Source organism: Thermococcus sp. LS1 (assembly GCF_012027395.1).
Taxonomy (GTDB): domain Archaea; phylum Methanobacteriota_B; class Thermococci; order Thermococcales; family Thermococcaceae; genus Thermococcus.
In genome coordinates this window covers 548,692-602,928 of record NZ_SNUJ01000002.1, presented here as the reverse complement: position 1 = coordinate 602,928, position 54,237 = coordinate 548,692, and the positions used below count along the sequence as shown (strand labels likewise).

General features: G+C 53.7%; 62 protein-coding genes, 1 tRNA gene, 1 pseudogene and 1 riboswitch (2 of these 65 cut by a window edge). Of the genes and pseudogenes, 37 read left to right on the top strand and 27 right to left on the bottom strand.

Annotated features, from left to right (window positions below):
* The 3 genes in view from E3E26_RS07755 to E3E26_RS07745 are tightly spaced (each overlapping or abutting the next) and all read left to right on the top strand, a layout consistent with a single transcriptional unit that may run on beyond the window.
* Positions 1-101: the 3' portion of a DUF5985 family protein gene (locus E3E26_RS07755; RefSeq protein WP_167900665.1), read on the top strand. Its footprint begins 184 nt before the window's first position; 101 of the gene's 285 nt are visible here — the last part of the coding sequence; its start codon lies beyond the left edge, outside the window; it ends in the stop codon at positions 99-101.
* The gene (locus E3E26_RS07750) at positions 94-744 is read left to right on the top strand and encodes a phosphatase PAP2 family protein (RefSeq protein ID WP_167900664.1); all 651 of its coding nucleotides are present in this window, start codon (positions 94-96) and stop codon (positions 742-744) included. Before E3E26_RS07755 ends, E3E26_RS07750 begins: the two co-directional genes overlap by 8 nt.
* The gene (locus tag E3E26_RS07745; protein WP_167894646.1) at positions 737-1,204 is read left to right on the top strand and encodes a COG2426 family protein; all 468 of its coding nucleotides are present in this window, start codon (positions 737-739) and stop codon (positions 1,202-1,204) included. Before E3E26_RS07750 ends, E3E26_RS07745 begins: the two co-directional genes overlap by 8 nt.
* Positions 1,205-1,231: 27 nt before the next feature.
* Here the strand turns inward: E3E26_RS07745 and E3E26_RS07740 are convergent, their stop codons facing one another.
* Positions 1,232-2,533, bottom strand: a complete 1,302-nt coding sequence (locus E3E26_RS07740) for an MFS transporter (RefSeq protein WP_240911676.1) — start codon at positions 2,531-2,533, stop codon at positions 1,232-1,234.
* A 302-nt stretch (positions 2,534-2,835) separates the two neighbouring features.
* On the opposite strand from E3E26_RS07740, the gene E3E26_RS07735 reads away from it, so the two are divergent.
* Complete coding sequence (locus E3E26_RS07735) at positions 2,836-3,309, top strand: MFS transporter (RefSeq protein ID WP_370520099.1); 474 nt, start codon at positions 2,836-2,838, stop codon at positions 3,307-3,309.
* 41 nt (positions 3,310-3,350) lie between these two features.
* Here E3E26_RS07735 and E3E26_RS07730 read toward each other — a convergent pair whose 3' ends face one another.
* Together E3E26_RS07730 and E3E26_RS07725 are read right to left on the bottom strand one after the other, a co-directional pair.
* Positions 3,351-4,673 (bottom strand): TldD/PmbA family protein, encoded by a 1,323-nt coding sequence (locus tag E3E26_RS07730; protein ID WP_167900663.1) that lies wholly within the window; start codon positions 4,671-4,673, stop codon positions 3,351-3,353.
* A 10-nt stretch (positions 4,674-4,683) separates the two neighbouring features.
* Positions 4,684-6,105, bottom strand: a complete 1,422-nt coding sequence (locus tag E3E26_RS07725) for a TldD/PmbA family protein (protein WP_167900804.1) — start codon at positions 6,103-6,105, stop codon at positions 4,684-4,686.
* A 140-nt stretch (positions 6,106-6,245) separates the two neighbouring features.
* On the opposite strand from E3E26_RS07725, the gene E3E26_RS07720 reads away from it, so the two are divergent.
* Positions 6,246-7,382 carry an MFS transporter gene (locus E3E26_RS07720; RefSeq protein WP_167900662.1) on the top strand — a complete coding sequence of 379 codons (1,137 nt, stop codon included), beginning with the start codon at positions 6,246-6,248 and terminating at the stop codon, positions 7,380-7,382.
* Here the strand turns inward: E3E26_RS07720 and E3E26_RS07715 are convergent.
* The 12 genes from E3E26_RS07715 to E3E26_RS07665 form a co-directional block, all read right to left on the bottom strand.
* On the bottom strand, positions 7,379-7,672 hold the full coding sequence (locus tag E3E26_RS07715; protein WP_167900661.1) for a MazG nucleotide pyrophosphohydrolase domain-containing protein: 294 nt from the start codon (positions 7,670-7,672) through the stop codon (positions 7,379-7,381). The genes E3E26_RS07720 and E3E26_RS07715 overlap by 4 nt on opposite strands.
* 41 nt (positions 7,673-7,713) lie before the next feature.
* Complete coding sequence (locus tag E3E26_RS07710; protein ID WP_167900803.1) at positions 7,714-8,394, bottom strand: aspartate/glutamate racemase family protein; 681 nt, start codon at positions 8,392-8,394, stop codon at positions 7,714-7,716.
* 52 nt (positions 8,395-8,446) lie between these two features.
* Entirely contained in the window at positions 8,447-8,698 is a 252-nt protein-coding gene (locus E3E26_RS11180) for a hypothetical protein (protein ID WP_240911675.1), read from the bottom strand.
* A gap of 83 nt (positions 8,699-8,781) precedes the next feature.
* Positions 8,782-9,168, bottom strand: coding sequence for a MinD/ParA family protein (locus E3E26_RS11175; protein ID WP_240911674.1), 387 nt, complete (start codon positions 9,166-9,168; stop codon positions 8,782-8,784).
* Between the two features lie 89 nt (positions 9,169-9,257).
* On the bottom strand, positions 9,258-10,034 hold the full coding sequence (locus E3E26_RS07700) for a mechanosensitive ion channel family protein (protein WP_370520104.1): 777 nt from the start codon (positions 10,032-10,034) through the stop codon (positions 9,258-9,260).
* 98 nt (positions 10,035-10,132) lie between these two features.
* Complete coding sequence (gene coaBC, locus E3E26_RS07695; protein ID WP_167900660.1) at positions 10,133-11,347, bottom strand: bifunctional phosphopantothenoylcysteine decarboxylase/phosphopantothenate--cysteine ligase CoaBC; 1,215 nt, start codon at positions 11,345-11,347, stop codon at positions 10,133-10,135.
* A gap of 56 nt (positions 11,348-11,403) precedes the next feature.
* Positions 11,404-11,784 carry a DUF190 domain-containing protein gene (locus E3E26_RS07690; RefSeq protein ID WP_167900659.1) on the bottom strand — a complete coding sequence of 127 codons (381 nt, stop codon included), beginning with the start codon at positions 11,782-11,784 and terminating at the stop codon, positions 11,404-11,406.
* Between the two features lie 4 nt (positions 11,785-11,788).
* Complete coding sequence (gene crcB / locus E3E26_RS07685) at positions 11,789-12,160, bottom strand: fluoride efflux transporter CrcB (protein WP_167900658.1); 372 nt, start codon at positions 12,158-12,160, stop codon at positions 11,789-11,791.
* 33 nt (positions 12,161-12,193) lie between these two features.
* Positions 12,194-12,619, bottom strand: a complete 426-nt coding sequence (locus E3E26_RS07680; protein WP_167900657.1) for a hypothetical protein — start codon at positions 12,617-12,619, stop codon at positions 12,194-12,196.
* Positions 12,603-12,917, bottom strand: a complete 315-nt coding sequence (locus E3E26_RS07675; RefSeq protein WP_167900656.1) for a hypothetical protein — start codon at positions 12,915-12,917, stop codon at positions 12,603-12,605. The genes E3E26_RS07680 and E3E26_RS07675 overlap by 17 nt, the downstream gene beginning before the upstream one ends.
* Positions 12,908-13,600: a DUF6062 family protein gene (locus E3E26_RS07670; RefSeq protein ID WP_240911673.1), complete on the bottom strand. Its 693-nt coding sequence runs from the start codon at positions 13,598-13,600 to the stop codon at positions 12,908-12,910. Before E3E26_RS07670 ends, E3E26_RS07675 begins: the two co-directional genes overlap by 10 nt.
* The gene (locus E3E26_RS07665; RefSeq protein WP_167900655.1) at positions 13,600-14,457 is read right to left on the bottom strand and encodes a prenyltransferase/squalene oxidase repeat-containing protein; all 858 of its coding nucleotides are present in this window, start codon (positions 14,455-14,457) and stop codon (positions 13,600-13,602) included. The genes E3E26_RS07670 and E3E26_RS07665 overlap by 1 nt, the downstream gene beginning before the upstream one ends.
* Before the next feature lie 24 nt (positions 14,458-14,481).
* A riboswitch (Fluoride riboswitch) is annotated at positions 14,482-14,556 on the bottom strand.
* 83 nt (positions 14,557-14,639) lie between these two features.
* Here E3E26_RS07665 and E3E26_RS07660 point away from each other — a divergent pair.
* The gene (locus E3E26_RS07660; protein ID WP_167900654.1) at positions 14,640-15,284 is read left to right on the top strand and encodes a peptidase M54; all 645 of its coding nucleotides are present in this window, start codon (positions 14,640-14,642) and stop codon (positions 15,282-15,284) included.
* Between the two features lie 33 nt (positions 15,285-15,317).
* Positions 15,318-16,370, top strand: a complete 1,053-nt coding sequence (locus E3E26_RS07655) for a radical SAM protein (protein WP_206204359.1) — start codon at positions 15,318-15,320, stop codon at positions 16,368-16,370.
* Here the strand turns inward: E3E26_RS07655 and E3E26_RS07650 are convergent.
* Positions 16,367-16,567, bottom strand: coding sequence for a TIGR04140 family protein (locus E3E26_RS07650; RefSeq protein ID WP_167900653.1), 201 nt, complete (start codon positions 16,565-16,567; stop codon positions 16,367-16,369). The two genes, E3E26_RS07655 and E3E26_RS07650, sit on opposite strands and share 4 nt — an antisense overlap.
* 109 nt (positions 16,568-16,676) lie before the next feature.
* Between E3E26_RS07650 and E3E26_RS07645 the strand changes: the two genes are divergently transcribed.
* Positions 16,677-17,132 (top strand): hypothetical protein, encoded by a 456-nt coding sequence (locus tag E3E26_RS07645; RefSeq protein WP_167900652.1) that lies wholly within the window; start codon positions 16,677-16,679, stop codon positions 17,130-17,132.
* A 161-nt stretch (positions 17,133-17,293) separates the two neighbouring features.
* On the opposite strand, the pseudogene E3E26_RS07640 reads toward E3E26_RS07645, so the two are convergent.
* Positions 17,294-17,753 (bottom strand): annotated as a pseudogene (locus E3E26_RS07640) (peroxiredoxin).
* Between the two features lie 95 nt (positions 17,754-17,848).
* Here E3E26_RS07640 and pyk point away from each other — a divergent pair.
* The 4 genes from pyk to trmY all read left to right on the top strand — a co-directional run bounded on the left by pyk (position 17,849) and on the right by trmY (position 22,502).
* A complete protein-coding gene (pyk, locus tag E3E26_RS07635) occupies positions 17,849-19,285 on the top strand; it encodes a pyruvate kinase (protein ID WP_167900651.1) in 1,437 nt (478 codons plus the stop codon).
* Positions 19,286-19,553: 268 nt separating this feature from the next.
* The gene (locus tag E3E26_RS11170; protein WP_240911672.1) at positions 19,554-20,720 is read left to right on the top strand and encodes an amino acid permease; all 1,167 of its coding nucleotides are present in this window, start codon (positions 19,554-19,556) and stop codon (positions 20,718-20,720) included.
* A gap of 47 nt (positions 20,721-20,767) precedes the next feature.
* Positions 20,768-21,817 (top strand): universal stress protein, encoded by a 1,050-nt coding sequence (locus tag E3E26_RS11165; RefSeq protein WP_240911671.1) that lies wholly within the window; start codon positions 20,768-20,770, stop codon positions 21,815-21,817.
* Between the two features lie 73 nt (positions 21,818-21,890).
* A complete protein-coding gene (gene trmY, locus E3E26_RS07625) occupies positions 21,891-22,502 on the top strand; it encodes a tRNA (pseudouridine(54)-N(1))-methyltransferase TrmY (protein ID WP_167900650.1) in 612 nt (203 codons plus the stop codon).
* On the opposite strand, the gene E3E26_RS07620 is transcribed toward trmY, so the two are convergent.
* Positions 22,486-22,932, bottom strand: a complete 447-nt coding sequence (locus E3E26_RS07620) for a single- stranded DNA-binding family protein (RefSeq protein ID WP_167900799.1) — start codon at positions 22,930-22,932, stop codon at positions 22,486-22,488. The two genes, trmY and E3E26_RS07620, sit on opposite strands and share 17 nt — an antisense overlap.
* A gap of 56 nt (positions 22,933-22,988) precedes the next feature.
* Between E3E26_RS07620 and E3E26_RS07615 the strand changes: the two genes are divergently transcribed.
* Genes E3E26_RS07615 through E3E26_RS07595 form a run of 5 tightly spaced genes read left to right on the top strand, consistent with a single transcriptional unit; the run spans position 22,989 to position 25,345 of the window.
* Entirely contained in the window at positions 22,989-23,663 is a 675-nt protein-coding gene (locus E3E26_RS07615; RefSeq protein WP_167900649.1) for an adenylate kinase, read from the top strand.
* Positions 23,664-23,706: 43 nt separating this feature from the next.
* Positions 23,707-23,991, top strand: a complete 285-nt coding sequence (locus tag E3E26_RS07610) for a ubiquitin-like small modifier protein 1 (protein ID WP_167900648.1) — start codon at positions 23,707-23,709, stop codon at positions 23,989-23,991.
* A complete protein-coding gene (locus E3E26_RS07605) occupies positions 23,991-24,272 on the top strand; it encodes an MTH1187 family thiamine-binding protein (protein WP_167900647.1) in 282 nt (93 codons plus the stop codon). Before E3E26_RS07610 ends, E3E26_RS07605 begins: the two co-directional genes overlap by 1 nt.
* Complete coding sequence (locus E3E26_RS07600) at positions 24,273-24,944, top strand: class I SAM-dependent methyltransferase (RefSeq protein ID WP_167900646.1); 672 nt, start codon at positions 24,273-24,275, stop codon at positions 24,942-24,944.
* Positions 24,941-25,345, top strand: coding sequence for a ParB/RepB/Spo0J family partition protein (locus E3E26_RS07595; protein ID WP_240911670.1), 405 nt, complete (start codon positions 24,941-24,943; stop codon positions 25,343-25,345). The genes E3E26_RS07600 and E3E26_RS07595 overlap by 4 nt, the downstream gene beginning before the upstream one ends.
* On the opposite strand, the gene E3E26_RS07590 is transcribed toward E3E26_RS07595, so the two are convergent.
* The gene (locus tag E3E26_RS07590; protein ID WP_167900644.1) at positions 25,342-28,209 is read right to left on the bottom strand and encodes an STT3 domain-containing protein; all 2,868 of its coding nucleotides are present in this window, start codon (positions 28,207-28,209) and stop codon (positions 25,342-25,344) included. The two genes, E3E26_RS07595 and E3E26_RS07590, sit on opposite strands and share 4 nt — an antisense overlap.
* A gap of 10 nt (positions 28,210-28,219) precedes the next feature.
* Positions 28,220-30,028, bottom strand: a complete 1,809-nt coding sequence (glmS, locus tag E3E26_RS07585) for a glutamine--fructose-6-phosphate transaminase (isomerizing) (RefSeq protein WP_167900643.1) — start codon at positions 30,026-30,028, stop codon at positions 28,220-28,222.
* 170 nt (positions 30,029-30,198) lie between these two features.
* Here glmS and E3E26_RS07580 point away from each other — a divergent pair, with 170 nt between their 5' ends.
* Positions 30,199-30,393, top strand: coding sequence for a PCNA-inhibitor (locus E3E26_RS07580; protein WP_012571733.1), 195 nt, complete (start codon positions 30,199-30,201; stop codon positions 30,391-30,393).
* Here E3E26_RS07580 and E3E26_RS07575 read toward each other — a convergent pair.
* Positions 30,388-31,536: a methyltransferase domain-containing protein gene (locus E3E26_RS07575; RefSeq protein ID WP_167900642.1), complete on the bottom strand. Its 1,149-nt coding sequence runs from the start codon at positions 31,534-31,536 to the stop codon at positions 30,388-30,390. The two genes, E3E26_RS07580 and E3E26_RS07575, sit on opposite strands and share 6 nt — an antisense overlap.
* A gap of 59 nt (positions 31,537-31,595) precedes the next feature.
* Here E3E26_RS07575 and E3E26_RS07570 point away from each other — a divergent pair, with 59 nt between their 5' ends.
* Genes E3E26_RS07570 through E3E26_RS07555 form a run of 4 tightly spaced genes read left to right on the top strand, consistent with a single transcriptional unit; the run spans position 31,596 to position 35,474 of the window.
* The gene (locus E3E26_RS07570) at positions 31,596-32,981 is read left to right on the top strand and encodes a dolichyl-phosphate-mannose--protein mannosyltransferase (protein ID WP_167900641.1); all 1,386 of its coding nucleotides are present in this window, start codon (positions 31,596-31,598) and stop codon (positions 32,979-32,981) included.
* A gap of 43 nt (positions 32,982-33,024) precedes the next feature.
* Positions 33,025-34,407, top strand: coding sequence for an ATP-binding protein (locus tag E3E26_RS07565; RefSeq protein ID WP_167900640.1), 1,383 nt, complete (start codon positions 33,025-33,027; stop codon positions 34,405-34,407).
* Between the two features lie 6 nt (positions 34,408-34,413).
* Complete coding sequence (locus tag E3E26_RS07560; RefSeq protein ID WP_167900639.1) at positions 34,414-34,695, top strand: hypothetical protein; 282 nt, start codon at positions 34,414-34,416, stop codon at positions 34,693-34,695.
* Positions 34,696-34,715: 20 nt separating this feature from the next.
* The gene (locus E3E26_RS07555; protein ID WP_167900638.1) at positions 34,716-35,474 is read left to right on the top strand and encodes a hypothetical protein; all 759 of its coding nucleotides are present in this window, start codon (positions 34,716-34,718) and stop codon (positions 35,472-35,474) included.
* Here E3E26_RS07555 and rnhB read toward each other — a convergent pair.
* The 3 genes from rnhB to E3E26_RS07540 are packed head-to-tail and all read right to left on the bottom strand — an operon-like array spanning position 35,471 to position 37,771.
* Positions 35,471-36,160: a ribonuclease HII gene (gene rnhB / locus E3E26_RS07550; protein ID WP_167900637.1), complete on the bottom strand. Its 690-nt coding sequence runs from the start codon at positions 36,158-36,160 to the stop codon at positions 35,471-35,473. The genes E3E26_RS07555 and rnhB overlap by 4 nt on opposite strands.
* 4 nt (positions 36,161-36,164) lie before the next feature.
* Positions 36,165-36,986 carry a metal ABC transporter permease gene (locus tag E3E26_RS07545; protein WP_167900636.1) on the bottom strand — a complete coding sequence of 274 codons (822 nt, stop codon included), beginning with the start codon at positions 36,984-36,986 and terminating at the stop codon, positions 36,165-36,167.
* On the bottom strand, positions 36,983-37,771 hold the full coding sequence (locus tag E3E26_RS07540) for a metal ABC transporter ATP-binding protein (protein WP_167900798.1): 789 nt from the start codon (positions 37,769-37,771) through the stop codon (positions 36,983-36,985). The genes E3E26_RS07545 and E3E26_RS07540 overlap by 4 nt, the downstream gene beginning before the upstream one ends.
* A gap of 180 nt (positions 37,772-37,951) precedes the next feature.
* On the opposite strand from E3E26_RS07540, the gene eif1A reads away from it, so the two are divergent.
* From eif1A to E3E26_RS07470, 14 genes are all read left to right on the top strand, one after another.
* Positions 37,952-38,311: a translation initiation factor eIF-1A gene (gene eif1A / locus E3E26_RS07535; RefSeq protein ID WP_167900797.1), complete on the top strand. Its 360-nt coding sequence runs from the start codon at positions 37,952-37,954 to the stop codon at positions 38,309-38,311.
* Positions 38,312-38,338: 27 nt separating this feature from the next.
* The gene (locus E3E26_RS07530) at positions 38,339-39,118 is read left to right on the top strand and encodes a serine protein kinase RIO (protein ID WP_167900796.1); all 780 of its coding nucleotides are present in this window, start codon (positions 38,339-38,341) and stop codon (positions 39,116-39,118) included.
* 5 nt (positions 39,119-39,123) lie between these two features.
* Complete coding sequence (locus E3E26_RS07525) at positions 39,124-39,828, top strand: KH domain-containing protein (protein ID WP_167900635.1); 705 nt, start codon at positions 39,124-39,126, stop codon at positions 39,826-39,828.
* 2 nt (positions 39,829-39,830) lie between these two features.
* Positions 39,831-41,522 carry a DNA topoisomerase VI subunit B gene (gene top6B, locus E3E26_RS07520; RefSeq protein WP_167900634.1) on the top strand — a complete coding sequence of 564 codons (1,692 nt, stop codon included), beginning with the start codon at positions 39,831-39,833 and terminating at the stop codon, positions 41,520-41,522.
* Positions 41,515-42,675: a DNA topoisomerase IV subunit A gene (locus tag E3E26_RS07515; RefSeq protein WP_167729973.1), complete on the top strand. Its 1,161-nt coding sequence runs from the start codon at positions 41,515-41,517 to the stop codon at positions 42,673-42,675. The genes top6B and E3E26_RS07515 overlap by 8 nt, the downstream gene beginning before the upstream one ends.
* Positions 42,672-43,919: a DUF530 family protein gene (locus E3E26_RS07510; RefSeq protein ID WP_167900633.1), complete on the top strand. Its 1,248-nt coding sequence runs from the start codon at positions 42,672-42,674 to the stop codon at positions 43,917-43,919. The genes E3E26_RS07515 and E3E26_RS07510 overlap by 4 nt, the downstream gene beginning before the upstream one ends.
* Before the next feature lie 4 nt (positions 43,920-43,923).
* Positions 43,924-44,334 (top strand): DUF1699 family protein, encoded by a 411-nt coding sequence (locus E3E26_RS07505; protein ID WP_167900632.1) that lies wholly within the window; start codon positions 43,924-43,926, stop codon positions 44,332-44,334.
* Entirely contained in the window at positions 44,322-45,092 is a 771-nt protein-coding gene (locus E3E26_RS07500) for a DUF4129 domain-containing protein (RefSeq protein ID WP_167900631.1), read from the top strand. Before E3E26_RS07505 ends, E3E26_RS07500 begins: the two co-directional genes overlap by 13 nt.
* Positions 45,093-45,146: 54 nt before the next feature.
* On the top strand, positions 45,147-45,950 hold the full coding sequence (locus E3E26_RS07495; protein ID WP_206204378.1) for a GTP cyclohydrolase IV: 804 nt from the start codon (positions 45,147-45,149) through the stop codon (positions 45,948-45,950).
* A gap of 28 nt (positions 45,951-45,978) precedes the next feature.
* Positions 45,979-47,043: an HD domain-containing protein gene (locus tag E3E26_RS07490; RefSeq protein ID WP_167900630.1), complete on the top strand. Its 1,065-nt coding sequence runs from the start codon at positions 45,979-45,981 to the stop codon at positions 47,041-47,043.
* Between the two features lie 144 nt (positions 47,044-47,187).
* Complete coding sequence (locus E3E26_RS07485) at positions 47,188-49,386, top strand: elongation factor EF-2 (RefSeq protein WP_167900629.1); 2,199 nt, start codon at positions 47,188-47,190, stop codon at positions 49,384-49,386.
* Between the two features lie 345 nt (positions 49,387-49,731).
* A complete protein-coding gene (tuf, locus tag E3E26_RS07480; RefSeq protein WP_167900628.1) occupies positions 49,732-51,018 on the top strand; it encodes a translation elongation factor EF-1 subunit alpha in 1,287 nt (428 codons plus the stop codon).
* 52 nt (positions 51,019-51,070) lie between these two features.
* Positions 51,071-51,379 carry a 30S ribosomal protein S10 gene (gene rpsJ / locus E3E26_RS07475; protein ID WP_012571711.1) on the top strand — a complete coding sequence of 103 codons (309 nt, stop codon included), beginning with the start codon at positions 51,071-51,073 and terminating at the stop codon, positions 51,377-51,379.
* A gap of 18 nt (positions 51,380-51,397) precedes the next feature.
* Positions 51,398-51,485 (top strand) — tRNA-Ser (locus E3E26_RS07470).
* A gap of 162 nt (positions 51,486-51,647) precedes the next feature.
* Here the strand turns inward: E3E26_RS07470 and E3E26_RS07465 are convergent.
* Both E3E26_RS07465 and for read right to left on the bottom strand, forming a co-directional pair.
* Entirely contained in the window at positions 51,648-51,878 is a 231-nt protein-coding gene (locus tag E3E26_RS07465; protein ID WP_167900794.1) for a MoaD/ThiS family protein, read from the bottom strand.
* Between the two features lie 64 nt (positions 51,879-51,942).
* Entirely contained in the window at positions 51,943-53,802 is a 1,860-nt protein-coding gene (gene for / locus E3E26_RS07460; RefSeq protein WP_167900793.1) for a tungsten-containing formaldehyde ferredoxin oxidoreductase, read from the bottom strand.
* 168 nt (positions 53,803-53,970) lie between these two features.
* Between for and E3E26_RS07455 the strand changes: the two genes are divergently transcribed.
* On the top strand, positions 53,971-54,141 hold the full coding sequence (locus E3E26_RS07455; RefSeq protein ID WP_167900173.1) for a hypothetical protein: 171 nt from the start codon (positions 53,971-53,973) through the stop codon (positions 54,139-54,141).
* A 67-nt stretch (positions 54,142-54,208) separates the two neighbouring features.
* Here E3E26_RS07455 and E3E26_RS07450 read toward each other — a convergent pair whose 3' ends face one another.
* Positions 54,209-54,237 carry the end of a class I SAM-dependent methyltransferase family protein gene (locus tag E3E26_RS07450; protein WP_167900627.1) on the bottom strand. 811 nt of this gene lie beyond the right edge of the window, so only the last 29 of its 840 coding nucleotides appear in the window; its start codon lies beyond the right edge, outside the window — the gene reads right to left on this strand; the stop codon is at positions 54,209-54,211.

Here is a 54,237-nt window from a genome sequence, read left to right as displayed (position 1 = left end):
AGAACAGTACCCTGGAGCTCATGACGAATCTCGTGGAGTTCTTAGTGATAGCCCTATTTTTTGCTGCCGTGGCCATTAAGGAGGGCAGGAAGAATGAGTGAAAGTACTAAATATCGAGCTACACTGGCATTCACGGCTCTTATAATTTTCTTGCTTCTTGCTGAATGGGTTAGGCTTTTCGATGGCATTAATACCTGGATAGACTCAACTCTCTCCCAAGGAGGTTCTTCTGTAAGCCTGCTCACGGATACGGCGAGCTTTGTTGCAGTTGCCGTTTATATCCTCATATTCTTCCTGTGGGACATTGTGAAGCAAAAAAAGTTGAGTAAGTTTACCCTTGAGATAATCGTTGGTGTTGTCGTCTCGATGTTCATAGTGGGCTTGTTGAAAGTCTTAATGGGTATTCCGCGCCCGGGGGAGGCTCAAGTTCACTGGAATTTGATCGAATCACTAAAGAACGCTGACTACTTCGCGTTTCCTTCGGGCCACACAGCCAGGGCCACAGTGCTCGCATATTTTCTGAGCAGGCGCTGGAAAAAGTTCTGGCTGCTCTGGTGGGGTTGGGCAATTGGGATAGCCCTTTCAAGACTGCTACTTCACGTGCACTGGTTCAGCGATGTTCTCTTCGCTTTCATACTTGGCCCTTGGGTGGGCATGGTTGTAGAGATCACCGAAAACTGGTGGCTTTCCCACTACAGGGCAATAGTCAAAAAGCTCAAACTGGAGGTGTTTGACATTGAATAACATCCTTGAGGTTTTCATCCTGTCCTTGGTTCCCACATTCGAGGGAAGATACGCTATCGTTTACAGCATAGGTAAAGGTTATCCTCTGTGGGAGACGCTCTTGGCGGCTGGCCTCGGTGTTCTGCTACTCTCGTTAGTTCTGCCGATGACCCTGCCCTACATAGACAGACTTATGCTCTGGCTGGAGAAAACGCCGCTGGAGAAGGTCGCGAGGCTCTATCTGTACTACATCGAGCGAGTGAGGAGAAAAGCCCACCCATACGTTGAGAAGTGGGGATTCCTCGGGTTAACAATCTTTGTCGCCATACCCCTTCCCGGAACTGGCGTATGGACGGGGGCTCTGGCCGCTTACCTGCTTGACATCGAGAAGAGAATGACCGTTCCCGCCTTGATCCTCGGAGGACTCCTAAGTATGGCGATAACGCTTGTGCCCAGTCTCGGGATCTTCGGGGTTTCGTGATGGGAACTGAAAAAATGAAACAGAGATTTAAGCCAGCTCCCTCCCCATCGTCTCTTCTCCCAGCGCCAGAACGTCCAGCGCGCCGATTATTGCCACCACTGCAATGACGAGCACCGCCAAAGCGCTTCCGCTCAGCTCCATTATCTTGCCGGCCAAGATCGGCGCGATTCCCCCGCCTATCCTTGCCATTGCCCCAGCCCAGCCGGTGCCGGTGCCCCTGACGGCTGTTGGGTAAAGCTCCGGCGTGTAGGCGTATATCGCACCCCAAGCTCCGAGGTTGAAGAAGCTGAAGGCTATAGCGCTCGCGATTATCGCCGTCTCGTTGCCTGAGTTAGCCGCGAAGTAGAAGCCGACGCCCGCTATTCCCGAAAGCAGGAGGTAGTAGGAAAGGGTTTTCTTCCTCCCAATCCTCTCAAGGAGGTAAGCGGCGCTCCAGTAGCCGGGCAGCTGGGCGATGGCGGTGATAATGAAGTACTGGAAGCTCCTGAAGACGGTGATTCCAAGGGTCGAGGCCAGAAACCTCGGGAGCCAAATGAAGAAGCCGTAGTAGGCGAAGGCTATGCTGAACCAGGCTATCGTGAGCATGAGGGTTGTTCTTCCGTACTTCCTCCAGAGATCTCCGACCGAGATTCTCTTTTCTTCCTCTGGCCTCTCAAGTTTAACCTTCACCCCGAATATCTCCCTGATGGTCTCCTCGGCCTCTTTAACCCTTCCCTTGATGAGCAGGTAGCGGGGCGACTCCGGGAGCGTGAGGAGGAGTGGCAGAATAAGTATTATCGCGCCGCCGAAGAGCAGTATGTTCCTCCAGTCGGCCTTGACGAGAATCGCAACTACGCCTATGATTATCGTGCCTACCGCCCAGAAGCTCTCAAGGATTGAAATCATCGCGCCCCTTATCGAGCGGGGCATGAACTCGGCGAAGTACGAGCTTGCAACCGGCAGGGAGCCGCCGAGGCCGAGGCCGACGATGAAGCGCAGGGCTATGAGGGTGTCGAGATTTCCAGCGAAGGAGCTGACTATCGAGCCGATGGAGAAGGTGGCAACTGCAAGGGTAAGCGTCTTCTTTCGTCCAATCCTGTCCGCGAGGTAGCCGAAGAGCCACGCCCCAAAGAGCATGCCGAAGAGCGCCGCCGAACCGAGGGAGCCGAGCTTTGCTAGGCTCCCCTCGAAGGCGGGGTCGTTCTTGAGGAGCGCTATGACGAAGCCTGCTGAGATTGTGTTCACTGCTATGAACGCCCACACCGTCCCGAGGATCGCGAGGAGGGTGTAGTGGAACTTATTCAACCGGGAGTTCTCTATGACCTCCATCTTCCTATCACCCGGTTTCAAGATATGTGAAGAAGTTTTTAAGCGTTTTCTCAGCCGTCCCATCTTGTTACGCAGATTTGGGCAATTTTCCGGAGATTTTGGAAAGTAACGTGACTTCTGGTTCTTTGATGCGGGAGATTATGGTCGTTGCGTCATTCAAAAACCTTAAATCCTTCAGATGGGCAACTTCCTATCCCGGGTGGTGAGATGAACCTGCTCAGGAGGTACAGGCTTCTCTTCCTCCTCATGAACACGAGCTTCATCGGGACCTCACGGTCATCTACTACCTCTCGAAGGGCATTACCTACGGCCAGATCGGCCTTGTGAGTGCAGTCTCGGCACTGGGCTTCTTTCTCTTTGAGGTTCCGACCGGTGTGGTGGCGGACAAGGTGAGCCGGAAGACGAGTGTGCTCATAGGCATGGCATTGTTTTCCCTCTCAGTGCTATTTCTCATATTCCTTCAGAACTTTCCAATGCTGGTCGCCTATGCGGTTCTCGCCTCCCTTGGAGCTACCTTCGTGAACACCGCCTTCTCATTCAACTTTTCTGTGGAGTTCCAGCACAGGATTCCGAGCGAGAAGAGGGCCACAATAGTCTCCCTCGACATGATGTTCTCGGCACTCTTCATGTCGGCCTTTTACGTCCTCTACGGCTTTGCGGTTCAGAGGCTTGGGCTGAATGCTGCCAGGCTCCTCTTTGCGCTGATACCGCTCGGGGTTGGCTTTGCCTTCAAAGCGGCACAACTTCTCGGTCCTCTCAGGGATCCGCTCCGGCTCAGACACTTATCTAAGGAATGAGAATTGAAAAGAAGAGGTTGGCACCCCTAAGGGGCACCTCCTCACTTGGTCGCCCTAGTTATTCCCACGTCCTTAACAAGAACGTAGGGTGTAAACACTGGATTTCTAACCTCCCACCAGTGGATGTGGTGGATGTCCTTTCCGAGGGCAGCGATGTTCTCCAGAATTCTCTGGAAGTTGTCGCTCACACGGATGTTCCTTATGGGCTTCAGCTCGCCGTTCTCTACCAGGAAGATGCCGTCCCTCGGGATGGTGGAGAAGTCGCCGGCGACGTAGTTCTGGAAGCGGGTGTACCAGACGTTGGTGATGTATATGCCCTTCTTGACCTCACTGAAGAGCTCCTCTTTGGTGTAATCTCCGGGCTCAAGCAGGATGTTCCAAGCGTGTGGCATGACGAGTCCTGCGTTGGCCGTTGTTTCGGTTCCGTACTTCTTGGCTAGGCTCGTGTTGAGCAGGAATGTTTTGAAGGTTCCGTTCTCGATTATCGTTGTTTCTCTCGTCGGAACGCCTTCATCGTCGAACTTTCTGGTTCCGTAGGCGTTGGGCATGTTTCCGACGTCCTTGATGGTAACGTTCTCGTTTGCTACCTTCTGCCCGAGCTTGCCAACGAGGAAGGAAAAGCCTGCCTCGGCGGCGTAGGCCGATGTCATGAAGCTCATATAACTGAGAAGGTTGGCGAAAGCCAGCGGGTCAAATATCACATCGAATTTTCCTTCCGGCCCCTGCTCCGGGTTCTGTGCCATCTTAGCTATCTCGCCGGCCTTTCTTCCCGCACTTTCGGGATCGAACTTCTTGAGGATCCTCACTGAGTTAGTGCCGTGGCCGCTCTCAAGGTCACCGATGAAGGCTCTAACGCTTATTTCTATTCCCGTTCCCTCGTCAAAGGCCTCGACGCCGTTGCTCGTGGTGAGATAGATCCTGTTGTGGTCAGTGTATAAAACACCGGCGACACGCTTAGCCCCCTCCTCGAGGGCCGCGTTTATGGCGGTCTCAACGTACTCGTTCGGCTCATCGAGCTCGACTATGGCTTTATCGAAGGTCTCGGGTATATCTCTGTACTCGAAAGGCCCCTCTGCTATACCGTAGTAGTCCTCCTTCGGGGCCATGTTCTTTAAAGTCGAGAGCAGGGCCTTGAGCGTCCTCTTGATGTTCTCCTCGCTCAGCTCGGTGATGCTCGTTCCCGCGATCCTCTTCTCAAGCTCGACGAAGAGTTCCACCTTCCTCTCGTGCCAGTTCTTGGCGACGGTTATCTCGTTGTTGGCGAAGCGCACCTGGCGCCTGTCCATCTCGTAGCCGAGGACGACAACATCGCCGAAGCCAAGCTCTTTGGCCTTCTTAAGGATGAATTCGTTAACGTCAAACATCTCCACCACCTCACGGCCTCCTCAGCGGTATTCCCCTGAGCCTCGCGGGGGCACCTCCCATCCAGACCGGAACGCCCTGGCCAGGCTCGCCCTTGCCGCAGGTTCCTGGGTAGAATTCAATCTCCTTGCCAACGGCATCGACGCTGCTCCACAGTGCCTTGGTGGTTATCTCAAGAATCGGTCTCCTCACGGGGTGCTTTATCTCGCCGTTCTCGATGAGATAAGCCTCTCTGCCGATGTAGCGCTGCTGGTAGCGCCTGTCGTCTATGTTCCACTCGTTGAATGAGACCATGTAGACGCCGAGCTTTATGTCCTCAATCAGCTCCTCGAAGCTGTAATCTCCGGGAGCTAGGTAGGTGTTGGCCATTCTCACTATCGGCTCGCGGTTGTAGTTTATCGCCCTGGCTGAAGCGTTGGAGCGCTGGCCGAGCTTTGCTGCATACTCCCTGTTGGTGAGGAACTCGGTTATAATCCCATCTTTAATTAGGTAGCGTGGCCTTGCCTTAACACCCTCGTCGTCGTAGAGGTAAAAACCCCAGCTGTTGGGTATCGTCGGATCCTCTATGACTGTGACAACTTCGCTTCCAATCCTCTCACCCAGCATCTCTGGCTTTACGAAGCTTTCACCGGCCTGCGCCGCCTCCCTTCCGAATATTCTATCCGCCTCATAGGGATGCCCGACGCTCTCGTGGACGGCTATGCCAGCTACCTCTGGGCTTATGACTACATCTACTTTTCCTTCGGGCGGTTTCCTACCCTCGCGTATGAGCCTTTGAAGAGCCAAAACGTCTTTAACCGCCCACTTCCAAGGCTCATCCTTTTCAATGAGCTCCAGTCCACCTGAGAAGGCCCTCTGCACGAAAGGTGCCTGCTCCATCTGGCCGTTCTCGAAGACAACGAGGTTGTACATCATGGAGACGCGCGGGATGACGCTCTCAACGAGTGCACCTTCGCTGTTCATGAATATCTTGTGCCAGATCTGGTCAGAGTACCGGAGGAAGCGCATCGGTGTCTGTGCACCAGCCTCCAAAACATCCTCCTCAACTTTTTTCAGGAGCTCAAGTTTTTCCTCCACCGAAACGTCGCGGAAGTCCTTCCTCATCTTGACTTCATAGTAAACCTCATGGAAGTCTTCATCGCTAAAGCGAATAGGCTCATTCCTTACCTTCGCAGCTGCTTTAGCGAGCTTGAGGGCTTTTTTAACCGCCTCGGCAACGCTTTCCTTAGTGAGGACGTTCGTCGAGGCAAATCCCATGCCCCCATCGACCAGAACCCTCACGCCAATTCCCCTGTCTGAGATGACCTCAAGGCCTTCGGGATTGCCGTTCTTCATTGCCAGAGAAGTGCCGTTCTTCTCCTCGAAGCGAGCCTCGGCATAGCTCGCCCCGAGCTCTAAAGCCTTTTCAACGGCGAACTCGGCGAGTTCATGCATGCACATCACCTCGGTTTACTGCATAGAATAGTGCGTTCAAAGGTATAAAAATCTTTCCGCTTCGATGGTGGTCGAAAAAAGGCTTTAATCTTCGGTCTGTTATGCGTACTTTTAGGAGTATAAAATCACGGAGGGTGGCAATGGACTACATTAAACGCTTCTACCTCGCGGGCTTCCTCTACATTGCCCTTTATGCGGGCTTCTATCAGGTCTACCTCCAGAGCTTAGGTTTATCCAAGGGACAGATTGGCCTGCTGGCGGCGATTTCTCTCCTCCTTGTGGCCTTCCTCGAAGTTCCGACTGGAGTGGTGGCGGACAAGATTTCAAAGAAGACGAGTGTTCTGGTGGCGAGGGCCCTTTTTCTTGCCTCTCTTCCCCTGCTCTATTTTGCTAATTCTTTTGCTGACGTATTTCTTGCCACTATCATAGGCGCCCTCTCAACGGCCTTTACCACTGGTGCAGAAACAGGCTGGCTCTATGAGCTTTTAAAGAGAGAGGAAAGGGCAGATGAATATCCAAGAGTTTACGGAAGACTGAGATCCTTTGAAATGGCCGGCGGTTTCGTTGGAACTCTTACAGGGGGCATCCTTGCGGACTTTGCTGGCAGTATGAGGCTTCCAATAATCCTGAGCCTTCCCTTTGTCCTGACTTCGCTCTTAATACTCGCCACGATTCCAAAGGACACCGTGAGAAGCGGGCTTCCATACGGTCACCACCTTCTTGAGAGCATCAGGTTCGTCTGGAACTCCCGCGAAGTTCTCTGGCTTTTCATCTATGCAAACATCATTGGCCTTCCCGTGACCCTCTTCACGGCCTTCATGCAGCTCTACTTCTATGGATTCCTCGCGTCCGTTCTCGCCGTTTCGGGTGTTGTGGCACTTCACATGACCATCAACAGCATTTCATGGTACATCGACGTAGGGGATAAAGTGAGGGAGAGGCTGTACCTCTATGCTGGGATTCTTCTTCCGTTCCTCTCACTTCTCGCGGGACTGAGCGGCTGGTTCGGGTTCATCACGCTGGTTCTTGAAACGTTTATATTCGCCCAGGCTTTCAAGGAGTGGCAGGGAAGGTTTCAGAAGGCGATCCCCGATGAGAAAAGGGCCACTGTTGGTTCCCTTTACTCCCTCATGGCGGCTACCACTAATGGAGTCCTCAACGCTGTCCTTGGGTGGCTCTTTGATTATGTGGGCATAATGCGTGGGATAGTCCTCGCATCGGTGTTCTTTTTGGGGTTGAGTTCTCTGGTCTTCCTCGAAAAGAAGGAAAACCTCTAAAACTTCTCCTGGCACTCACAGGGCTTCTTTCCGCAGTAGGGGCAAACGCCCGGGTATTTCTTCTTCGCCGCTTCCTCCAAATCAACGCCAACGAGGTTTGCTAAACTTGAAAGCCACGCCAAGACGTCGGCAAATTCCTCCTCCATTGCCTCCCTGTCCTTCTTCCTTATCGCCTCCGCTAACTCGCCAATCTCTTCCACGAACCAGAGGAACGTTTTATCCACTCCGCGCTTCGAGTCCTTATGAAAGTAAATCTCCCTTATCATTTCTTGGAACTCGCGAATCTCCATAGCTTTTCACCCAACGAAGGGGGAAGAAAAGGGTATAAAAATCACTCGCTCGCCAGCTCTATGAGCTTCCTCATGTGGATTTCGGCCGTATCGAAGACCTCAATGCTAACGTCTCCGGCCTTTATGGCCAGAGGAAGCTCCGTGCAGCCAAGGATTACTCCTTCGACTTTCTCTTCCCTCGCATACCTCTCGATTAGTTCGACTATCCAGGGCTTGTTCCTGAAGTTCTCGAAGGCCAGCTCGTTGAAAATTATCGAGTTGAGCCTCTCCTGCTCCTCCTCGCTTGGAACCACGACTTCAAAGCCCTCCTCGCGGAGCGCGTTGACGTAGAAGTCGGAGCTCATGGTTGTTTTAGTTCCGAGGAGGAGAACGCGCTTTATCCCTCTCCTCTTGATTTCTTCAGCAACTGCCTTTATTATGCTCACCATCGGGACGTTTACTTCTTTCTGAATGTCGGGGAAGACTTTGTGAGGAGTGTTTGCAGACATCGCTATTATCTCCGCTCCTGCCCTCTCTAGGGCTTTGGCGGCGTTGATTAGGATCTTCTTCCTCCCCTCCCAGCCTTCGGGATTCTCGAAGAACTCCTTGAAGTTTATGGAGTAGATTATGAGTTCCGGATAGAAGTGCTTCCCAAACTTCTCGCGGCTTATCTCGATGTATTTGTGGTAGTAGTAGCAGGTCGATTCCGGCGTCATTCCGCCTATTATGCCTATCTTCTTCATCAGAATCACCAAGAACTGGGAGGAAAACAAACTTTATGAGGATTTCGGGGCATTAAACGAAAAGTTCTTCAATTGTGTAGGCTATCTCTGTTATCACTCCCAGATCATCGCCCCACTCACATACCGGAGTGCCGGCGTAAGTGCTTTCCAGTATGAGCGGATCATAGGGTATTGTTCCCAGCAGGGGCACTTCGAGCTCATTAGCTATAAACCTCTCGAGGGAGAGGAGGGCCTTCTCAGGAATCAGCGGTTTATTAAGCACGACCCAAAGGTTTGGATGTCCCAGGTGGAGGAACTTTCTCACTATCGACTCCACCCAGTCCCGGAGATTTCTGAGGGGAACGGTACTGGGGTCTATTACGAGTATCTGGTAATCCAGCTCGCCAATTAGGGCCGGGCGGCTATCGGCAGACCCGATGGAAAGTCGATCAAAACTGTCCCGTAATACTCCTTAAAGTACTCAACCAAGCCGGTAAGTGCTTTGAACGAGAGCTGGTGGTGTATCTCCTCATTCGGATCGCCTGGTATGATGTAGAGGTTTTTGATGCCCCTGTGAGGGTATATCAGCCACTCCATATCCATCTCATGATCCTTGAGGTAGGAATGTACTGTGTACTTTGGATTTATTCCAAGATGAAAGCTCAGGTTAGGAAAATACAGATCCGCATCAACCAGAAGGGTCCGGATCCCCTGCATAGCCAGACATGTGCCTATATTCACGGTAAGGGCAGTTTTGCCAGTTCCTTCCAGGCCGGTTATTCCTCCAACCACCATCTTGTCTCACTCTGTAACAAAGCTTTTGCAATATTGAAACCTGACGGCAAAGTTCAAAAAACTTTCTTTAGTGGGAAAAACAAAAGCCCTCATCCTGCCATCTCCCTGATATGGACATCCACTTGCGGAAACGGTATTTCGATGCCCTCTCTGGTGTAGAGTTCATAGATGCCCCTGGTTAAGTCCCCCTTCACTTCCCAGTAGTCCTCGGTCTTGGTCCAGGCCCTGAGCTGAAGGTTTATGGATGAATCGGCCAGAGCAGTTATGACGACGCTTGGCTCTGGCTCATTGAGGACTTTGGGGTGACTCTTCATGAGCTCCATTGCGAGCTTTATAGCCCTATCAAGGTCAGTTCCATAGGCGACACCGATGTCAACTCCGACCCTTCTCGTGGGCATACGGGTGTGGTTGATTATTATGGTCCCCCAGACGAGCCTGTTTGGGATCATTATTATGGTGTTGTCTGGAGTCAGTAGCTCAGTGGCCATAAGTCCTATGCTGTTGACCTTTCCAATCTGGCCCGATATGCTCACGACCTCGCCGATGTCTATCGGTCTAAGGGCTGCGATCCAGAGGCCGGCGGCAAGATTCGTCAGCGTGTCCTGTAAGCCAAAGCCCAGAATCAGGCCTATCACCGCCGAGAGGCCAAGGATAACCGGTCCGATGGACACGCCCAGAACTCCCACGGCTATGAGAATTACTGAGACATACAGCATGGCACTGAGAAACCTCGCCAGGAACTCAACAACGAGCAGCGGGAGCTTGGTTTTTCTGAGGCTGTTCTTAAAGAGCCCCACGAGGATCTTGGTCACGATGTAGCCGACCACTAAGGTGACCGCTGCCGCTGTGATCTGGAATGGAGTTATCCCAAGGTATGGTAGTGGTTTATCAAGACTAACCGTTTGTATCACCCAAGTTGTTCTAAGAAAAATTTGGGAAAGATGTTAAAAAAGGTTTGCGATGTTTAAAGAATCCTCTGGAGGATCTCGTCCCAGAGCCTCTCCGCCAGCTCGCGCTTGCCCATCCTTGGCAACCTTTTGACATCTTCTTTTGTTACGAGAAGCACCTCGTTCTCTTCGCTGCCGAAGGCCTGGAGGGTGTTGGCAACAACGAGGTCGCTCTTTGCCCTCTCCATCTGCTTTCTGGCCGCGCTTATCAACTCCTCCTCACTCAGGCCGGTCTCTGCCTTGAAGCCCACGAGGAAAACGTCCGGCTGAAGCTCCTTAACGTGGTCGATTATCTTCGGCGTCGGCTCGAGCTCCAGAACGAGCTCTTTGCCACTCTTTATTTTGACGTCAGCCCTGTTCTTAACCCTGAAGTCGCTCACAGCCGCGGTCAGAACAACAACGTCGTACCTCTTGCTTTTCAGCTCATTTTCTATCGCCTGGAGCATCTCCTCGACGGTCTCGACTTCGATCTGGTTCTCGACGAAACTTGGAACGCTGCCTTTGGTTCTTATCAGCGTAACCTCCGCGCCTCTGAAGTCCGCTTCTTCGGCCATTGCCACACCCATCTTTCCGGAGCTCGCGTTGGTTATATAGCGTATCGGGTCTATGTACTCCCTTGTTGCCCCCGCGGTTACCAGAACGCGCTTTCCTTTCAGGTCTTTCTTGTGGAGCTTTTTGATGACGCGATATACTATTTCCTCCGTCGTTGCCACTTTTGCCTTGCCCTCCTCGAAGCGCGGGCCGATGAACTCTATTCCAAGCCTCTTGAGCTTTTCTATGTTTTCAGCAACTATCGGGTGCTCGTACATCGTGGAGTGCATGGCAGGAGCTATCATTATCGGCGTGTGAGCAAAGGCAGTCGTTACGACCGTCGTAACAGGTGTATCGTCTATGCCACAGGCTATCTTCGATATGGTGTTTGCCGTCGCTGGGCAGACTAAAACCAGATCGGCCTTGTTCTCGTGGTCTCCTGCCAGCTCAACGTGCTCGATGAAGCCTGTGATCTCCGTAACAACCGGGTTTCCCGTGGCGAACTCCATGGCGTAGGGGTGGACTATCTTCGTGGCGCTCTCGCTCATGACCGCGTGAACCTCGGCGCCGTGTCTTATCAGCTCCCTCGCGAGCTTGACGCACTCGACGGCGGCTATACTTCCAGGGATCGCGAGAACAATCTTCTTTCCAACCAATTTTCTGCTCTTTGTCGCGTGGATGAGCTTAACATGGTGGAGCATCTCAACACCTCCAGAAGGGTTTCAACTAACTCATATATAATACTTAGGAGAAGAGGTCAGAGCTCCCTCACGGCATCGTCCTCAAACTTCTTCATTTCCTCCTTTGTGCCGACCCACACAACTATCGTCGGCTCGACGGTTATCATGCCGTCCTTTATCATGGGCTTAATCGCACAGATCGCCTTCTCTATCTTGTACCCCCTGTCTATGACTTCAATGATTATGGGTAAATCCGTAGAGAGCCTCATTACATCGGTGGAGTGGATTCTGCTCTTCTTTCCGAAGCCGTAAATACCGCGGTAAACAGTTGCTCCGGCCATTCCCATCTCGAGGAGCTTCTCCACTATGACCTTATAGAGCGGCTTCCCCTCCCAGCGGTCATTCTCGCCTATGTAGATTCTAAGACGAAGCGTGTTCCAGTGCTCGACCTCAACCATAAACTCACCTCCTTGCGAGCATGAATCCGAGGAAAACTAGGCTTATTGTTATTATAACGTTTGCCGAGATGTTTAGGGCGGCGAGGAGATACTCTCTCTCACGTAAGAGCGAAAAGGTCTCGTAGGAGAACGTCGAGAAGGTGCTCAAGGCACCACAGAAGCCCGTTCCAAAGAAGGTCCTCCAGTCTGCCGGAACGTCAATTCCCCAGAAAAGGAGACCGTAGATGTAGCCGAGGATGAAGCTGGCTATGGAATTGACGAGCAGTGTTCCAACGGGGAAGTCTCTATAAACAGGCAGTATTCCCGAGATGTAAAAGCGTGCCAATGCTCCAAGTGCACCGCCGAGTACTATCGCCACCGCTATCCTGCCGTTCATTCCATCACCGCCACACTCTGAGCTTTAGCTCTTTTAATCCTTGCCCTCAAAGGCCATGTAGTAGTGAATCAGCTTCTCAACTTCCGAGAAGTTCCTCTCCTCCTTCCCGAGTACCTTTCTCAGCCTCTTGTTCTCCGCTATCATTCCGGAGAGCTGGATTCCGAGGTTCTGGTTGTCGAGCGCTATATAATAGGAGCGGAACTTCAGGGGCGACCACTTTCCCTCGAGCTCGTATAGCTCCTTTTCGAGAGCATCTATCTCCTTCTCAAGCTTTTCAAAGGCCTCTTCGTCGGCGTCGACTCCATCATCCACGTAGCCATGGAGGAGTATTATCCTTATGGCCTCCTCCAGCCTGAAGCCGTAGCGCTCGCACAGTTCCTCTATCCTTTCGAGGGTCTCATCTGGAACCCTGAAAGTAACCCTCCGCCAGCCCCTCCGCGGCTTAACGGTTATTTTCATCCCTCTTTTCCTCCAGCTCTTTTCTAAGGCTTTTGTTCTCCTCGCTGAGTTCCTTCCTAAAGGCCATCAAAAACTCCTTATCCCTTTTTGCCTTCTCCTCGAACTCGAGCAGCTCGCGATAGTTCCGCCTCATCTCGTTGAGCCTCTTCTCCAGTCTAGCCCTCTGCTCCAGGAGGAACCGCAACTTGAGGGCTTTTAGGGTTCTCTCAAGCCCTTCCAGGTCTTTGAAGCGTCTCTCTATCTCCCGTTGGTTTCTCCGTATCTCAGCCAGCTCCTCGGGGCTTACTTCTATCTCCATAGCAAAACTCCCCTTGTCCGCTTTTTTCGCTCCTTCTTCCTTAGGGTTGCTCCGTTTTCGAGCCCTTTAAGCGCCTCTATAGTCAGTGGAAGGGATGAGACCTCTTCTTTTGTGGGCCTTTCGGTTGCCCTATAGTCGAACTTGTTTATGAAAGAGTTCATCCTTTCCCTGAGCTTCTTCAACTTCTCCAGCTGGACTTTTCTGAGCCTCTCCGCGCTCTGGGGATTTTTCTCCCTGAGGATTGAGTCTATCATCTCGTGGTGCCTTTTACAGATGATTGCCTCAGATGACTCGTAAACGGGCAGGAGCTCCTCAATTCTCTCCGCGATAGCTTCCACCGTGTCCTTTTCCTTCTCCTCCACGAGAAGACACAGGAAGCACTCGCCTCCCTTGACCTTCTCCCGGCTTTTGAGGGTTTTGATATAAGTTGAAAGCATGTGCTCGTAGATTATCGCCACTCCCAGCGGGCCGAGCAGCGGGTTCGAGTAGGCCTTTTTGAGGGTCTTCCAGGCGTGGTAGGTGCAGAGACCAAGGCTCTCCTTGAACTTGGCCCTAACAGCGGGGTCGTTCACGTGCTCGTAGAGGATTGTATCGATTTCAGACTCCTCGTACTCCTTGAGTATCCTGCAAACTGGGCAGCCCTCCTTCATAGCCTCCCTGAGGTATATCCCAACGATATCCATCAGTACCACTTCAGGAGTTCATCGAGGGCTTTCACGGCTCTGTATGTGTTCTGGAAGTTCGATATGCCCATCTCCAGCGAGCGCCTGAAGCCTCCGTTGGGGTTCTGCAGTGCCCTGATGAATCTGATGTGGTCCCTTACGTAGCGCGCCCTCTTGCCGAGCAGACTGAGCCCTCTTATGGCATAGAACGTCGGCTCCAGATAGGGGGGCAGCGAGTAGGGCACCTCGGTAAAGCCACCGTAGACCTCGCATCTGTAGAAGTGGGTGGTGTCTGGGACGGCATAGCCAAGGCCCTTGAGGGTGAAGAGGGCCTGGTAAGTCATGGTTGTGGTGGCCCCCTTCACACCAAAGCCGTCTCCCTTGCGGAACCCCATCACGAACTCGCGTATCCTTTCCTTGGTCTCGCTATCCATACGGTAACCCACGGCCGCCAGCGCCCTCACGGCCCAGTAGGTTGCCTCCAGGGGTGTAGCCGTTCCGAACTCCTCACTTCCGCCGAGGCCAACGGCGAACTTCCCTTCTAGCGGGTTGTATTTGGAGAAGAGCAGGTCCAGCTTTTCCCTTGCCAAGTCTCTCGCTCCCAGTAATGACAGTGCCTCGATGGCCATTGCAACGGCCACCACCGCGGTCTGCATCTGGGCGGAAGTGTAAAGGAACTCCACTGTCTTCTCCCTCTCGGGAATTTCGAGCCCGAGCAGGTCGTAAATCTTTACCGCGTAGTAGGTGTCGTTAATGTTGGTCTCGTCCAAAACGCTCACGAAGCAGTAGCCGCCGTCCTCGTGGCGCCTCTCCTCAACGTAGCGGATAAGCGCATCAGCGTTAATAAACCTGCCAATCTCACTCAGCTTCGAGCCCATTCTACCGCCTCCCACTATCTCTGGCAGAGAACAGGCGTCATCAGCCCAAAGCGGGCGGTTCGGCTCGAAGCCCGGGCGGACGCCATCGCCCGAAAACCCTTCGAATGGCGGTTAAAAACGTTTGTGGTTCAATCACCTAAAATTTAATAAGTTTGAAACGGTCTCTCATTTGTGGTGAAATCATGGAGTTTATAGCTTTCACCTACGTCGGGAACTTCGTGGACAAAGAAATAATAACCGACGTTCTATTCAACGTTTTCGACGATGCGAACCGCTTCTTTCAGCAGAACGAGATTCCCGTGAGGTTCCTCTACATAGGAAAACTTGAGCTGGAGCCGGGTTACCTGATAAACCTCAACACCCCTGAGGGCAGGATACGGGTCTACCCGCTTGAGGCCCTCATTGAGGTTCTCTACTCACGACTGCTCCAAGAAATCAACGAGAAAGAGGACATCAAAATGAACAAGATATTCGCCCTCACCACCTTCCCGCTCGTTTCTAGGAATCCTTACTTTGACTTCTACGAGAAGTTTCTGGGCATTCACGAGGTCATCACCGGCCTCAGGATTATGATACTGTCGATGAAGCCCTTCGAGGTTCCCATAACCCCCGATGATTCCCCCCATGAGCGCAGGAGAAAGCTTGAGACGTTCAAAAGCAGGCTCCTCAAGGGTGTCCTCCACGAGGTCGGCCATAGTTTTGGTCTCGAGCACTGCAACAACCAATGTGTCATGCATCCCCCCACCAACATAGAGGACTGGGACGGCCGGATCCCAGGCTACTGCGACGAGTGCCTCCTCAAGCTGAGGGCCGCCTTGGAAAGGTAATCGACAAGTGTTTTAACTATGAGGACCTATTAGATGGTGATGTGGTTCAGGAGGATAGAGATTAGGGAGATTGAAGGGGCCGTAAGGACAATGCCCCACTACTTCGCGATTCTTAGGGGAGATGAAGTGCCGAACTTCTTTCTATCAAAACGGGTTGGAGTAAAGTTTGACGAAGATGCGCCATTAGAAGAGCTGTGGGAGATTCACGAAGAGGCTATGGATAGATTGAAGGAGAACGACCTCAGCGAAAGCCCGGAGAAGAGCCTCCTCGACCTCAAAGCGGTTATAGCCGATAAGATCCTCGAGAGCTGCGAGCTCTGCGAGTTCAAGTGCCGAGCGAACAGAAAAAAGGAAATCGGCTACTGCAGGGTGAGAGAAAGCCTCGTTGCGAGCGATTTCCTCCACTACGGCGAGGAGCCGGAGCTACTTCCCTCTTACACGGTCTTCTTCAGCGGCTGCAACTTCCGGTGCGTCTTCTGCCAGAACTGGGATATAAGTCAGTTCCGCATTGGAATTGAGTATTTGCCCGGAGAGATGGCTGAGAAAATAGCTCTCTCCTTCGCGCAGGGAGCAAAGAACGTGAACTTCGTCGGCGGCGAGCCGACTCCAAACCTTCCCTTCACCATCAAAACCCTCAGGCACGTCAAAGTCCCGATTCCAGTAGTCTGGAACTCCAACATGTACATGAGCGAAGAGGCAATGAAGCTTCTCGATGGGGTTGTCGATGTTTACCTCGCCGACTTCAAGTGGGGAAACGACAAGTGTGCCCTGAAGTACTCAAAGGCCCCTCGGTATTGGGAGGTTATCACCAGAAACTTCCTCCTCGCCAAGAGGCATTACAAAGCCGAGTTCCTGATACGACATCTCGTTATTCCTGGTCACCTTGACTGCTGCACGAGACCGATACTAAAGTGGATAGCCGAGAACCTCGGGGAGGATGTTAGAATAAACGTGATGTTCCAGTACCGGCCAGAATACGAAGCAGGGAAACATCCAGAGATCAGCAGAACCCTCAAGGACGAAGAGATGATTAAAGCCGCACGGCTCGTGAGAGAATTTGGATTCAAGAACGCCTTGGTGGGCTAACCGCCGGCCCTTGCCAGTCTGAGGACATCCATGAACTTCTCTATCTCTTCGTCTGCCCCTTCCAGAAGCACTCTGTACCTCGGCATGCCGTGGAATGGTTCTGCCTCTGAAATGGTCAGCTCAACCTCTGCTCCAGATTTTTTCAGGATAATCTCTATTTCGTCTGGCGGGATTGCTGTTATTAACTCCTTCCTCATGGCATCAGTCCTCTACGGTTTGAGGTTTTATAGCTTTTCGACACCGAAAACTTTATAAAGAAACCCAACATATGTAATATTGCAATTACACATGGAGAGGTGATATGACATGAAGAAGTGGTTGGGAATTGGTTTGATGGTGTTGGGCCTCTTCGGCCTCGTGTTTGGAGCAGTGGCTGCCTATCAGGGCGTGCCGGGACCAAACCCAGAAGTTGAGAGGGCTGTCGAGCCGCACATGGCCGGCCAGGGCCACGGTGCCATGGCCATGGCCAAGGAGAGAGGCATGTACATGGGACTTGGAGTTAAGTCCACGAACCTGACCGAGGTCAGCATCGACCCTGCCGAAGTTCAGGACTACCTGAGCCAGGTCTCAGTTGAGGAGTTCACCAACCCGCGCGGAGTAACCGTCCAGAAGCTCGTCTACGACGGCGACTATGTTGGCAAGGTCGTTGGTGACTACAACCTCAGCGAGCTGGATGTTTACGCCGCCTACGAGACCCTCAACGGCGTCAAGGTCTTCCTCGCCTATGAGGGCAACATAGTCGGCTTCGTGCTCATGAAGTGAGCACCCCTGCCTCCTTCATTTTTAAGCTTTGGGAGGTGACAACGTGAGAATCGTTGAGATTATCAGTCGTTTCCTTTCGAGGTTCGAGCCTGGGAAGAGAGGAGAACCCTTGCCCCACCCCGAGGTAGTGTCAAGGAAAGAAAAGGATGAATAAAAGAGCTTTAGCTTTCTTCCACGAGTTTCTTCGCTTCTTCTAAGACTTTGCTGCATGTCCCTTTGCCTTAACCTTAATCTTCTTCCAGACTATCTCTCCTTCAGGATTCAGGATGAAGGTGCTCCTTATGACGCCCTCGTATTCCTTCCCATAGCTTTTCTTCTTGCCCCATGCCCCCAGAGCTTTGATAAGCTCGGCACTGGGATCGCTCAGGAGCTTTATTTTTAGCCCATACTTCTCTTTGAACTTCCGGTGAGAGTTAACTGAATCCTTGCTTACCCCAATCACCTGAAAACCGAGCTTCTCGAACTCGGGAAGGAGTTCTGTAAACTCTTTCGCCTCGGTCGTGCAGCCGGGGTGTTGTCCTTCGGATAGACGTAAAGAACAGTCCACTTTCCGAGAACGACGTCCCTGAGCGGGGCTTCGTTCCCGTTCTCATCAAAAACCTCAACATCGAGGTGGTTCATCCGATCACCGGGACAATTAGGCTTTCCTAACTTATTAAGGTTTCGTGGGATAAGATTATTAGGGGTAGAGTGAAGTGCCATTTTAGGTGAAGGACATGAGGTTGCCATCCCACAAAACGAAAATCATAGCCACAATAGGGCCAGCCTCTCTGAAGAGGAAGACGGTAGAGGCCATGGTGAAGGCAGGAATGAGCGTTGCACGCATAAACTTCGCCCACGGAGACTTCGAACAGCACGCGAAGACAGTGGAACTGGTAAGGAAAGTCTCCGATAGGCTCAACAGGCCCATCGCCATTCTCGGCGATCTTCCAGGAGTGAAGATACGCGTTGGGGAGATTCAAAACGGTTCAGTAACGCTGAGACGCTGGCAGACGATAACCCTCACCACGCGGGATGTGGTTGGCAATGAGGCAGAGATACCCGTGCAGTTCAAGGACTTTCCCAGGATGGTATCCAAGGGGGACGTCATCTATCTGAGCGATGGCTTCATAGCGCTCCGTGTCGAGGAGGTTCACGATACTGACGTGGTCTGTAAAGTCCTCGTTGGGGGCACACTCTTCTCCCACAAGGGCATAAACGTCCCGAATGCGAGGATAGCGATAGACGCGGTGACGGAGAAGGATCTGCAGTTTCTTGAGTTTGCAATCGAGCACGGCATGGACGCTGTAGGAATAAGCTTCGTCGGCTCGGCCTACGACGTTCTGAAGGTCAGGCGCTTCGTGGAGGAGAGGAACGGGAAGATATTCATAATCGCAAAGATTGAGAGGCCCGATGCGGTGAAGAACTTTGACCAGATACTGAGCGCCGCCGACGGAATAATGATAGCGAGGGGCGATTTGGGCGTCGAGATGCCGATTGAGAAGCTCCCGGTGCTCCAGAAAAAGCTCATAAAAAAGGCCAACATGGCGGGCAAGCCTGCGATAACTGCCACCCAGATGCTTGAGTCGATGACCCAGGAGAAGCTCCCCACGAGGGCAGAGGTTACAGACGTGGCCAACGCCATCCTCGACGGAACGGACGCGGTTATGCTCTCGGAGGAGACTGCTGTAGGCAAGTATCCCGTCGACGCAGTCAAGATGATGGCTAAGATAGCAAGAACCACCGAAGCCTACCGCGATTCCCTCTGGTCAACGCGCGTGGTAGAGTGGAAGATGAGCGAGTGGAAAGGTCAGATGCCCAAAAAGGGCACCATAAAAGATGCCATAGCGAGGAGCATCATAGAGGCCCTCAACTCGGTAGACATCAAATACATCCTAACCCCCACAAGAACCGGTGAAACTGCTCGCTTAATATCCCGTTTCAAGCCGAAGCAGTGGATTCTAGCTTTCGCCACTGACGAAAAGGTTGCCAACAGCCTCATGTTCTCATACGGAGTCTATCCATTCCTCGTCGAGGAGACCAGCGAGCGCGAGATACTGAACCTCATCAAGGGCTTGGGCCTGGTGAGCGAAAACGACACGGTTCTGCTGACGAAGGGAACGCCAATAGGTAAGACTGCGGGGACGAATACTATACGGATATTCACGGTTTGAGGATTTTCCTCTCCATCGACATATTTTAAAAAGACCCTCACGGTTACTACTATATTTGTGCAGGAGTGTGGAATCTATGAACCTCGATCAGATAATCGGAATAACTCTCATTTTCGGCTCTTACGGAGCTATGCTGGCTCTTCTCATGAAATCAAATTCAATAATCTCCAAGATGAAACGCCAGAGAATTGAGAGAAAACGCAGGTATATGCCAAGAAGAGGATAGGTCAGTTCTCGAAATTCAAAGGGCTACTAGGCACAGGAGGAGATGATTATGGAGCACAACGGGGAGAAGATAGAGCTATCTCGCGGTCTATCGCTGGTGCACCTTATGATGATGGGAATGGGAATGATGATCGGCGCAGGTGTCTTCGTTGCCACCGGTATCGCCATCGGTTTTGCCGGTCCAGGAGGTATACTCATTGCCTTTGCTCTCAACGGTCTCATCGCTTTCTTCTCCGCGATGTCCTTCGCTGAACTTGCCTCGGCACTGCCAACGGCGGGTGGTGCTTACACTTATATAGACGAGGCCTTCAAGGGCTTCATCGGCTTTATCTCGGGCTGGATAAACTGGTTTGCCCTGACAGTTGCGGGCAGCCTCTACGCTATAACCTTCGCGACCTACACGGTTTTTCTCCTCGAAGGCACGGACTGGTTCATCAGTCTCAATCTTGAAAGCGAGGGGGTAATCAAGCTCCTTGCCCTCGGGATGGCCATCGTTTTTATAATCATCAACTACATCGGTGTCTCCGAGACTGGCAGCATCGAGAACCTCATTACCCTCGGCCAGATGGGAACCCTGGCTTTCATCGGCCTCTTCTCGATTTATTACATCATCGTCCATCCAGAAAAGCTTGCCCACTTCAACGACTTCGTCCCCAACGGATGGGATAAAGTCCTTATGGCAATGAGGTTCACTTATGTGGGCTTTGAGGGCTATGAAGTGATAGCCCATGCCGGCGAAGAGGCGGTTAACCCTAAGGAGACCGTTCCAAAGGCAATACTCTATTCTGTTGCCGCCGTTACCGCAACGTACCTCCTATTTGCCTTTGCTGCGATAGTCGGCGCCGAGCCCGGAAACATGCCGTTGAGCCAGTGGTTCGCTGAACTCGGGCCGGTGGGAATGGGTGAGGCGATAAGGGATCTCATGCCCTACGGCGGCCTTCTCATCACACTCGCTGCTATATTCTCCTCAACTTCTGCCCTCAACGCCACCATATACTCCTCCACAAGGGTTCTCTTTGCCATCAGCAGGGACGGCAGGCTGCCCTCCATATTCTCTAGAATCCACAGGGTTAGAAGGGTACCGCACTACGCGCTCTTCGCGTCATCGCTTATAGTCCTCACGGTGGCTCTCATCTTTCCGATTGAGGATGTCGCGGCGAGCGCTGACATAGTCTTCCTCCTCATTTCCTCCTCGTCAACGCGGCGGTAATAAAGATCAGAAACGAGCGCGGGGACGAGCTCGACTATGGCTTCCTGATGCCATACTTCCCCTACATCCCGCTGCTGGCGATATTCTCTCAGGCGATGCTCTCGATCTGGGTCTTCAACGTCAGTCCGACAGCGTGGGCCATAACGCTGATTTGGGTGGGCATCGGCCTCGTCGTTTACGTTGCGTATAAGGGCGCCAAGAGAGAGCCGATCAAGTTCGAGAGGGAGACGGTCTTTGAGGAGGCGGGTGAAGAAGGAAGGTACAAGATAATGGTGGCGGTGTCGAATCCGAGGAACGCAAAGGTTCTGACCAAATACGCCGAGAGAATAGCTGAGGAAGTCAACGGGGAGTTGCTCATCGTCAGCGTCGTAACGGTTCCAGAGCAGACACCGCTTGAGGAAGCCAAGCAGTTCGCGGACGAGGCTATAGCAGTCGTGAGGGAGGCGAAGTCCTACACAAGTGGGAGGGTGAAGGTAGAGGGCCTGATATACTATGCTCACAGCGTTTACAGAGGGATAATGAGCGCCGTGAGGGGCAGGAAGGTTGACCTCCTCATCCTCGGCTGGGAGGGGCGCTCGAGGTGGAGCAAGTACGTCCTGGGGAGCAACCTCGACAAGATAGTTGAGAATGCCCCGTGTAACGTGCTGGTCATTAAGCCGGGCGACACCGAGGAGCGCGGAGAAATTAGGAGTATTCTCTTCCCGACGAGGGGAGGAAAGCAGAGCGCCATCAGTGCGGAGCTTGTTTCGGTCCTCGCCGAGGCGTACGGTGCAAAGGTTACTGTGCTCAGTGTCAACACTCCCGGCAAGCCAGAAGAGAAGATAAGAGCACACTTGAGGCCTGTAATAGAGAGGATCGAAAACGCGGAGCTGAAGATAGTGAACGAGAGTGACGCGGTAAAGGCGATACTGGAAGAGTGCAGGAAGCACGACCTCGTAGTCATGGGGGCGACGAGGGAGGGCCTCTTCAAGAGGCTGCTCTTTGGGGAAGTACCCGAAAGGGTCGCGAGCAAATGCCCGAAGACTGTCATGCTCGTAAAGGGCAACAGGGGCATAAGGGCGAGACTAAACCGCCTGCTTGGAAGGAGGGTGGAATAGTCCGTTCGATTCTTTCTTTTCTTCGAAAAACCCTTCGGGCAACGATTATAAGCTCCCGTCCAAATTCTCAACCATGAGAACTTTCATTATCAAGGCGAACAAGGCTCATACAAAAGTGGATTTCAAACTCAAAGATCTGCCCGGGACCAGCGGCAGGATAGATCTCCTTTGCCGCGTGCTTAACTCTGCATTTCTCCTCTCTCACGGCTTCAGAAAGAACGTCCGCGTCTGGCTGAGCCTCTACGGCCCGCCGAACCCACCGAAGGCGATAAGGTTTGAGGGGCAGGAGATGAAGCCCAAAACGCTCAACCCCGACGAGCTGAGCACGGCGAAGCTGATAATCAAAGCCCTGAAGGCCGGGGAAAACCTCCGCGAGCCGAGCAAAGAGGTCCAGGTTCTTCCAGGAATATACGTCAGCAACATGACCTTTGAGGACATCGTGAGGAGAACCCTGAAAGGTGCGACCCTCTACTACCTCCACGAGGAGGGCAGGCCCATCGAGAGGGTGAACTTCTCCCAGAACGTCGCCTTCGTCCTCGGCGACCACGAGGGCTTAACTCCGGAGGATGAGGCCTTCCTTGGGGGGATAGCCGAAAAAGTGAGTATCGGGAGGAAAAGCTACCTTACCTCCCATGTCGTGGCCTACGTCAACATCTTCCTAGATTCCATCACTCCTCCGCCTTGAGCCTGAGAGATGTGTGCTCCTGCTTGAGCTCCTCCAGCTTCTCCAGTATTTTCTCGCTCATCTCTCTGAGCTGAAGGGCGAGCTCCTCGAGCTCCTTTATCTGCTCTTCGAGGGCTCTCTCGCGCTCCTCGATTTCCTCCATAGCTTCGGCAAGCTTTGCTTCGTCCTCCTTCTTGTAGACCTCTATCTTGAGTCCCTCATAGTGCCACTTTATCTTTCCATCCTCGATGCTGAAGGGGACGCTTATCCTCACAACATCGCCCTTGTCGACGCCCATCTCTTGGAGCTTTTCAAAGACGTACTGGTTGAGCTCCGCCGCGGCCCTTACAACTTCTTCTGGCTCTACCCTTCCGCGTGTTATTGCAAAGAGGACGCGCCTCACCTTGTAGGCGTAGCCGGATGCCCGAACAAAGCCTGTGCTCAGTTTCATGACCACCACCGTAATTGTTTTATCACTCAGAAGATAAATAACTAACGGTGAGAAAAATGAACATTCTCATTTTTGGACCACCTGGGAGCGGCAAATCAACCCACTCAAGGACGATAACGGAGCGCTACGGGCTGACGTATATCTCCTCGGGGGACATGATACGGGCAGAGATTGAAAGGGGAAGCGAGCTCGGGAAGGAGCTGAAGAAGTATCTCGCAAAGGGGGAGCTCATCCCGGACATCGTCGTCAATACCCTCGTGATTTCTCGCTTAAGGCGCGACAGGAACAACTTCATCATCGACGGATACCCCAGAACGGCAGAGCAGGTTCTCGCGCTCGAGAACTACCTCTACGACCACGGCATAAGGATAGACGTGGCGATGGAGATTTTCATCTCTAAGGAGGAGAGTGTTGAGCGCATCTCCGGGAGGAGGATATGTCCCAGGTGCGGTGCCGTTTATCACCTTCGGTACCGACCCACAAAGGTCCCTGGTAAATGTGACCTATGTGGCTCCCAGCTCGTCCAGAGGGAGGACGACAGGCCAGAGATAGTGGCGAGGCGCTACGACCTCTACGTCAAGAACATGGAGCCAATAATCAAGTTCTACAAGAAGCAGGGCATCTACGTTAGGGTTGATGGTCACGGCAGTATAAACGAGGTCTGGGAGAGGATAAGGCCACTCCTTGATTACATACACAACCGCGAAAAGAAACGGAAAGAACACGAGTAAAGTTTTTAGTCCTCTTCTTCCAACTTTTTTTAGGTGGGGGCTAATGAAGGTGCGATTTTACGCCACATTCCGGGAGCTGGTGGGGAGGAAGGAGATAGAGTTGAGCAGTCCCAGAACGGTAGGGGAGCTTATCGATTATCTAGCCGAGCACTACAATCCGGAGATAAAGAAGCAGCTCCTCGAAAGCCCCCGCGCCAAGGAGGCGGGAAAGGCCATAGACGGAATGATCCTCGTGAACGGCCACAACATCCTGCACCTTAAAGGCCTCGACACCGAGCTGAAGGACGATGACGAGGTGCACATCTTCCCGCCCGCGGGGGGCGGCTGATGGCAGTAGCGGAGCTTTGTCTTTTTCCCCTTGGAACAGAAAGCCCGAGTGTGGGCAAGTACCTCGAACCCGTTATCGAAGTCATAAAGGCGAGTGGCCTGAAGTACCAGGTCTGCCCGATGGGAACTGTGGTTGAAGGTTCCGTAGAGGAAATCCTCGAGCTCGTCAAGGCCTGCCATGAGGCTATCCTAAAAGCGGGGGCAAAGCGCATCGTCATAAGCCTCAAGATAGACGACCGCGTTGATAAACCTCTCACCATAGAGAGCAAGATGGGTGTCTGAATGGCCGAGTACTTCAACAGAATTGCCGGGCGCTACGACGACTGGTACCGGACGAAAACCGGTCAGTACGTAGACAGAACTGAGAAGTGGTTAGTCTTCTCCATGCTCCAAACGAAATCAGGTAAGGCCCTCGATTTAGGCTGCGGCACTGGAAACTACACTCTCGAGCTCAAAAAGCGCGGCTTCGATGTTATAGGCCTCGATGCGAGCGAGGGGATGCTTGAAATAGCCAGGGCAAAGGGCCTCAACTGCATCAAAGGCGACGCCTACAGTCTGCCCTTTCCGGACGAGAGCTTTGACCTCGTGCTGAGCGTGACCATGTTCGAGTTCATTCACAAGCCAGAACAGGTAATCTCAGAAATCCACCGCGTCCTCAAGCCCGGCGGTGAGGTTCTCATCGGCACTATGAACGGAAGGAGCTCGTGGTTCTTCTTCAAGCGCCTAAAGAGCCTCTTCGTCGAGACGGCCTACCGCTATGCCAGGTTCTACACCCCCAGGGAACTCGAACTTCTCCTGAAGAACGGGGGCTTTACTGAGGTCGAGAGTGCGGGGGTTATCTTTTTTCCCTCCTTCTGGCCCTTCTTGGGCTTGGCCGAAAGGATTGACAAAAAATGCCACAGGAAGTGCAGAAACCTTGCTGCCTTCATAGCCGTCAGGGGAGTGAAGTCTTGAGGAGGACAAGGCTCATAACGAGGGAGGAAGCCTTCAGGCGCGCCGAGCGCATAAAGGACGAGTACAAAGCCATCTACGGCATCGAGTTTGAGCTTGAAAGGGCCTTTATTCCGCTGGAGCAGGTTGTTCCCACCCAGAGGGAGCTCAGCGAGGCCAAGCTGCTGGTCGTCCTTCAGGAGATAAAGCACGGCTACGACGCGCCTATAGTGGTCATACCACACGGCGGGAAATACTACGTGCTCGATGGCCACCACAGGGCATTTGCCCTCAAGAAGCTCGGCTTTACCGAGGTCGAGGCCATCCTTCTGAGACCAAAAAACGGCTTTGTTCCTGGCGTTGTAAGAACTGCGGAAAAAGGAGGGCTGAAAAAGCTGGAAGACGTAAAAATAGTGAGGGATTAACCCTCCCAAATCACGTACTCCTTCTTTGCAATGAACACTGGCTCTATCCTCTTCTTGACGATGACAACCTTGTCCTCACCGTACTTCTTGTAGAGCTCCTGGATGTAGCTCTCGAAGACGTTCTCGGGCATGCTGGCTTGGGCAACTATCGTGTTGTTACCCTCCTTGACGCTTATGCCCTCCTTGACGGGGACGTAGGTTATGATGTCCATGTGGGGCTCCAAGCGGAAGTTCGGCTTGTTTATGTCCTTGCCGTTGGGTGCGACGTAGTAGACTATGCTCGCCCTGAGGTAAAGATCGACGGTGTAGTCCTGCCTGAATGCCGCTATGAGCTCCAGCTGGCCGCTCTGGCCCTCATCAAGGATGTAACTTGGGTTGGCGATCTTTCCATCAACCTTCGGCTCGCCGTTGAGCACTCCCACCGGGCCGTCCTGGATGAGGACGAAGCGATACTTGGTCGCGTTCGGTATCGTCAGGCTGACCTCAACGGGGGTCTCGTTGAGGTGGTTGATGTTGAGGTTCTCTGCCAGAACCTCCCTCTTGATGAGCTCGGTTCCGTTGTAGGCCTCAAAGACGAGGGTCGCGTCCTTAACGTCCCTGCCGAATGCTGAAATCCAGAGTCTGAGCTTCTGCTCGCCGAGTGGAAGCTTACCGCCGGCGGTCGTGCTGTAGAATGCTTTCCATGTGCCGTTCTCGTACTTGTCAATCCTGTAAACTGCGAAGGGCCTGAACTCGTAGGTCGAAACTCCACCGTTGGTGTATACCGGCTTGAAGTTGGCGAAGAGCATCTGGGCATCCCACGGCTCGAATGAGTAGGGTATGTGGAACGCCAAGCGCACGAAGTTGCTGAAGGCTATGCTCTGGTAGGCGAGCATGCCGTAGCCCTGGAAGATGTAGAGAACGTAGGGTATGTCTCCCCTGCCCTGTATGACCTGCCCCTTGGTGAGGTCGATGGTCATCACTGGCTGGTAGGCGTACTGACCCGTGTTGATGTAGACGACGGTTTTGCCGCTCTCGTTGACGTACTGAATGTACTGCGGGTATATCAGCTGGAACATCGGGTTGTTCTTGTACTCGCCGTAGGTTATTGCTCCACCGAGGTAGCTTATGGCGTTGAACTTGTAGATGTCCTGCTGCCAGACTATCATGTAGTTGAGCTCCCAGGCCTCGAAATCCTGCTCGCTTTCGTTGCCGTAGTGGGCGAAGAAGTCCGCAACTATGTAACGCCTGTCGTAGGCGTGACCACCGTCAGTTGCGGAGCGCCTGTTGCTGAGGAGGCTTGACTCAATCCAGTAGCCGTAGTCCCACCAGCTGGTGGCGCTGTCAAGCGGGTGGCTGTTCTCCCTGAGCCAGGTGAGTGTGTTCACCCAGTCGGCCGGGACTGAGCCCTGGGCCTTGGAGGTGTTGATGGCCATGTTGTTCATGTACTGGGCACCTATGATTGGGAGCGGCAGGAAGAGGAGTATGAGCAGCACGGCATATAGGGCCTTGGTCGTCATGCTCTCCTTCATGTTCTCGACGAAGAGGAATACCTCGCCTATCGCAACTCCCGCCAGGAGGAGGATTGCGCCTGAGGCCTGGAACACGAATCTGACCGCCATGAGGAGCAGGTAAACCGAGCCAATGTAGTAGGTCACGAGGAAGACTTCCTTGTAACCGGTGAGGTCGCCTTTGAGGAGCTTCCTTATGAAGCGGGCGAGGACTATGATGAAACCAGCGAGTGAGAGCAGGAAGATAATTCCGTCCTTGGTCTTGACGCTGTAGTAGCCGGCTATTGTCTTCCAATCAGTCTTGGCGAGCTCGGCGACCGTCTGGTAGAGCGGGTTGGACTGGTACGCGGCACCCATGTACTTCAGCAGGTCGGGGCCGAGGTAGAGGTATGCCAGAACGAAGCCGAGGATACCTATGCCCACAACGACCCCGAACCTGTGCTTCTTGTCAGAGTAGTTGAGCTTGAACCTCTCCCCGTAGAGCATTATTGCAACGAGCACGGAAAGCCCGATGAAGGCCTCGAGGGAGAATATGAGGAAGCCCTTTATCCTGACGAAGCCTGTCGGATATAGCGCTATTCCGATGAGCAGCGACAGCGCGTAGATCGGGTAAAATTCTTTAACAAAGCGCTTGAGCTCTTCAATCTTTCCGAATACGAAGAGGATTATCGTGTGCGCTGCCGCGAAGAGCAGGAGGATTCCCACACCGAACTGGCTTCCCAGCCAGACGCCCATGTAGAGGACGCTGGTTATCAGGAAGAGCACCCCTGAGAGGATTTTCTTCCAGTTCCACTCCTTCTCGTCGAGGTACACGATGAGGGAGAACACCGCGTAGAGGAAGAACATCATGAACGGACCTTCACCACGGTTGTTGCCTGAGTATGTCTTGCTGAAGTTTGCGTAGGAGAACATCATGAACGCTGCCGCCCAGACGCCCGCCCAGTTGGAGTGGAGCTTCTTTCCGAGGAGATAGACCGCTATGATGGTCATTGCTCCAACGAACGGTGGCCAGAGCTTGAAAGCATCCATGACGTCGTAGCCGAGCGGACTAACCAGCTTGTAGAAGAAGGCCTGCACCGCGTAGAGGCCGAGAGATTCGCTTATCTTGAGCCCCGTGGGAGGATTGGCCAGTGGGAAGTACTTGGGGAGCCACTCCTGGATGGCCAGCTTGTAGAGCTCGTAGTGGTAGAAGGTATCCGGATCGAGGAAGGTCTTGTAGTTGGACGTAACGGCCCTTATCTTGAAGCCGATGTATGCCAGCAGGAGGACTATCAGCGGAAGCCCGTAGGCCTTGAACTTCTGATAGTACTCGGGAAGGGAGGATTTCTCCTCCTTCTTTTTCTTTCGTTTTTCCTTAACGTCGGTTTTCACCATTCAAACCACCTCATTCAACGGTAACTGACTTGGCCAAATTCCTCGGCTTGTCGGGGTCGTTGCCCCTGAGGACGGCGAGATGATATGCGAGGATCTGGAGCGGGACGACGTAAACTATGGGTGTAAGCAGCTCGTCCATTGGAGGCATCTCTATGAGAACATCCGAGACCCTCTTAAGACTCTCATTATCGCCCAGGGCTATTATGTATGCGCCCCTCGCCTTCGATTCCTCTATGTTCGACACCATCTTGTCGAAGGTCTTTCCGCTGGGGGCGATTGCAACCACAGGAACGCCGTCTTCAAGCAGTGCCAGCGGGCCGTGCTTCAGCTCACCCGCGCTCAGCCCCTCGGCGTGGATGTAGCTTATCTCCTTGAGCTTGAGCGCTCCTTCCAGGGCGGTGGGGACGCCTATGCTCCTTCCGATGTAGAAGAAGTCCCTCTTTTCCTTAAGTCCCTCAGCGAGCTCCCTGAGTGCGCCGTCATGCTTGAGGACTTTCTCAACAAGCTCTGGGACTTCTTTCAGCTTACTCTCAAGTTCGTTCAGGTATTCCTCGCTGGCGGTTCCAAGAACCCTTGCGAGAGCTGTGGCGAGCATGGTAAGAACGGTAAGCTGGGTGGTGTAGGTTTTAGTTGCGGCAACGCCTATCTCCGGCCCCGCGTGGGTGTAGAGGGTTAAATCCGCTATTCTGGTTGCCATGCTGCCGACGACATTGACTATGGCGAGGACTTTTGCACCCTTGGCTTTCGCCAGCTTCATGGCTGCCAGAGTGTCTGCAGTCTCGCCGCTCTGGGTTATGGCTATGACGAGCGTATCCTCGTCTATCAGGTCTTCCATTTCATAGCGGAATTCGCTGGCTTCTTCAACGATTGGAACCTTCTTCGCCAGGCGCTGGAGGAGGTATTTCCCGACCAGGGCGGCGTGGTAGGAGGTTCCCATTGCAACGAAGAAGATTTTATCGTACTTCGCTATCTCCTTGGCGACATTCTCTATAACTTCCGCGTTGCCGTGGATTGCGTCCCTTATCGCCCTCGGCTGCTCGTAGATCTCCTTCAGCATGAAGTGCTCATAACCAGCCTTCTCGGCCATCTCAAGGGTCCACTCTATCTCGTGGACTGGCTTCTCAACGATTTCGCCGGTTGAGATCTTTTTAACGACGTAGGAATCCTTCGTTATCACCGCGTATTCCCCATCGTCAAGGAAAACGGCCCTGTTGGTGTACTCCAAAAACGCAGGCACATCGCTTGCCGCGAAGTTTTCTCCCTCACCTATGCCCAGAACGAGCGGGCTCTCGTTCCTCACAAAGTAGAGCCTGTCCGGCTCTTCCGTGTAGATTATTCCCAGCGCGAAAGAGCCCTTGAGCTTGAGCAGTGCTTTTCTCATGGCTTCTTCAAAGTTCTCGCTCGACTTGAGCTCCTCCTCTATGAGGTGAGCTATGACCTCAGTATCAGTATCGCTCTTGAAGATGTGTCCCCTTTTGAGGAGCTCCTCTTTTATCTCCCCGTAGTTCTCGATTATGCCGTTGTGGACGAGGGCGATTTTGCCTGAGCAGTCGGTCTGGGGATGAGCGTTAATATCGTTCGGAACGCCGTGGGTGGCCCAACGGGTGTGGCCTATGCCCCTTTTTCCGGGCATCTCAAGAAGGCCGAGCTTTTCAGCGAGCTCGTCTATCCTCCCGGCACCCTTCTTAATATGAAGCTCACCGTTTTCCTCGGTGACTATTCCAACAGAATCGTAACCTCTGTACTCAAGGCGCTTGAGGCCCTTAACAATAACCTGACAGGCAGGTCTTTCGCCTATGTACCCGATTATGCCGCACATTACTTTCCACCCGCCTCTGTTACTCTTTCCCTAAATAAATCCCGGAAGTTAAAAGCGTTTCTCAATGGCCACATTAATCCCGGGGGCGACCGTTGATATATCCTTTGGTGCAACCGTCGATGGGAGGAAAAGCCTTTATACCCAGCGGTCTATCCCATCTGGGTGGGTCAATGGACAGGAAGCTCGACGAGTTCATAGCCAACGCCGCGCCGAAGGTTTCCGGAAGTGATACACCCCGCAAAAAGAAAAAGCGCCTCAAATCTACGAGCCTGGAATCTTTTCTACCTGAAGAACATGTAGTTTACTTCAAAAAGCTCCGGATAGGTTCGAAGAAGATAAGGAACGCCAAAATAGAAGAGCTATAGCGCCTCCGCTATTATCGCCTTGTCCTTGAACTGGAAGACGAAGGCCCTTCTGTCACCCTTCAGGTTTGCTTCGATGCGCTTCCTAAACCGCCAGTACTCGTTCTCAGGGATGCTTATCCTCAGCGTGGCCCTTCCAAAGCCCTCCTTTCTGAGGAAATCATTGATTCTGAGCGGGTGGAATTTGGTGAGGCCAACGACGGCGTAGGAGCGCTTGAAGTAGTCGCTCTCGACTCTCTCGTCGCTCGTCGCCAGAACGCGCCTTTTCTCGCGGAGGAGCATCTTCAGCTCGCCATTGACAGTGTGGAAGAGTTCATTCAGCAAATCGGCGTAGTCCACCGCCTGCGGAATCTCATAGAGGTACTGCTTAGGCTCCTCGATCCAGGTTACGATGTCCTCGAGATTGGGATTGCTCTCAAGGCGAACCCCTTTTGGCAGAACCACCGCGCTCCGCTCTGCCTTTGCCAGGGGCTCCGTGTAGAAGGTCAGCCTGTTCAGGTGGCCGAACAGGTCGATGTACTCGAACTCGCCCTTCCAGGGAACCTTTTCGCGCCTTATCTGTGGCGGAAGGTCGAAGATGAAGGAATCGGTTTTGTGCTTGTACGATTCATAAATCGCCAGGGGGCTTGGAAGTAAATCCTCGAGCCTTCTCTCCGGCATCTCCGGAGGACGGGCAGGGTCAGAGAAGATCACTTCGGCATCGATGCGTTCTACCGTTTCGGGTGCGAGGGAATCGGCGTTTATGAACTCGATGTTTCTAACGCCGTACTTCTCGGCGTTTTTCCTCGCGAACTCTATCTTCTTGGGGTCTATATCAACTCCGTAGGCCTTCTCTACCTTCATCGCGTAGAAGATGAGCTGTATGCCTATTCCGCACGAAACGTCGGCTATGCTCTTAACTCCGAACTCGGCCAGTCTCTCGGCGCGGTATTTTGCAACGACCTCATGGGTGGCGTAGCGGAGGCCTTCCAGATCCATCCAGAGGTCGTCGCGCGAGAACTTGTCCTTGGCCCTTATCCTTGCGCGGGCTATCTCGACTATTTCCTTCCAGTTCTCGCCGAGCTTGGCGCGAATCTTTCTCTTGTCCAGGCCCTTTCTAATCATCTCGACGGCGAGGCTTATCTGCTCTTCGGTTATCTCGCTCATGTTTCCAACCTCGGGGAGAGGCTTAAAAACGTTGCCGCGCTAATCTTCCCGGTGATATAATGGACTGGAAGAGAACAGCGTTCATTCTCATCTCTGGCCTCATAATCATCGGCTCCTTCTGGTACCTGTATGACTTCGCCTCTCAGCCGAAACTTAGGGGCTACATCAGCGACGAGGTGTGGTACGTCCCGGCCTCTAGGAACATCCTTCACAGGCTCGGCGTGGAGCTCCACTACATCAACGAAACTACCCATTCTGCAGGGGTTAACATAATATTCGCCAACACGAGCGTGCGGATAAAGTACCAGTATCTTGTTGAGAAGATGGCCCTCCGCTACAACGCAACCTATGAAAAAGAGTATCTCAAGTTCCCGGCCGTTTACTTTGAAATTCCGGTTGAGAACCTTGAGCCGTTCCTCGACGAACTCTCGCGCGAGATTCCTTCTGATGCCTATTATGTCGTCCCAGGCTACTGGTACCCGGACAAGGATAACATCCAGAACTACCTCAACCTGGAACACCCGTTCCTTGGGAAGGACCTCATAATGCTCGGCATGATTCTTGAGGACAAACCCATCAACTGGCGTCTCCCGGGTCTTATCGCCTTCGTTCTAATCCAGGTTCTCGTCCTGCTCGCCACCTACAGGATAAGCAGGAGCTATCTCGCTTCGCTCATAGCGCTTCTCTTTTCCGCTGCAGACCCGACGCTTCAGGCGACTGCAGTAGTTGCAATGCTCGATATTCACGTCGCCTTCTTTGTGGCGCTCTTCATGGCCCTGCTCGTCTTTGAGAAGAGACGTGCCTCGGGTTTTGCCATTGGCTTAGCCGCGGCCGCAAAGCTCAGCGGTGCCTTCGGCTGGCCGGTGCTCTTAATCAGGGCATTCAAACGAGAGAACCGCCTCGTGAGCTTTCTTCTCACCATAGCGGTATTTCCTGCCATCGGCTTCCTTCTGCCAAACGTTCCTGCTATGGTGGCTGTTGGGCCTGAGAAGTGGTTCAGGGAGTTCCTCGGCAGCTTCCGCTGGCACCTCAGCTCCAAGGGCGGCCACCCTGCGGCCTCTCCGTTCTGGGAGTGGTTCATAAACAAGAAGGCCTTCGCGCTCCACTATGACCCCAACATCTTCGCCCAGACGGATCCCTTCCTTCTCCTCGGAATGGTGCTCTTCATATTCGCCATGCCGTGGTTGTACAAGAGGAAGCCCGGAATCCTCGCCCCCTTTGGCGTCTTTTGGAGCACGATTTACTTCTTCGCTCTTCAGTACATCCTCGGGGGAACGACGCAGTTCAGCTTCTACGCGACCGTTCTCGTTCCACCTGCGGCCGTGGTCATGGGCGTGGCATTGAACGAGCTCCTCAAGTGGGAAGCCTTCAGGGAGTCGCTGTGGGCTTACCTGGAGTGGTTGCTGGACGTGAAGGATAGGGTCAGACTGAGGCTGGGAAGATGAAGACCCCGAAAGACTTAAGTACTAAGGCTGTTTAGTACTAATCATGATTAGTTTATTTATCGACCGGGAGAGGGAGCTGGGAATACTCGATAGGGAATGGGAGAGAGTTCCCTCGTTCGTCGTGGTCTACGGCAGGAGAAGGGTTGGAAAGACGAGACTGCTGGTGGAGTTTTCCCGTGGAAGAAAAGTTTTCTTCCACACCTTTACCGAAGGCACGAAGGAGAACCAGATAAAGGTTATTCGGGAAGAGCTCGCAGAGTTTTATGGGGACGATATCTTCTTGAGTTTCAATGACTGGTATCCTCTCTTCAAGTATCTTGCATCCAAGATCAAGGAAAAAACCCTCATAGTGCTCGACGAGTTCACGTATGCCGTTAAAAGTGACAGGGGTATCTTAAGTGCCCTCCAGAGGGCCTGGGACCACGAACTCAGCAAGAGACCCGTTATGTTCGTTCTCTCCGGTTCGCTGATGGGTATGATGGTTGATGACGTGCTTAGCTACTCCTCGCCCCTCTACGGCAGGCGAACGGCGGGCTTCATGCTTAGGCCTTTGAACCTGTTCAACTCCATGGGGTTCTTTGATAACTTCCAGAGCGGCCTTAGGAGTTACATGCTCATTGGCGGCGTCCCGGCGTACCTTTCGATAGCCGCCCGCTATTCTGATGTCCACCAGCTCGTTGAGAACGAGTTTTTATCCCCCGAGGGCTTTTTCTACGATGAACCGTACATCATCCTCTCTCAGGAGCTCAGGGAGCTGAAGTTCTATTTCTCAATACTCGCCGCCATAGCCGAGGGTCGAGAGAGGCCGAGCGAGATAGCCACCTACGTGGGCGTCGAGGGGAGGAGGATATACCCCTACCTTGAGACGCTGATACGCCTTGGCTTCGTTGAACGCCAGCTCCCCGTTGCGAGAAAAGAAAAGCGGGGGCTTTACAGGATCAAAGACCCAATGCTCCTCACGTGGTTCTCCATAGTCCATCCCAACAAAACGGAGATAGAACTTGGAATTCTCAGCCCGGAGAACGTCAAAGAGGGACTCCAGAGGGTCTTTTCAAGACGGTTCGAAGAAGTCTCAAAGGAGTTTCTCATAGAACTAAATCACATCGACGAGCTCCCCTTCCGCTTTACCACAATCGGCCGCTGGTGGCATAGAGGGGAGGAGATTGATCTGGTGGCTTTGAACGAGAGGGAGAGAAAAGCCCTGTTTGTTGAGGTTAAGTGGAAGGAGCTGAGCGAGAGGGGAGCGCGGGGAATTCTGAGAGACCTTGAGAGGAAGGCGGAGCTTGTTGGGTTGGATGGATGGGAGAAGTTCTACGGACTGGTGGCGAAGGGCGTGGAGGGTAAGGAAGAGCTTAGGGCGGAAGGCTGGCAGGTTTGGGATTTGGCTGACTTCGAAAGGCTTATTTCTCATGGGAGAGAAGTTTGAGGGGTGGTGTCCTTGTCCCTCTTGCCTCTCGCCGGGATGTTCATATTCGGGGGAAAGAAGAAGGAAGGGAAGAAAAAGGTTGAATACCCGCCAGGAATTACTGAGGATTTGCTACACACTATAAGTGATATCGTGTTCTATCATGGAACGGGATTGTACAAGATACTGGCACGAGCAACCCCAGAGCAAGATGTGGAACACGTAAAAAAGATCCTTTACCACGATGAGGGCATCGGTCCGAAGGTAACGAAAGGTGCAGGATACAAAAAAAATACGTTGATGAAGTGAGAGATCCCTTACACCGTGCAATGGTCGCACACTACCCGCTCTTGCATACAATCCTGACGATAGCAATGGCATACCACACAGGGACGCATAACCCGGAAGCAGCAAAGCCAATAGAAAAGGTCTTAAATGCAAGTTACACACTCAAGGAAGACTACAGCACGATAAAGAAGAAATACACGCAGCTCGCGAGGGCAATAGCACACCACGCAAGGGAGCAAGGGCTTATTACAGACGAAGAAAAAACAGCAAAAGTGATGGAACAAGCATTTGAGAAGACATTTAAGATAGTTGATAAGCTCCTCCCAGAACTCCCAAAACTCACTGAGGAGAGGGCAAAAATAGCTGAAAAGGCACTTGAATATTCCACTGACGATCCTTTCGTCGTCCTCCGGAACGCGGGCATTGACATCGAGCCGGAACTCGAAGAGTTCCGTCAGTTCTTGGCGGAGATCAGCGGGAAGAAGGTAGAACCGGGGAAACCAAAATACCCGGCAACCAAGAAGGCAGTCGAGGAGGAGCTGAGAAAGGCGGGAGCATCCGAGAACATCAAGCTCGAAGCCCAAAAACTCCTCGGCATCCTCAGCGGATTAAAGTTCGCGGACTACTCTGAGAAGGCCGTTGAAAAAGCCCTTAAAGAGCTCGACGCCCAAATAGAAAAGCTCCTCGAAGGGAGAAACCTTAAACTCCTCGGTGTATACTCCACCGTTGCACTCCTGCTGAGAAAGGGGGAGTTTGAGAAGGCGGAGGAGTTTTTAAAGAAACTTTCGGCTGATAGTTAGGATTTTCCCTTCAAAAACTCCTCCAGGCTCATCTGTCCCCTTCTCTTCTTCATCTCCTTTGCGAGCTTTTCCTCTATCTTCCTCAGCGTCTTCCAGGTGCGTCTTACTATCGGCGGAAACTCGCCGTGCTTGCGGTAGTATTCCTCCAGAAAAGCCCTCGTCCTCGGGTCGCTCGGATAGCCGGAGCCTATCTCACCGTACTCCTCCTTTAGCCTCTCTATTGCCCTATCACGCGTAACCTTGGCAAGGATTGAGGCAGCAGAAACCGGCACGAACTTGTCGTCGGCCTTGTGCTCCGCTATTATCTCTGCCTCGAAGTTCAGCTTTGCCTTTATCTCCTCGCCGAAGCGGGCTTCCTTGACGTCGGCCGCGTCGATGTAAACGATGTCTGGCTTGACCTTGAGGGAGTTGAGCGCTTTAACGAAGTTCTCCACTTCGAACTCGTTGAGCGTGCCCCCGCGGGAGTCAATCTCCTCAGGCCATAATTCCAGAATTACATAATCATCTAAAAGCTGCACTATCTCATCGAACAGCCTTTCTCTCCTCTTCGGAGTGAGCTTCTTCGAGTCCTTAACACCGAGTTCCTCGAGTTTAGGGACGTTCTTTTCATCCACTACAACCGCCGCGATGACCATCGGGCCGAGAACGGGCCCTCTGCCAGCCTCATCTATTCCAGCGAGCTTCAAGCTTTCACCTCCTGAAGAGAAGGATGCCGTAGATTACTCCCAGCATTATCGTTGCTATTCCGCTCGGCGGTATGTCCGTGAAATAAGCGAGGACAACCGAGGACAGCTGTATTCCGAGGGTAAGGAACAGGCTAACCGCAAGTATCTTCCTGATGTTGTCGCTCACCATCAGGGCTATCGCTCCCGGAAGAACGGCTACCACCTGAAGGGTTATCAGACCGACGGTCTGGACGATGAGCGCTCCAATGGCTCCGACGAGGACGTATAGAATCATGAGGTAAGCCCTCGCGTTGCCGCCGTAGCTCTCCAGTCCCTCAGGGTCGAAGCTCAGATAGAGGAAATCGCGGTAGAGGAAGAGCATGACGAAGAAGAGAACCGCACCGCCGAGGACGAGGATGGTAAGGTCGTTCAGGGTTATGAGGAAAATCTCACCGGTGAGGTAGGAGACGATGCTCTCGCTGAGCGGGAAGTATGGCTTCGTCGCCATCACCTTGTAGAGTACACCAAAACCGAGAACCGTCAGACCAGCCACGAAGCTGGCCACTATACCAACGGCAGAATCAGGCGAGAAGCCGAGCTTTTCGAGCTGGGCGATTATGATGACGATTGCAACGGTAACGACAAGTGCAACGAGCATAACGAGCCCCATATTCTCGAAAAGCAGGCCGAGAATCATGCCGAGAACCGCTCCAAAGAGGAGCGCGTGGAAAATGGCGTGAGTGAGAAAGGCGAGCCCCTTGGTGTTGATGAGCGGGCTGAGCATTCCGAGGAGGACGCTCACCATTATGCTCGCCAGAATCGCCCTGATGAGGTACTCGGGGATCATCTGCCGCCACCCCCGTGGATGTGGGTGTCGCCGATGATGCAGTACAGCTTGTCCTCGACCTTTACCGCCTTTGCCAGCGGGCCGTAGACAGTCTTGATTATCTCGTCGCGGAGAACTTCGTCGGGCGTTCCAAAGGCTATGAGGCGCCTGTTGAGAAGGAGAACCTTATCACCGATGTCTATCAGCGGGTTGACGTCGTGGGTGGTGATTATCATTGTTATTCTGCTTTCGTGCTTTATCTTGTCCAGAACGTTTGCCACCTCGACCCTTGCGCTCGGGTCGAGAGCCGATAGCGGTTCGTCGAGGAGGAGAAGCCTGGGGTCACTCATGAGTGCCCTCGCGAGGAGAACCCTCTGCTTCTGGCCACCGCTCAGCTCTCTGAAGAGCCTGTCCTTAACGTGAGCCAGCCCAACGAAGCCGAGAGCTTCCTCGGCTTTCTGGAGGATTTCCTTTGGGATTTTGAAGTGGACGAAGCCTTTCCGGTAGATGCCGCCCATGGCAACTACCTCAAGGGCCGTAAGCGGGACGCGCTCATTGAGCACATAGCTCTGCGGTACGTAGGAGATAAGATCCCTGGCATCTTCAGGTTTTCTGCCGAACACTTCAAGCTTTCCAGTATACTCCCTGTGGAACGCCGCTATGGTTCTCAGAAGTGTGGTCTTTCCTGCCCCGTTGGGGCCGAGTAGAAGCATGGTCTCTCCTTCACCTAGCTCGAAGGTTACGTCTTCCACTGCTCTCTGCCCCTCGTAGAGTATTGTTAGATTCTCGGCCTTTACTGCCTTCATGGTTATCTCCAAAGTGTGCATTAGCAGGGTGCGCTTTTAAACTTTAATGTGCCATCAGTGGGCAGTTCTGGGTAATCTCTGTGCAAAAATTTTAAAAATCTGTCACCTAAGGGTCATTGGAAAATTTTTGCAAGGCTTAAGCTTATAAGGGCTCAAGCCTAGGGGAAGGAGGTGATGCTCATGGCCTACCATAAGGGTGGTAAAAAGAAGAAGGACAGGCAGGTTCAGGGGGATGAGGTCATTCGTGTTCCCCTTCCAAAGGAAGGACAGCTGTTCGGAGTTATCGAGCAGGCTCTTGGAGCCGGATGGATGGACGTCCGCTGTTCCGACGGAAAGGTCAGGAGATGCAGGATACCCGGCAAACTCAAGAGGAGGATGTGGATGCGCGTTGGCGACGTCGTCATAGTCCAGCCCTGGCCGGTTCAGACGGACGAGAGAGGAGACATAGTCTACCGCTACACTAAGACGCAGGTTGACTGGCTCCTGAGGAAGGGCAAGATAAGCCAAGACTTCCTCACGGGCGGCGAGCTGCTCTTCTGAGCTCTCAAAACCCTTTGAGTGATAGCGATGCGCGAGGAGTTCATCGAGCGGGAAGTTGAGGAGATGCTCGGCCTCACGGAGAGGCGCGAGAAGGACAGCGAGCTCTACAAGATAGCCAACGAGGTCTTTGACAGGACAACCAAGGAAACCCTTGCCTATCTCCACCGCAGGGGTAAGATAGAGAGCCTCTACGGCGTGATAAGCACGGGCAAGGAGGCCAACGTCTTCGCTGGAATAGACAGCGAGGGCAACAGGGTGGCGGTGAAGATATACCGGACCTACACTACCGAGTTCCGCAGAATATGGGAGTACCTAGCTGCCGACCCGAGAGTTGGCTACCTGCCCAAGGATATGAGAAAGCTCGTCTTTGTCTGGACGAGGAGGGAATATAAAAACCTCCAGAGGGCGATTAAATACGCGGTCCGCGTTCCCGAGCCGATAATCTTCCGCAACAACGTCCTCGTCATGGAGTTCATAGGCGATGAGCTTCCTGCTCCCCGCTTGAAGGACGTCGAAAGGGAGCTGGCTAAAGAGGACTTCGAGGAGCTCTACGACTTTACGATGGGTGTAATCGAGCGCCTCTGGAAGAGGGGAGACATGGTGCATGGGGACCTGAGCGAGTACAATATCCTGCTCCATGATGGCCCTGTGGTTATAGACTGGTCCCAGGCGACCGTGAAGAGGAATAGGATGAGCGTTGAGCTCCTGAAGAGAGATTTGAGGAACATCATCAATTACTTTGGTAAAAAGGGCGTTGATGTTGATGATTTCCACGAGAAGTTTAAGGAACTCGTTGAGAGCGGGTGAGAGGTATGGACGAGTTTGAGAGACTGCTCAAGAAGTACGAGCGCGTTGATAAGGACGGAAGGCCCCTCAAGAACAATGAGGAAGAGGAGATAACCTACGCCGCCCTGGGCGAGCAGGAGGAGTTCGTTAGGATTCCGAAGGACAGGGTGGCGGTCCTGATAGGAAAGAAAGGGCGGACTAAGAAGGAGATAGAGAGACGCACGAAGACGAGAATCGAGGTAGACAGTGAGACTGGGGAGGTTTTCATCACCGCCACGAAGGAGACAGACGATCCCTTAGCAGTCTGGAAGGCTCGCGATGTTGTTACCGCCATCGGTAGGGGCTTCTCGCCAGAGAGGGCCTTCAGGCTCTTCAACGAGGGCGAGGTTCTTGAGGTAATCAACCTCACCGACATCATCATAGGCAACGACAAGAACGCTCTTCCCCGTGTTAGGGGAAGGATAATAGGTCGGAAGGGTAGAACAAGGGAGATAATAGAGGAAATGAGCGGTGCCGACGTTAGCGTTTACGGAAAGACCGTCGCGATAATAGGCAACCCGATTCAGGTTGAGGTTGCCAAAACAGCCATAGAGAAGCTCGCCAAGGGTTCGCCCCACGGAGTGGTTTACAAGTATCTTGAGAGGCGCAAGAAGGATTTGGAGCTTGAAAGCGTCACTTACTACGAGGCCCTTGGCGGCTCTGAAAACTTTGAAGACTTTGAGGAGGAGTGAAAATGGCCGAAGCAAGTCAGCTGTTTAAGGAGTTCAAGATTCAGAGCGTCAGCGAGTTCTTCAGAAGAAACGCTGCAATGCTCGGCTACACGGGCAAGATACGCTCCCTCACGACCGTCGTCCATGAGGCAGTCACCAACTCCCTCGACGCCTGTGAGGAGGCCGGCATTCTGCCGTACGTCCGCGTTGAGATTGAAGAGCTGGGAAGAGAACACTACAAGGTCATAGTCGAGGACAACGGTCCCGGAATCCCCGAGAAGTTCATAACCCACGTCTTTGGAAAGATGCTCGCTGGAACCAAGGCTCACAGGAACATACAGAGCCGCGGTCAGCAGGGTATAGGTATATCCGGTGCGGTAATGTTCGCCCAGATAACGAGCGGAAAGGCCACGCGCGTAATCACCTCAACCGGCGGCGACATAATCGAGGCCTGGGTCAAGATCGACGTCGACAAGAACGAGGGTAAGATAGTCAAGAAGGAAAAGCACCCGAATCCAAAGGGCTGGCGGGGTACGAGGATAGAGCTTGAGGTTAAAAACGTCCGCTACGTCCGCTCCAAGCAGGGTGTCTACTGGTACCTCAAGCTCACGGCCATAGCTAATCCGCACGCCCACATAGAGCTTATCGAGCCGGACGGAAAGCTCATAGTCTTCCCGCGTTCGAGCGAGGAAGTTCCAAAGCCGCCCGTTGAGATGAAGCCCCACCCGAGGGGAGTTCTCACGGATGACGTTTACAGAATGGCCAAGAAGACGAGAAGAAACACCGTCAGGCGCTTCCTAATCGGCGAGTTCTCGAGGATAAGCGACAAGAAGGTTGATGAGCTGATAAAGTACATCGCCGCCCTCAGGCTCATCAAGACGGAGAAGGACAAAGCGGTTCAGGATCAGCTCTACGAGAGGCTGATGAACGGCGAGGTCGACAAGGTTCTGCGCTCCTTCAAGGGCTACACCAAGGTCGTCAAGCAGGTGGCAAAGCTCATGGAGAAGCCGCCGGAGAAGCTCAGCTGGCACGAGGCTGAGGAGATAGTTGAGGCCTTCAAGTATATGAAGTTCCTCGCTCCGCCGACCCACGGCCTCAGGCCGATAGGCGAGGAGAACATTGAGAAGGGTCTCAAGGGAATCCTCAAACCCGAGTTCGTCACGGCCGTCACGAGGCCGCCGAAGGTCTACAGCGGTGGAATTCCCTTCCAGGTTGAGGTCGGCCTGGCTTATGGAGGGGAGATAGGCAGCGGCTTTGACCTTCTCCGCTACGCCAACCGCGTCCCGCTCCTCTTCGATGCGGGCTCGTGTGTAACCACTCTGGCGGCTCGCTCAATCGACTGGAAGCGCTACAAGGTTGACGACCTCGAGCGTGCCCCGATAGTGCTCATGATAAACGTCATCAGCGTCCACGTTCCCTATACCGGAACCGGAAAGCAGAGCATAGCCAACGTGGATGAGATACACAACGAGATCAGGCTGGCAATAATGGACGCCGCGAGGAGGCTCCAGACATACCTAAGCGGCAAGCACAGAAGGCTCTACCAGGTGAAGAGGAAGAAGACCTTCGAGAAGTACGTGCCCGAGATAGCTAAGGCCCTGAGTATATTAACGGGCGAGCCCGAGGAGGAGATTAAGAACTACTTCCTGAGGTTCATCGAGGAAAGGTTCGCCCAGAGCGAGGTTGAGGCAGAGGAGGTGGCTGAGAATGCCTAAATCCAAGGCCGTCAAGAGGAGCCAGCCAAGGGAGCGCTTCTCCTATGACCCCACTAAGGTGCTCAGCAAGCTGGAGGAGTACGGAAGGCGCGTGCTGGAGGACATAAAGAGCGGCAAGAATCCCTACTTCGACATACCCATGCGCGGGCTGAGCAACGTCTACTTCGATGAGAAGAGAAGGGTCATCAAAATGGGCGACAAGCTCTCCAGGAGGTACTTCCTCAACGTCGCCCACGCGAGAAAGTTCATGCAGACGCTGCTCATAATGGCCTACGTCAAAAGGCTCGTCAGCGAAGGAAAGCACGCGAGCCTTCGTGAAGCCTACTACGCCAACAAGCACACAATTCCGGGAACGAAGGAGAACACCTTCGAGGACCAGCGCGAGAGCGACCCAATTATTGAAGATCTTGAGAGAATGCTCGGCGTTCTTCGTGAGGAGATGCATCTCACAGCCGACAGGCGCGGCTACATATACGGTGACATTGTCATACGCGACGGCGAGGACGAGTTCAACACCAGCAAGCTCGGTATGGGTGGCTGGGCTGTCCCAGGAACGGTTGAGCACCTCCAGTTCGTCGAGGTCAACGTAGATTACGCTTTGGTCGTCGAGACGGCAGCTATGGCCGACCGTCTCATCGAGGAAAAGTTCCCGAAGAAGGAGAACGCCCTAATCATAGCAACGCAGGGACAGGCCTCCCGTGGAGTCAGGAGGCTCATCCACAGGCTCCACTACGAGGAAGGGCTGCCCATCATAGTCTTCACCGATGGAGACCCCTACGGTTGGTACATCTACTCCACCATAAAGCAGGGCTCCATTAACCTCGCATACCTCAGCGAGAAGCTGGCAACCCCAGAAGCTAAGTTCGTGGGCATGACCATGGACGACATAGAGCGCTATGGCCTCAAGAACGTCACCGAGAAGCTCAAGGGCATACCGCCAAACAAGAAGGGCGGTCCGACGGGCGACTACAAGAGGATCATCGAGGAGATGAACTACCCGTGGTTCCAGAACAAGGAATGGCAGAGGCAGCTCCAGCTGGCCCTCAAGATGGGCGTCAGGATTGAGCAGCAGGCTCTGGCCAACAAGAGCCTTGAGTTCGTGGCGAAGAAGTACCTGCCGGAAAAGATAAACAACGGTGAGCTCCTGCCATGACGACGACGGAAGAGCTCGTCGCGCAGGTGAACAAGATACTGGACGACATTGGGATAGACATGGACGGGTTATTCGAGACTTTCGACGTCCCGTCCATTTCTTACCGTTTGAAAGAGAACCTGTCTCTCCTCCAGGAGCTTGAGGAGGACTTATCGAGGCGTGTCGGCGAGGTTACCCCCTCGGTGGGGGGCTTCGACAAGAAGAACAAAGATCCTCACATCCAGTGGATATACAAGAAGAAGCGCAACCGTGTTTTAGCCCTTGAAAGGCTCCGCTCGGCCATTACCGCTCACAAGATGGCCCTCGCTTTGATAGCGGCCAACTATACTTTCACCCTTGGAAAGAGGGAGCTCTCAATCAGGGAGCTCAAGAGGGAGGATATTCCAAAGGTTAAGGCCATCCAAAAGCCCGTCCAGCTTGGACGCGTTGAGGTGCTTCCTTATTTGGCATATTCCGGTGACGTACTCCGCCTTTTGGCAAGGGAGAGCATCGAGGTCAGAGAGGCCTTCAAGTTCATAAAGGGCAAGCTCCGGGAGAAGGGGACAGTGAGAACGAGGGGACTTCGCATCGAGGTCGAGTACTGGGAGAACAACAGACTCAAGAAGGCGCGCATTGATTTACCCACCGATGCAGACATAGAGGCCGAACTGAGGCAACGCTACGGAAGGAGGTTCCGCTGGAGGGTTCTCAGCTTCGTCAAGACGAAGGGCGTTCTCATAAATAACCACTATACTGTTGACAACCTTGCCTTAGCGTATTCCGTCCTTGACCCCGAAAAGGGAGCTGAGCTTCTGGGCCTTGACCTCTTCCGCTACTACTTCCTCACCTCCGAGAACGATAGGGAGAGCCTGGGCCTCTATCCGGACATAAAGCTTTGCATCGACTGCCATTACTCAATCTTCGATCTTCCCTTCAGGAACGAGCCCGGCTTCAAGACCGGCCACGGAAGTATGCTACTCATACGGAAGTGTGAGATGGAGAAGGCCCTCGTTGGCAGGAGGAGAGACATAACCAACATCCCCAACTATTTACTCGGCGGAGTTCTGCTCTACGGCATGAGCGACTACAGCGAGGAGAAGGTGGCCCAGCTCCTCGGTATTCCCGAGGACGAACTTGTCGAGGCCATAAAGAAGTTCGTGATTTCAGGCCTCCACAAAACGCTCTTCGCCGACACCAAGAAGTTCGAGAAGTTCATGCCCAAGAGCGACAGGGCGAAGCAGTTCCTAGCGCTCCTCCAGGGGTGAGGACATGAGGGTGGAGATAAAGGCCAGAAACAACGCCGAGCTCATAAGGAAACTCAATGAAGTCTTAAACGACGAGGTTACCGAGGTCTACATCAACCTCCGCCCGACAAAGGAGATACTCGTGAGGATCCTCGAGCGCGCGCCGAACGTTAGGAAAATCTCCTGTCCGCCGAGCCTCTATCCTAAGGTCTCGAAAAAAGCGATAAACGCCCTCGCGCAGATGGGTATAGAGCTCGTTCCCGAGGGCTACCCCCGTGGAAGGCCGCGGAAGTACGATGAGCGGACTATCCGCGAGGTTTACAACCTTATACGGGAGGGCATAACCCCCAAGGAGATAAGCTCCCGCATGGGAATTCCGCTCAGGACGGTTTACTACATGATCGAGCAGATAGGTGCTCGGCAATGGAGAGAATAAAGGCCCTCTACGGGGCCCTTTTCTCCACTCTCCTCATCACCTTTGCCCTTCTCGGAAGCACGGCCGTTCACGGTGGCGTCACGGTGTTCAACATCGAATGGCTCTTTTTCTTTGTGAACCTTATCCTCCTGGGGATGGCCGGCTACGTCATCAGGCTCGTGCTTGAGGAAGGCCTTGACAGGGGTGACAGGAAGACTAAGAGGGGCAATGTCTTGGCGGGGCTAATCACGATTCTGGCCCTCTTCGTGGCGATAAAGCTCATCCTTGAGAGGCGCCCGGAAAAGCTCTTTGAGGGTGGCGGTGCGGTTAAGAGCATCGAGGGCGTCTGGTACTACGTCACCTCCGGTGATTTTCGGGTCGTCCTGAGGGAGCTCCCGGCGGTTTTCTACCTCCTTCCATTCATCGTCTTTCTGATTCTGGTTATCACAGTGAAACGGCGGAAAAGAAGCAAAGTTGCGTTCGAGATTAAGTTCAACCCTGAAATGCGCTACGAAGCCCTTGAGGGAACCCCCGCCGAGAGGGTCATAAAGATGTACAAAAACGTCGTTGCCGGCCTCGTCATGAAAGGCTACCCCTACAGGAAGAGCTGGACCCATAGGGAGCATGAGAAAATGCTGAGGGAGATTTTCCCGGATCTGGAAGACCTCGATGTTCTCACAAGGATTTTTGAAAAGGCCAAATACGCCGGAAGGTTGAACGACGACGATGTAAAGCTCGCGAGGAAAAGCTACGAGAGGCTGATGAGCCTGCTGAGGTAGGTTTAAAAGGGGCTCCGATTAGATAGCCCTAAAAAGTTCAGGGTGATGCTCATGCTGATATTTGAGACCCAGGAAGAGGTTCCCGAGATTAGAGAGCGTCTTCACCGTGTTGGAATAACGAATCTCCGCACGGTGGCAAAGATAAACTGGAAAGGGAAGGTGTACACTTTTCTCCCGCTCTTTGAGATAACTATCGACGTCCCGGAGGAGAAGAAGGGCATACACATGAGCAGGCTCGTGGAGAGCATAACGGAAGCGATGAGCGAGGCTGTTGAGGAAGAGGTAATGGAAGCCCACAGCTCGCTTGAAGAGCTTGGAAAGGCTGTCATTTATAGGCTCGAAGGCAAGCACCCACACAAGAGGGCTGAGGTCTGGATAAGAACTCACCTCATAATCCCTCGCGAGACTCCGGCGAGCAAAAAGACCACCTACGAGCCCTACGACGTTGAGGTCGGTGTCATCAAGAACGAGGACGGAAGCTTCGAGAAGGTTCTAAGGGTTAAGGTTATCGGAAACACCGCCTGTCCACACGCTATGGCGAACAACAACGGCAAGACGCACATACAGAGGGCGATAGGCGAGCTTGAGGTGAGAACGGCCTTTGACGAGGAGATAGCACTTGAGGATATGATAGACGTCGTTGAGAGCTCCTTCAGTCACCCAACCTACACTCTGCTCAAGACGGTGGATGAGAACGCCGTCGTTCAGGGCATGTACAGGAACCCGAAGTTCGTCGAGGACGTTGCGCGCGAGATATTCGCCAAGGCGAAGGAGCGCTTCAAGGGCAGGATTCACGTGAGGGTCATCAGCAACGAGAGCATCCACAAGCACGACGTCATAGCGGAGACGTGGAGCTGACTTTCTCCAATTTTTCGGGGTGTCCCTTGTGAAAGTCATCCGCGACGCCATTCACGGGGACATAGTCCTGGACGAGTTTGCGCTGAGGATTGTTGACACGCCTGAGTTCCAGAGGCTGAGGAGAATAACTCAGCTTGGGCTGGCGTACCTTGCATATCCATCCGCAAGGCACACACGCTTTGAGCACTCACTGGGAACGTTCTGGCTCGCGAAGAAGATAGCGGAGAACAACAGAGATACAGTTGAAGGAGCGGTGGCGTACGCCGCACTGCTCCATGATCTCGGACACTATCCATTCTCCCACGCCCTTGAGGCACTCTACGGGAGCCATGAGGAGAACACGAGGCGGGTTCTTAAAGAGGGCGAAATCCGAGATGTCATAGGGGAGCGCTACTCCCTCAAAGAATTCCTCAGCCTTCTCAAGCACCCGATAGTGAGCGGGGACATCGACGCCGACAGGATGGACTACCTCGTGAGGGATGCCTACTACACCGGCGTTGCATACGGACTCGTCGACCTCGACAGGCTTATAAGAAACCTCCGCTACGACGGCGAAAAGCTCATCATAGGGCAGAAGGGGATAATGGCCGCTCAGTCGCTGCTCCTCGCCAGGAGCATGATGTATCCGACCGTCTACCAGCACCATGTTTCCAGGATAGCGTCGGCGATGCTCATCAAGGCAGTCGAGCTTGAGAGAATAAGTGAGAAAGAAATCGCCGCCATGGACGAGGTCGATTTAATCGCCCGCCTTAGGAGAAGTGAGCGCGATGAGGTCAGGGAGCTGGTGAAGGCCATCGATGACAGAAGGCTCTATAAGCGCGTAGTTTATACCAATGAAGAGCTCAAGAATGTCGAGGAGCTTAAAAAGGCTCTTGAAGATGAGTTCGGCCACTTGGCTATTCTCGACTACCCACTGAAGCCGAAGTTCGAGGAGAAGAACGCATTCGTTGAGGGAGGCCAGAGGTTAAGCGAGGTCTCCCCTCTCGTCAGGAGCCTGGTGGAGCTCAAGGACACGCACTGGCGCTGGGGGGTTTACGCGAGGGAGGACGTCAGGGAGGATGTCAGGCGATTCGTGGTAGACCTCCTTGGCTGAAGTGGCTGGCTTTTCTTTTTGCTTCCAAAAACCTTAAGTAGTTTGAACGTTTTCGCCTGACCTCGATTTTGCGCTGGGAAAGATTTATAACCGCACCTTTTAAGTGAGTGGTGAACAAGCTCATCAGGTTAGAAGGTGGTGTAAATGGGAAGAAGGGAAGAGATGATTGCGAAGATTAAGGAGCTCATGACCCAGCCCGAGAGGATTAGGAACATGGGTATTGCCGCTCACATTGACCACGGTAAGACTACGCTGAGCGACAACCTGCTCGCTGGAGCAGGTATGATTAGCGAGGAGCTTGCCGGAAAGCAGCTCGTCCTTGACTTCGACGAGCAGGAGCAGGCGAGAGGAATTACCATCAACGCGGCCAACGTCTCGATGGTGCACACCTACGAGGGCCAGGAGTACCTCATCAACCTCATCGACACCCCGGGTCACGTTGACTTCGGTGGTGACGTTACCAGGGCCATGCGTGCCATCGACGGTGCTATCATAGTCGTCGACGCCGTCGAGGGTGTCATGCCCCAGACCGAGACCGTCCTCAGACAGGCCCTCAGGGAGTACGTCAAGCCGGTCCTCTTCATCAACAAGGTTGACAGGCTCATCAAGGAGCTCAAGCTCGGCCCGAACGAGATCCTTCAGAGGTTCGCCAAGATCATCACCGACGTCAACAGGCTCATCAAGAAGTACGCCCCGGACGAGTTCAAGAGCCAGTGGATGGTCAAGGTCGAGGATGGTAGCGTCGCCTTCGGTAGCGCCTACTACAACTGGGCCCTCAGCGTTCCCTACATGAAGAAGACTGGCGTTTCATTCAAGGACATCGTCGAGCTCACCAACGCCGGCGACCTTAAGACCCTCAGGCAGAAGGCCCCGCTCCACGTCGTGGTTCTCGATATGGTCGTCCGCCACCTCCCGAACCCGCTCGAGGCCCAGAAGTACAGGATCCCGCACCTCTGGAGGGGCGACGTCAACAGCGATGTCGGCCAGGCCATGCTCAGGTGTGACCCGAAGGGCAAGATGGTCATGGTCGTCACCAAGATTATCCTCGACAAGCACGCGGGTGAGGTCGCCACCGGCCGTGTCTGGAGCGGTACCGTGAAGACCGGCCAGGAGGTCTACCTCATCAGCGCCAAGAGGAAGGCCAGGATCCAGCAGGTCGGTATCTACATGGGTCCTGAGAGGGTCAACATGGAGGCCGTTCCGGCCGGTAACATCGTCGCCGTCACCGGACTGCGCGACGCCATGGCCGGTGAGACCGTCGCCCAGGAGCAGATCGAGCCGTTCGAGGCGCTCCACTACACCAGCGAGCCGGTCGTTACCGTGGCTATAGAGGCCAAGAACGTTAAGGACCTTCCGAAGCTCGTCGAGGCCCTCCGCCAGCTCGCCAAGGAGGACCCGACCCTCCACGTCAAGATCGACGAGGAGACCGGTCAGCACCTCCTCAGCGGTATGGGTGAGCTCCACCTTGAGGTCAAGCTCGTCAAGCTCAAGGAGGACTGGAAGCTCGACGTCGAGGTCAGCCCGCCGATCGTCGTCTACCGCGAAAGCGTCACCAAAGTCAGCCCAATAGTCGAAGGAAAGTCCCCGAACAAGCACAACAGGTTCTACATCACCGTCGAGCCGATGCCGGACGAGATCTACCAGGCCATCCGTGAGGGCATCATCCCAGAGGGCAGGCCCAAGAACCCGAAGGAGGTCGCCAAGAAGCTCGCAGAGCTCGGTATGGACTACGAGATCGCCAAGGGTATCGTCGACATCTACAACGGCAACATGTTCCTCGACAACACCAAGGGTATCCAGTACCTCAACGAGGTCATGGACCTCCTCGTCGACGGATTCCACCAGGCCATGGACGAGGGACCGCTCGCTAAGGAGCCAGTCATGAAGGTCATCGTCAGGCTCCACGACGCCAAGATCCACGAGGACAACGTCCACCGCGGTCCGGCCCAGATCTACCCGGCCATCAGGACTGCAATCCACTGCGCCATGATGAAGGCCCAGCCGGTCCTCTACGAGCCGTACCAGAAGGTCATCATCAACGTCCCGTACGAGTACATGGGTGCCGTCAGCAGGGAGATCAACCAGAGGCGCGGCCAGCTCATCGACATGAGGCAGGAGGGCGAGGTCATGATCATCATCGCCGAGGCTCCGGTCGCCGAGATGTTCGGATTCGCCGGAGCCATCCGTGGTGCCACCAGCGGAAGGGCCCTCTGGAGCACCGAACATGCAGGCTTCAAGCGCGTCCCGAACGAGCTGGCAGTCAACATCATCAGGCAGATCAGGCAGAGGAAGGGCCTCGACCCGAACCCGCCGAAGGAGCAGGATGTCTGCCCGCAGCAGTGAGGGCTTTCTGCCCTCTGAGCTTTTCTATTCTCTTTACATGAAATGTCTCGAATAGTAAGGGTCCTAATAAGCTCCCATGCCATATCCATACCTCGGCCGATATATTATCACGGTGATAATTACTGCGAGAATAGTTCTCAGAATCCATCCGTCCTCAATTTTGACAAATCCCTGCCCAACGGCGATTAGTTAAGTTTTTAAACTCATCCCTCAAGTTCACCACGGAACTCATGAGGCTCCCCCGAGAAAAAGGCGGGTTTCCCGCCCGAGGGAGCCGAAGTTCGAAAGATTTAAAAAGCCATCCTAGTCAAACGAGACTAGACCAAAATTCGGAGGTGTTTGAAAATGGCAAAGGAGAAGCCACACGTTAACATAGTCTTTATCGGCCACGTCGACCACGGAAAGAGCACCACCATCGGAAGGCTGCTCTTCGACACCGCCAACATACCGGAGAACATCATCAAGAAGTTCGAGGAGATGGGTGAGAAGGGTAAGTCCTTCAAGTTCGCTTGGGTCATGGACAGGCTCAAGGAGGAGAGGGAGAGGGGTATCACCATCGACGTTGCCCACACCAAGTTCGAGACCCCGCACAGGTACATCACCATCATCGACGCTCCGGGCCACAGGGACTTCGTTAAGAACATGATCACCGGTGCCAGCCAGGCCGACGCTGCCGTTCTCGTCGTCGCCGCCACCGACGGTGTCATGCCGCAGACCAAGGAGCACGCCTTCCTTGCCAGGACCCTTGGTATCGGCCACATCATCGTCGCTATCAACAAGATGGACATGGTCAACTACGACGAGAAGAAGTTCAAGCAGGTCGCCGAGCAGGTTAAGAAGCTCCTCATGATGCTCGGTTACAAGGACTTCCCGATCATCCCGATCAGCGCTTGGGAGGGCGACAACGTCGTCAAGAAGAGCGACAAGATGCCCTGGTACAAGGGCCCGACCCTCATTGAGGCCCTCGACCAGATCCCAGAGCCGCCGAAGCCGACCGACAAGCCGCTCCGCATCCCGATCCAGGACGTCTACTCCATTAAGGGTGTCGGTACCGTCCCGGTCGGCCGTGTCGAGACCGGTGTCCTCCGCGTCGGTGACGTCGTCATCTTCGAGCCGGCCAGCACCATCTTCCACAAGCCGATCCAGGGTGAGGTCAAGAGCATCGAGATGCACCACGAGCCACTCCAGGAGGCCCTTCCGGGTGACAACATCGGATTCAACGTCAGGGGTGTTGGTAAGAACGACATAAAGCGCGGTGACGTTGCTGGACACACCACCAACCCGCCGACCGTTGTCAGGCCGAGGGACACCTTCAAGGCCCAGATCATCGTCCTCAACCACCCGACCGCCATCACCGTCGGCTACACCCCGGTCCTCCACGCCCACACCCTCCAGGTCGCCGTCAGGTTCGAGCAGCTCCTCGCCAAGCTTGACCCGAGGACCGGTAACGTCGTCGAGGAGAACCCACAGTTCATCAAGACCGGTGACTCCGCCATCGTCATCCTCAGGCCGACCAAGCCAATGGTCATCGAGCCGGTCAAGGAGATCCCGCAGATGGGCAGGTTCGCCATCCGTGACATGGGCCAGACCGTCGCTGCCGGTATGGTTATCTCCATTCAGAAGGGCGAGTGAAGCCCTTCCCTAATCTTTCCTTTACTCCCCTGAACTCATAGGAGGGACGGAAATGCAGAAGGCAAGGATTAAGCTCGCAAGCACCAACATTAAGGCCCTCAACGAGGTCACCGACCAGATAAAGCAGATAGCCGAGAGGACCGGCGTTAGGATGAGCGGTCCGATCCCGCTTCCGACCAAGAGGATCAGGATCACCACCAGGAAGAGCCCGGACGGAGAGGGCACGGCAACCTTTGACAGATTCGAGCTCCGCGTTCACAAGAGGCTCGTTGACATAGAGGCCGACGAAAGGGCCATGCGCCAGATAATGAGGATTCGCGTCCCTGAGGACGTCACCATCGAGATCGAGCTCATCTCGTGATTCTCCCCCTTTTTACGCGCCGGGGTAGCCTAGCCTGGGAAGGCGCGGGCCTGGAGAGTCCGTGGGCGTCGAGCCCGCCAGGGTTCAAATCCCTGCCCCGGCGCCATACAAACTTTCGCCAAGCGAAAGTTTGATCAAGGCTGGCACGTCATTCTATGCTTGCAAGATTTCCGAAGGGGTTTGTCGTTCAATTAGCGGTCTTGCAGAGTTTCATTCTCACAGAAAAGTTTGAACTCAATGAAGGGCATTGTCAAAGAAGCAAGAAATCTCAACCTCCGCTCAAAACCGGCATCACCTTGATCTCATCGCCGTCGGTAACCTCGGCGTCGCCCCTCGCGGGCTGGCCGTTGATGAAGATTATCTTCTCCTTAAAGTCGTCGTAGCGGGGAATGACCTCTCTCAGAATCTCGTCGACAGTTTTCTTACCCTCTATCCTCACGTTGAGCTCCTTCGCCTTCGCAAGGTGGGCGAAAGCTCCCATTAGCCTGATCCTGATCATTCTCACCACCATGCCAACTTGAACTCCGAAGGCTAAAAATCTGTTGGAGAAGAAAAAGAGGAAATCACTCGAGCTTGGTAACCTTCTCGAGCTCCGGAATGACGAAGTCAAGGCCGAGCTCCTTGAGGGTCTCCTTCTTCGGGATTCCGCGCTTGTCCCAGCCCCTGAGCCTGTAGTACTCGCTGAGAAGCTTGTCATACTTGTCCTCCTCGAGGTGCATGCCCTTGTACGGGCCGCTCTTGAGGCCCTCAGTGAACCACCTCTTCGGCGGATAGTCCTTCTTCCTGTCCCAGTTTCCGTTGAACTCCCTGACCCAGTAGGCCCTGATGAGGGCATAGACCCTGTCAGCTGCCCTGTAGAGGTCGTCCCAGGTGTACTTGATGCCGGTGATGGCCTCGAGGAGCTTCGGATAGTAGTCGAGGCTCAGGCCGACCTCGACCCATGGAAGCCTACATGCGGTGAGCATCTCGAAGAGACCGCCCCTGAGGCGCTGGAGCTCGATGACCTTGGCGGCCTTCTCCGGGTCGTAGGTGATCTTGTACTCGACCTTCTTGGCCTGCTCGCCCTCAATCGGCGCGGTACCAATCTCCCATGCGATGACCCATGCCTCCTTGTGGTGAGCACCGATTGAGCTGGTACCGAAGGCGAGCGCCATGGCTGGGTAGATGAAGCAGTTGTAACCGCTCGTCTCAAGGCCCTTGACGTGCATGGCGAAGCTGTCATCGCCGATCTTCTGGCTCATCCTCATGACGCCCTCGGCGGCGAAGTTGCCGAGCTCTCCCCTCCTAAAGGCGATGTCCTCAACGAGCTGCTTGGTGCCCTTGAAGTCACCGAAGGTCGGGCCTTCCTTGAGGAGTCCCTTCTCAACGGCCTCCATCACGAACGATATCGACACACCAAGCGATATGGTGTCGAGGCCGTACATGTCGGCGAGCCTGTTGAGGACCGAAACCTCGTTGAGCTTGCCGAGACCGAGGTTTGAGCCGAGCAGGGCAACGTTCTCGTAGTCAAGCTCGCTCTCCTGGGCTTCTGCGTCGAGGACGACGTTTCCACATGGCATGTTACAGTACGGGCAGCCCCTCTGCTTGACCTTCATGCCCTCCATGGTGTATCCATCGATTGAGCGGGCAAACTCGAAGGAACCGTCGCTGAAGTTCCTGGTCGGAAGGGCGCTGTTCTCGTTGGTCCACTCGACGGCGGCCATGGTTCCCTGTCGCTTCCAGAACGGGTAAGCCGGCGAGTTCTGAATGGCCTCATAGGCCTCCTTTGAGAGTTCTCTGAGCTTTGCCTTGTCAGCAACGGGTATCTCCTTGGTTCCCTTTATGACGACGGCCTTGAGCTTCTTGCTTCCCATGACGGCACCCATACCGGGCCTTCCAGCGGCCCTGCCCTCCTGGGACATGACGACGGCGTACCTAACGAGGTTCTCACCACCGGGACCAATGCTGAGGATTCCGACGTTCTTGCCGTGTATCTTCTTGAGTTCCTCCTCAGTCTTGAAGGTGTCGAGGCCCCAGAGGCCCTCAGCGCTGAGTATGCTGACGTTATCGTTCTCTATGTACAGGTAAACCGGCTTCTTGGCCTTGCCCTCAACGACGATGGCATCATAGCCGGCCTTCCTCAGGTGGACGGTCGCCATGGTACCGAGGTTACCGTCACCGTAACCGCCGGTGAGCGGGCTCTTGGCAGCAACCACAAGCTTGCCGCCACTCGGAGTTGGTAAACCATTGAACGGACCTGCAGCAAAAACGAGCTTGTTCTCCGGTCCAAGCGGATCGGCACCTTTGACTTCATCCCAGAGAATCTTGATTGCAAGACCCCTACCACCGATGAACTGCTGGGCAATTTCTGGAGAATACTCCTGCACCCAGATCTTGTTGTTAGTCAGATCAACCCTGAGGATCCTTCCCCACCATCCCTTCATTGCCATGTTAGAATCACCTCGAAAGATTTTCGGCTCGAAGGATATAAGGTCTTCGCAAAAGGAAGCATTTCACAGGATATGTTAAGTTAAGTCCATTTGTTAACTGTCGGGAACTTGACAGAACAGGAATGACCAAAAGTTTATGTGGATGTGCGGAAATTTTCACCGGTGAATCCTATGGATGAGAAGTTAAAAGCATGCAAGAACTGCCGCTGGTTCGGCGCAATCGACTCATACTTTCCGACGCAGGGGATATGCAGGAAGCACATGAAGACCGTCCACATGAACTTCGTCTGCGACGACTGGGAGCCGCTGTGGAAGGGGTTTGAAAGGGCCTGATGAAGACAACCGCTGACGTTGTATAATGGCAATTATTATAACCGCGGTTATACTAATCCGAGTTATACTACCGCTTGAACACCCTTAAATCCAGAA

What these genes read in the sequence shown, in the direction of transcription:
- E3E26_RS07750 (WP_167900664.1), top strand. Translation starts at nt 94, where the DNA reads ATGAGTGAAAGTACTAAATATCGAGCTACACTGGCATTCACGGCTCTT.
- E3E26_RS07730 (WP_167900663.1), bottom strand. Translation starts at nt 4,673, where the DNA reads ATGTTTGACGTTAACGAATTCATCCTTAAGAAGGCCAAAGAGCTTGGC.
- E3E26_RS07725 (WP_167900804.1), bottom strand. Translation starts at nt 6,105, where the DNA reads ATGCATGAACTCGCCGAGTTCGCCGTTGAAAAGGCTTTAGAGCTCGGG.
- E3E26_RS07720 (WP_167900662.1), top strand. Translation starts at nt 6,246, where the DNA reads ATGGACTACATTAAACGCTTCTACCTCGCGGGCTTCCTCTACATTGCC.
- E3E26_RS07715 (WP_167900661.1), bottom strand. Translation starts at nt 7,672, where the DNA reads ATGGAGATTCGCGAGTTCCAAGAAATGATAAGGGAGATTTACTTTCAT.
- E3E26_RS07710 (WP_167900803.1), bottom strand. Translation starts at nt 8,394, where the DNA reads ATGAAGAAGATAGGCATAATAGGCGGAATGACGCCGGAATCGACCTGC.
- E3E26_RS11175 (WP_240911674.1), bottom strand. Translation starts at nt 9,168, where the DNA reads ATGGTGGTTGGAGGAATAACCGGCCTGGAAGGAACTGGCAAAACTGCC.
- coaBC (WP_167900660.1), bottom strand. Translation starts at nt 11,347, where the DNA reads ATGCTCCACCATGTTAAGCTCATCCACGCGACAAAGAGCAGAAAATTG.
- E3E26_RS07690 (WP_167900659.1), bottom strand. Translation starts at nt 11,784, where the DNA reads ATGGTTGAGGTCGAGCACTGGAACACGCTTCGTCTTAGAATCTACATA.
- crcB (WP_167900658.1), bottom strand. Translation starts at nt 12,160, where the DNA reads ATGAACGGCAGGATAGCGGTGGCGATAGTACTCGGCGGTGCACTTGGA.
- E3E26_RS07680 (WP_167900657.1), bottom strand. Translation starts at nt 12,619, where the DNA reads ATGAAAATAACCGTTAAGCCGCGGAGGGGCTGGCGGAGGGTTACTTTC.
- E3E26_RS07675 (WP_167900656.1), bottom strand. Translation starts at nt 12,917, where the DNA reads ATGGAGATAGAAGTAAGCCCCGAGGAGCTGGCTGAGATACGGAGAAAC.
- E3E26_RS07670 (WP_240911673.1), bottom strand. Translation starts at nt 13,600, where the DNA reads ATGGATATCGTTGGGATATACCTCAGGGAGGCTATGAAGGAGGGCTGC.
- E3E26_RS07665 (WP_167900655.1), bottom strand. Translation starts at nt 14,457, where the DNA reads ATGGGCTCGAAGCTGAGTGAGATTGGCAGGTTTATTAACGCTGATGCG.
- E3E26_RS07660 (WP_167900654.1), top strand. Translation starts at nt 14,640, where the DNA reads ATGGAGTTTATAGCTTTCACCTACGTCGGGAACTTCGTGGACAAAGAA.
- E3E26_RS07655 (WP_206204359.1), top strand. Translation starts at nt 15,318, where the DNA reads ATGGTGATGTGGTTCAGGAGGATAGAGATTAGGGAGATTGAAGGGGCC.
- E3E26_RS07650 (WP_167900653.1), bottom strand. Translation starts at nt 16,567, where the DNA reads ATGAGGAAGGAGTTAATAACAGCAATCCCGCCAGACGAAATAGAGATT.
- E3E26_RS07645 (WP_167900652.1), top strand. Translation starts at nt 16,677, where the DNA reads ATGAAGAAGTGGTTGGGAATTGGTTTGATGGTGTTGGGCCTCTTCGGC.
- pyk (WP_167900651.1), top strand. Translation starts at nt 17,849, where the DNA reads ATGAGGTTGCCATCCCACAAAACGAAAATCATAGCCACAATAGGGCCA.
- E3E26_RS11170 (WP_240911672.1), top strand. Translation starts at nt 19,554, where the DNA reads ATGATTATGGAGCACAACGGGGAGAAGATAGAGCTATCTCGCGGTCTA.
- E3E26_RS11165 (WP_240911671.1), top strand. Translation starts at nt 20,768, where the DNA reads ATGCCATACTTCCCCTACATCCCGCTGCTGGCGATATTCTCTCAGGCG.
- trmY (WP_167900650.1), top strand. Translation starts at nt 21,891, where the DNA reads ATGAGAACTTTCATTATCAAGGCGAACAAGGCTCATACAAAAGTGGAT.
- E3E26_RS07620 (WP_167900799.1), bottom strand. Translation starts at nt 22,932, where the DNA reads ATGAAACTGAGCACAGGCTTTGTTCGGGCATCCGGCTACGCCTACAAG.
- E3E26_RS07615 (WP_167900649.1), top strand. Translation starts at nt 22,989, where the DNA reads ATGAACATTCTCATTTTTGGACCACCTGGGAGCGGCAAATCAACCCAC.
- E3E26_RS07610 (WP_167900648.1), top strand. Translation starts at nt 23,707, where the DNA reads ATGAAGGTGCGATTTTACGCCACATTCCGGGAGCTGGTGGGGAGGAAG.
- E3E26_RS07605 (WP_167900647.1), top strand. Translation starts at nt 23,991, where the DNA reads ATGGCAGTAGCGGAGCTTTGTCTTTTTCCCCTTGGAACAGAAAGCCCG.
- E3E26_RS07600 (WP_167900646.1), top strand. Translation starts at nt 24,273, where the DNA reads ATGGCCGAGTACTTCAACAGAATTGCCGGGCGCTACGACGACTGGTAC.
- E3E26_RS07590 (WP_167900644.1), bottom strand. Translation starts at nt 28,209, where the DNA reads ATGGTGAAAACCGACGTTAAGGAAAAACGAAAGAAAAAGAAGGAGGAG.
- glmS (WP_167900643.1), bottom strand. Translation starts at nt 30,028, where the DNA reads ATGTGCGGCATAATCGGGTACATAGGCGAAAGACCTGCCTGTCAGGTT.
- E3E26_RS07580 (WP_012571733.1), top strand. Translation starts at nt 30,199, where the DNA reads ATGGACAGGAAGCTCGACGAGTTCATAGCCAACGCCGCGCCGAAGGTT.
- E3E26_RS07575 (WP_167900642.1), bottom strand. Translation starts at nt 31,536, where the DNA reads ATGAGCGAGATAACCGAAGAGCAGATAAGCCTCGCCGTCGAGATGATT.
- E3E26_RS07570 (WP_167900641.1), top strand. Translation starts at nt 31,596, where the DNA reads ATGGACTGGAAGAGAACAGCGTTCATTCTCATCTCTGGCCTCATAATC.
- E3E26_RS07565 (WP_167900640.1), top strand. Translation starts at nt 33,025, where the DNA reads ATGATTAGTTTATTTATCGACCGGGAGAGGGAGCTGGGAATACTCGAT.
- E3E26_RS07555 (WP_167900638.1), top strand. Translation starts at nt 34,716, where the DNA reads ATGGTCGCACACTACCCGCTCTTGCATACAATCCTGACGATAGCAATG.
- E3E26_RS07545 (WP_167900636.1), bottom strand. Translation starts at nt 36,986, where the DNA reads ATGATCCCCGAGTACCTCATCAGGGCGATTCTGGCGAGCATAATGGTG.
- E3E26_RS07540 (WP_167900798.1), bottom strand. Translation starts at nt 37,771, where the DNA reads ATGAAGGCAGTAAAGGCCGAGAATCTAACAATACTCTACGAGGGGCAG.
- eif1A (WP_167900797.1), top strand. Translation starts at nt 37,952, where the DNA reads ATGGCCTACCATAAGGGTGGTAAAAAGAAGAAGGACAGGCAGGTTCAG.
- E3E26_RS07530 (WP_167900796.1), top strand. Translation starts at nt 38,339, where the DNA reads ATGCGCGAGGAGTTCATCGAGCGGGAAGTTGAGGAGATGCTCGGCCTC.
- E3E26_RS07525 (WP_167900635.1), top strand. Translation starts at nt 39,124, where the DNA reads ATGGACGAGTTTGAGAGACTGCTCAAGAAGTACGAGCGCGTTGATAAG.
- top6B (WP_167900634.1), top strand. Translation starts at nt 39,831, where the DNA reads ATGGCCGAAGCAAGTCAGCTGTTTAAGGAGTTCAAGATTCAGAGCGTC.
- E3E26_RS07515 (WP_167729973.1), top strand. Translation starts at nt 41,515, where the DNA reads ATGCCTAAATCCAAGGCCGTCAAGAGGAGCCAGCCAAGGGAGCGCTTC.
- E3E26_RS07510 (WP_167900633.1), top strand. Translation starts at nt 42,672, where the DNA reads ATGACGACGACGGAAGAGCTCGTCGCGCAGGTGAACAAGATACTGGAC.
- E3E26_RS07505 (WP_167900632.1), top strand. Translation starts at nt 43,924, where the DNA reads ATGAGGGTGGAGATAAAGGCCAGAAACAACGCCGAGCTCATAAGGAAA.
- E3E26_RS07500 (WP_167900631.1), top strand. Translation starts at nt 44,322, where the DNA reads ATGGAGAGAATAAAGGCCCTCTACGGGGCCCTTTTCTCCACTCTCCTC.
- E3E26_RS07485 (WP_167900629.1), top strand. Translation starts at nt 47,188, where the DNA reads ATGGGAAGAAGGGAAGAGATGATTGCGAAGATTAAGGAGCTCATGACC.
- tuf (WP_167900628.1), top strand. Translation starts at nt 49,732, where the DNA reads ATGGCAAAGGAGAAGCCACACGTTAACATAGTCTTTATCGGCCACGTC.
- rpsJ (WP_012571711.1), top strand. Translation starts at nt 51,071, where the DNA reads ATGCAGAAGGCAAGGATTAAGCTCGCAAGCACCAACATTAAGGCCCTC.
- E3E26_RS07465 (WP_167900794.1), bottom strand. Translation starts at nt 51,878, where the DNA reads ATGATCAGGATCAGGCTAATGGGAGCTTTCGCCCACCTTGCGAAGGCG.
- for (WP_167900793.1), bottom strand. Translation starts at nt 53,802, where the DNA reads ATGAAGGGATGGTGGGGAAGGATCCTCAGGGTTGATCTGACTAACAAC.